Origin of the sequence: Pseudomonas sp. NFACC46-3 (genome assembly GCF_900114515.1) — a bacterium.
Classification (GTDB): Bacteria; Pseudomonadota; Gammaproteobacteria; order Pseudomonadales; family Pseudomonadaceae; genus Aquipseudomonas; species Aquipseudomonas fluorescens_Q.
In genome coordinates this window covers 1-44,916 of sequence record NZ_FOTH01000042.1, presented here as the reverse complement: position 1 = coordinate 44,916, position 44,916 = coordinate 1, and the positions used below count along the sequence as shown (strand labels likewise).

The following is a 44,916-nucleotide window of genomic DNA, read 5'->3' as shown; positions in this document are numbered from 1 at the left end:
CGCAAGGCCAATGTGCGGTTGTTGTGGCGCAAGCTCGAAGGTGGCGTGGCGCAGGGTGTGGCCGGATCCTGAAGACAACGCGGATCCCCTGTGGTGCGGGCTTGAGGCTACCTCAACTCAACAGCACTTGGGCCCACCCTTGCCACCGTAACCAACAGCGCAATCAAGCCAGACAACTACCCTGTGGCGAGGGAGCTTGCTCCCGCTCGGCTGCGCAGCAGTCGCAGAACCGGCTGATACGGTCGGCCTGAAGGACCGCCGGGGCCTGCTTCGCACGCCAGCGGGAGCAAGCTCCCTCGCCACAAGGGATCTGTGGCGTATGCAAATCTTGAGAACACCCAAAACAAACTGTGGGCTTGCTCGCTCCCACAGGGGATTTGCGTCGTTGCTCTGCTGACCTGAGAGTCAATAAAACCGCCCCTTCACCGCAAATGACAGATGGTCGGCGAAAGTGCGTTTAACGCACCATTTTCGGTATACTGCCCGGCCTTCGGTCGGTTCGCCCGGCCATAATTCGTACAACAAGCCACGCCGGTTTCCTGCGTGGCTTGTTGTTTTTTGACGCGCCTGCGGGCGCCCAGAGAGAAGAGGCACGACGATGAGTGCACTGGTTGGCGTGATCATGGGCTCCAAGTCCGATTGGTCCACCCTTAGCCACACCGCCGATATGCTGGAAAAGCTCGGCATCCCTTACGAGGTGAAAGTGGTCTCCGCCCACCGTACCCCGGACCTGCTGTTCCAGTACGCCGAAGAGGCCGAGGCGCGTGGCATCGAGGTGATCATCGCCGGTGCCGGTGGCGCCGCCCATTTGCCAGGCATGTGCGCGGCCAAGACCCACCTGCCGGTGTTGGGCGTGCCGGTCCAGTCTTCGATGCTTTCGGGCGTCGATTCGTTGCTGTCGATCGTGCAGATGCCAGCCGGCATCCCGGTCGCGACCCTGGCCATCGGCAAGGCTGGTGCGATCAACGCGGCCCTGCTGTCGGCGAGCATTTTGGGCGCCAAGCATCCACAATTTCATACCGTGCTGAAAAAATTCCGCGCTGAGCAGACAGACAGCGTCCTGGACAATCCAGACCCACGCATTGCCTGAGGTTGTTGACGAATGAAGATCGGTGTAATCGGTGGCGGCCAGTTGGGTCGCATGTTGGCCCTGGCAGGTACGCCGCTGGGAATGAACTTCGCTTTCCTGGACCCGGCGCCGGACGCCTGTGCTAGCGCGTTGGGTGAGCACCTGCGGGCCGACTACGGCGACCAGGATCACCTGCGCCAACTGGCCGATGAAGTCGACCTGGTGACCTTCGAGTTCGAAAGCGTCCCGGCCGAGACCGTGGCCTTCCTGTCCCAGTTCGTCCCGGTCTACCCGAGCGCCGAGGCCTTGCGGATCGCCCGTGACCGCTGGTTCGAAAAGAACATGTTCAAGGACCTGGGCATCCCCACGCCGGCTTTTGCCGACATTCAGTCCCAGGCCGACCTGGACGCCGCCGTCGCTGCCATCGGCCTGCCCGCCGTGCTCAAGACCCGTACCCTGGGTTACGACGGCAAGGGTCAGAAAGTCCTGCGCAAGCCTGAAGACGTGGTCGGTACGTTCGCCGAACTCGGCAGCGTGGCCTGCCTGCTGGAAGGCTTCGTGCCGTTCACCGGGGAAGTCTCGCTGATCGCCGTGCGTGCCCGTGACGGTGAGATCCGTTTCTATCCGCTGGTGCACAACACTCACAAGGACGGCATCCTCAAGCTGTCCGTCGCCAGCACCGACCATCCGTTGCAGGCCCTGGCCGAGGACTATTCCAGTCGGGTGCTCAAGCAGCTCGATTATGTCGGCGTGATGGCATTCGAGTTCTTTGAAGTGGATGGCGGCCTCAAGGCCAACGAAATCGCCCCTCGGGTACACAACTCCGGGCACTGGACCACCGAAGGCGCCGAGTGCAGTCAGTTCGAAAACCACCTGCGGGCGGTGGCCGGGCTGCCACTGGGGTCGACCGCCAAGGTCGGTGAGAGCGCGATGCTCAACTTCATCGGCAAAGTGCCGGACAGCGAGAAAGTCCTGTCGATCGCTGACTGCCATTTGCATCACTATGGCAAGGCATTCAAGGCCGGGCGCAAGGTCGGTCACGCCAACCTGCGTTGCGCGGACCGGGCGACGCTGGCCCAGCAGATCATCAAGGTCGAGACGCTGATCGCCGAGCAATAATCCGCGCCATCGGTGGAACCATTCGTCGGCTAACCTCTCTCATGGCTAAGTGCCAAAGCCTGATCGGGCTTTGGCATAGCTATCCAATCAGAGGGCAATGCCATGGGAATCATCGGAACCATCTTTATCGGCTTGATCGTTGGCCTGCTGGCGCGGTTCCTGAAACCGGGCGATGACAGCATGGGCTGGATCATGACCATTCTGCTCGGTATTGGCGGTTCGTTGGCAGCCACTTACGGCGGCCAGGCCTTGGGCATCTACCAGGCTGGCCAAGGCGCTGGCTTCATCGGTGCCCTGGTGGGCGCGGTGGTGCTGCTGGTGATCTACGGCCTGATCAAAAGAAACTGATTCAAATGCGATAAAGCCCTCTCTGCCTGGCGCGCAGAGGGGGCTAGAATGCTCGGCGTTTCACTTTCCACTCATTGCCGAGCCCTTTCATGCGCCGTCTAGTGTTGACCCTTCTTCTACTGGGCAGTGGCCTGGCCCATGCTGCCGAGCTGCCGGAAACCGACTGGCTCGAACTGATGCCCAAGTCGGACCAGAAAGCCCTCGAGGCCATGCCCGAGATCGACCACGACTCCCCCGAAGCCAGCGGCACCTTCACCGAAAAAGGTGGCCTGAAGCAAAGTAAAGGCTTGCCGGCGGTGATGTATTCGACCAAGACCGTGGCGTCGATGAACGACAAGCACATTCGTATCGGCGGTTACCCCGTGCCATTGGAAACCGACGCCAAGGGCCGTAGCACGCTGTTTTTCCTGGTGCCTTACCCCGGCGCCTGCATTCACGTCCCGCCACCACCGCCGAATCAACTGGTGCTAGTGCGCTACCCCAAGGGCCTGAAGCTGGATGACATCTATACGCCGTTGTGGGTGACCGGCACGCTGAAGATCGAAAAGGTCGACAACGACCTGGCCAGCGCGGCGTATGCGCTGGATGCGGAGAAGGTGAGGGTGGTGCAGGAGGCGGATTTGTAACCGGCTGGTTGGCGCGACCCAAGATCCAATGTGGGAGCGAGCAAGCTCCCACAGTGGTTTTTGTGGTGTGGTTTAGAGCGGCTTGCCGCAGATGCTCACGCCAAGAGTATGGCTGGCGTCGGGCAACAGCGTCACCACATCGTCCATCACATTCGCCGTCTCGATGCATAGCATGTGCTGCCAGCCGTCGTCGGCCATGTCGCTGAAGGCCTTGGCGCGTTCGGTCCAGGGGTTCCAGATCACCGCCGAGCGCGAACCGCTGCTGGCCAGCTCGATCCGGCGTTCCCACTGCGGGTCGATGATGCTCAGCTTTGGTGGGGTATCGAGATAGATGCGGTCGGTCTCGCCAGCAAAGTGCAGGTTGCCGGCCTGGGTGACGGTTTTCCAGTCGTCCAGGGTCTCGATGTAGCTCAGGCCATCGACCCCTTCGACCTGCACGTTGCGCACGTCGCTCACGGCGAAGTAGCTGTGCAGCGCCTGACTGAGGCTGACGGTTTCGCTGCCACGGTTATGACTGGTGAGGCGGATGTGCAGTTGCTCGTCCATCACGATGGTCAGCGTCAGGTCCACCTGGTGAGGCCAGCCCGAGAGGCCGTTTTCGGGGTAGGGCAGCACGAATTCCACCTTGAGGCTTTCGCCTTCGGCTTCGATGCCCTTCAATTCCCAATCCATCGCCCGTACCAGGCCGTGGGCCGTGGCCGGGTCGTTGGTCACGCGCATGGCCTGTACGCTGTCGGGGTTGCGCGTCAGGTTGCCGAACCACGGCCAGCACACCGGCACGCCCGCGCGAATGCTCTTGCCGGCCTTGAACGTGGCCTCGTCGTTGAGCCAGATCAGCGGCGGCTGGCCGTCCACTTGATAGCTGAGGATATGCGCGCCTTGTTGGGCCACCAGCAACTCGGCCTGACCGTGGCGGATGCGCCAGGCGTTCAGTTCATCCAGTTTGACGGCTTCGACGTTGGGCGTAGGCATGTTGCAAATCTCGCTCGGGGAACAGGAACTGCAATGGACCGCAAAACGGCCGCCGTGTTTAACGGGCGCGCGGCGGAACCGAACGGGTCCGACCACTGCCGTCGATGGCGACGAAGACAAACACCGCCTCGGTCACCTTGCGCCATTCACTGGACAACGGGTCGTCGCTCCAGACCTCGACCATCATCTGGATCGAGCTGCGGCCGATTTCCAGCGCCTGGGTATAAAAGGAAAGCTGCGCCCCCACTGCCACCGGTACGAGGAACGCCATGCGATCGATCGCCACGGTGGCCACGCGTCCGCCGGCTACCTTGCTGGCCATGGCGGTGCCGGCCAGGTCCATCTGGGACACCAGCCAGCCGCCGAAAATATCGCCGAAGCCGTTGGTCTCGCGAGGGAGCGCGGTGATTTGCAGGGCCAGGTCGCCTTGCGGGATTGGATCTTCTTGTTCGAGCTCTATCATGCAGGGGGTGCCTCTGACCCGTAACGCTGTCTTGTACTTCAGGTGAATAGCCGTCTTTGTAAAAAACGATTCAGCCCGAACATACTGCGTTCGTCACGTTTTTCGTAAAGGCGTGCCAAAGGGAAACTCTGCGAAACCGGCTGGTTCTGGTACTACGCCACCAACGACGTTTTCGCACAGCAACCCCTTACAGAGTACTGCAAGGTTGCGAGTATATCGGGCGATAGACGTCGAGACGACCACTCGGTTCTGATTTTGACTATCAAATACGCACCTCTATGTGCTTTTTCGAACAATTTGCTATCGTGCCGGACCTGCCCAGGCCCCCCAACCCGTATTGCCAGGGTTGCAGAACCGACTATAAGAGAAGCCCTTGCCATGACCACTGCGCCTTCGAGCACGGCGACGCCCGCACAACCCGCGCGTCCATTGACCCGCAACGATTACAAGACCCTGTCGCTTTCTGCCTTGGGTGGTGCGCTGGAGTTCTACGATTTCATCATTTTCGTGTTCTTTGCCACCGTGGTCGGCAAATTGTTCTTCCCTGCCGAAATGCCTGAGTGGCTGCGCTTGATGCAGACGTTCGGCATTTTTGCCGCCGGTTACCTGGCCCGGCCGCTAGGCGGGATCGTCATGGCCCACTTTGGCGATCTGCTGGGGCGCAAGAAGATGTTCACCCTGAGCATTTTCATGATGGCCGTGCCGACCCTGATCATGGGCCTGCTGCCCACTTATGCACAGATCGGCATGTGGGCGCCCATCCTGCTGTTGCTGATGCGGGTGATCCAGGGCGCGGCCATCGGCGGGGAAGTGCCAGGCGCCTGGGTCTTCGTTTCCGAACACGTTCCGGTGCGCCACATCGGCTATGCCTGCGGCACGCTGACCTGCGGCCTGACGGCGGGGATTTTGTTGGGTTCGCTGGTCGCCACGGCGATCAACAGCCTTTATACACCGGTGGAAGTGGCCGATTACGCCTGGCGGATCCCGTTCTTGCTGGGTGGCGTATTCGGGCTGTTTTCGGTGTATCTGCGCCGCTGGTTGCACGAAACCCCGGTGTTCGCCGAGCTGCAACTGCGCAAGGCCCTGGCCGAGGAAGTGCCGCTGCGGGCCGTGCTGCGTGATCACCGCGGCGCCATCGCCATTTCCATGCTGTTGACCTGGCTATTGTCGGCCGGCGTCATTGTGGTGATCCTGATGACACCGACCGTGCTGCAGACGGTTTACCACTTCAGTCCGACCACCGCGTTGCAGGCCAATAGCCTGGCGATCGTGTGCCTGAGTTTCGGTTGCATCGGTGCGGGTGTGCTGGCCGATCGTTTTGGTGCCGGTCGGGTGTTTGTCTTCGGTAGCGGTTTGCTGTTGATCACATTCTGGACCTTCTACCACTGCCTGTTCGATCACCCCGAATGGCTGTTCCCGCTGTATGCCTTGAGTGGCTTGCTGGTGGGTACCATCGGCGCGGTGCCTTATGTCATGGTCAATGCTTTCCCGGCCGTGGTGCGTTTCAGCGGCTTGTCGTTCTCCTACAACCTGGCCTATGCAATCTTCGGCGGATTGACGCCGATGATCGTGACCCTGCTGTTGAAAGAGAGCCCGATGGGGCCGGCGTATTACGTGGCGGCCATCTGTGGGATCGGGATCGTGGTAGGCGGCTACCTTTGGAAGAAAGGGCGCTAGATGGCTCTGAACAGGCTTCTGTGGCGAGGGGATTTATCCCCGTTGGGCTGCGTAGCAGCCCCCATGGCTGGATGCAATCAGCCTGAAGCACCGAGGCGCTGGCTTGAGGGCCGCTTCGCACCCCAACGGGGATAAATCCCCTCGCCACAACATCTTGTAAAACTCGATACTGGCCTTTCATCCAATTGTCATATTTCAGCCATAGAGTGTTCACACGGCTTACCGATACTTGGCCGACTTAACACACCCTATCTGCTAGGAGTAAGGCATGAAACTGAAGCGTTTGATGGCGGCAATGACTTTTGTCGCTGCTGGCGTTGCGACTGCCAACGCGGTTGCCGCTGTTGATCCTGCGATCCCGAGCTACACCAAGACCACTGGTGTATCGGGCAACCTGTCCAGCGTCGGCTCCGATACCCTGGCCAACCTGATGACCTTGTGGGCCGAGAACTACAAGAAGGAATACCCGAACGTAAACATCCAGATTCAGGCCGCCGGTTCTTCCACCGCGCCACCCGCGCTCACCGAAGGCACCTCCAACCTGGGCCCGATGAGCCGCAAGATGAAGGACAACGAGCTGCAGGCTTTCGAAACCAAATACGGTTACAAGCCTACCGCCATCCCGGTTGCCGTGGACGCCCTGGCGGTATTCGTACACAAGGACAACCCGATCAAAGGCCTGACCATGGCTCAGGTTGATGCGATTTTCTCCTCAACTCGTCTGTGCGGCGCCAAGGCCGACGTCAAGACCTGGGGCGACCTGGGCGTGACCGGTGACCTGGCCAACAAGCCAGTCCAGTTGTTCGGTCGTAACTCGGTATCCGGCACCTACGGCTACTTCAAAGAAGAAGCCCTGTGCAAAGGTGACTACAAGTCCAACGTCAATGAACAGCCTGGCTCGGCCTCGGTTGTACAGTCGATCAGCAGCTCGCTCAACGGCGTTGGCTACTCGGGTATCGGCTACAAGACCGCCAGCGTGAAAACCGTTGCCCTGGCCAAGAAAGAAGGCGGCGAGTTCATCGAAGACACCGAGGAAAACGCCCTGAACGGCAAGTACCCGCTGTCGCGCTTCCTCTACGTTTACGTCAACAAGGCACCGAACAAGCCTCTGGCCCCGCTGGAAGCCGAGTTCGTGAAGCTGATCCTGTCCAAGCAAGGCCAGGAAGTCGTGGTCAAGGACGGCTACATCCCGTTGCCAGCCAAAGTGGCCGCCAAGGCACTGGCTGACCTGGGTCTGTCGGAAGGCGGCAGCGTCGCCAAGAAGTAATACCTGAGCCCGGGCCAACGCCCGGACTCCTGTGGGAGTGAAGGTTGCTCCCACAACCCAAATTCCTGTCCGCTGCCGCTTTCTGCCGGCGGCGGATTTGTTGCGTCACTGCATTGTCATCTTTCTGTCATACAGGATCGCTAGGGTGTGCGCATGAATGATCTGGCCAACTCCACAATGACTACGACTTCCCCTCCCAAGCGCATTGACTTCAATACGCCTGAGCTGCAACGCAAGCGCCGTATTCGCGCGCTCAAGGATCGCCTGACCCGCTGGTACGTGCTGGTCGGTGGCCTCGCTGTCCTTGCTGCCATTACGTTGATCTTCTTCTTCCTGGCCTACGTGGTGCTGCCCCTGTTCCAGGGCGCGGACCTGACCGCCAAGGACACGATCACCCCGGCCTGGATGCAAGATGCCGGCAAACCCTTGATGATCTCCATCGAAGAACAGAACCAAGTCGCCATGCGGGTTTCCGACAAGGGCCAGGCGCTGTTCTTCGACATCAGCAGTGGCGCCGAACTGCGCCGCATCGACCTGCCGATTCCGGCCGGCGCCAGCGTGACCGCCATTGGCGAAGACCAGCCCGGCAGCCCGCTGGTGGCAATCGGTCTGTCCAACGGCCAAGCCCTGGTATTTCGTCACACCTATAAGGTCAGCTACCCGGACGGCAAGAAAACCATCTCGCCTGCCGTCGAATACCCTTACGGCGAGACGCCGATTGCATTGAACGAACAGGGCGCGGCCCTGGAACATGTCAGCCTCAACGCCACCGACTCGACCCTGCTGCTGGCCGGTTCCAGCGGTGCCCAACTGCAAGTGCTGTCGCTCACCAGCGAAGAAAACATGATGACCGGTGAGGTCACCAGCGAGCAGACCCGCATCGACCTGCCGCAGATGACCGAGCCGGTGAAGAACATCTTCGTCGACCCGCGTCAGCAATGGCTGTATGTGGTCAACGGACGTGCCCAGGCCGACGTGTTCAGCCTGCGGGACAAGAGCCTCAATGGCCGCTACAAGCTGCTTGAGAACGCCGACGCCCAAGTCACCGCCGCCACCCAGCTGGTGGGCGGGATCTCGCTGATCATCGGCGACTCCAAGGGCGGCCTGGCCCAGTGGTTCATGGCCCGTGATCCGGACGGCGAGTTGCGCTTCAAACAGATTCGTACCTTCCAGATGGGCAGCACGCCCATCGTCGAGATCAGCGCCGAAGAACGTCGCAAAGGCTTTGTTGCGCTCGACGCCGCCGGCAAGCTTGGCGTGTTCCACAGCACCGCCCACCGTACTCTGCTGGTGGACCAGGTGGTCGACGGCCAGGGCCTGTTCGGCATGTCGCCACGGGCCAACCGCCTGATCGTTGAACAGGGCGGCAAGCTGCAACCGTTGACGCTGGACAATCCGCACCCGGAAGTGTCGTGGAGCGCGTTGTGGAGCAAGGTCTGGTACGAAAACTACGACGAACCCAAGTACGTCTGGCAATCGACTGCCGCCAACACCGACTTCGAACCCAAGATGAGCCTTTCGCCGCTGACCTTCGGCACCCTGAAAGCGGCGTTCTACGCGATGTTGCTGGCTGCGCCGCTGGCCATTGCCGCCGCGATCTACACCGCTTACTTCATGGCCCCGGGCATGCGCCGCAAGGTCAAGCCGGTGATCGAGCTGATGGAAGCGATGCCGACGGTGATCCTCGGGTTCTTCGCCGGCCTGTTCCTGGCGCCGTACGTCGAAGGGCACCTGCCGGGTATTTTCAGCCTGCTGATGTTGCTGCCAATTGGCATCCTGGTCGCCGGTTTCGTCTTCAGCCGGCTGCCGGAATCCATTCGCCTGAGAGTGCCGGACGGCTGGGAAAGCGCCCTGCTGATCCCGGTGATCCTGTTCGTGGGCTGGCTCTCGCTGTACATGAGCCCGTACATGGAAGCGTGGTTCTTCGGCGGCGACATGCGCATGTGGATCTCCCATGACCTGGGCATCACCTACGACCAGCGCAACGCCCTGGTGGTCGGCCTGGCGATGGGCTTCGCGGTGATCCCGAACATCTATTCCATCGCCGAAGACGCCGTGTTCAGCGTGCCGCGTGGCCTGACTCTGGGCTCCCTGGCCCTCGGTGCCACGCCGTGGCAGACCATGACCCGCGTGGTGATCCTCACCGCCAGCCCCGGCATCTTCTCGGCGCTGATGATCGGCATGGGCCGTGCGGTGGGCGAGACCATGATCGTGCTGATGGCCACCGGTAACACGCCGGTCATGGAAATGAACCTGTTCGAAGGCCTGCGCACCCTGGCGGCCAACGTGGCGGTGGAGATGCCTGAGTCGGAAGTCGGCGGCAGCCATTATCGCGTGCTGTTCCTGTCGGCCCTGGTGCTGCTGTTGTTCACCTTCGTCATGAACACCCTCGCCGAGCTGATCCGTCAGCGTCTGCGCAAGAAATATTCGTCGCTTTAAGAAAGGTAGAAGTCTGTGAAACAGAACTCCCTGAAAGGATGGTTCAAGAGCGGCGCCCCCGGCGTCTGGATCAGCGGTGGCGCGGTGTCCATTGCGGTCATCATGACCATTGGCCTGCTGGCGGTGATCGCCGTGCGCGGCCTGGGCCACTTCTGGCCGGCGGACCTGGTCCACGCCAGCTACAACGTGCCGGGCATGCCTGCGCACCTGGTGGTCGGCGAAGTCGTGCAGAAGGAAGAAGTGCCTCGTGAGCGCCTGAAAAGCGCTGGCCTGCCGGTGCCGGACGAAGGCCCCGAGTTCATGACCCGCGAACTGATCAAGGTGGGCAACCGGGACCTGAACGGCACCGACTTCACCTGGATCGTCGGCGACTGGCTGACCAACCAGACTACGCCGCCGGAGCTGATGGCCATCGAGCGTCGTGAGTGGGGCAACTTCTACGGCTACCTGGTCAACGTCAAGGAAAACGGCAAGGTCATCGCCGAAGGCGAGGCCGCCTGGCCGCAACTGCAGGCTCGCGTAGAGCGCGTCAACCAGTTGGCCTCCGAGCTCAAGACCCTGGAAAAAGTCGACATCGGTGCAATCAACGCCGGCCTGGAACGCATCCGTCTGCACGGTCGCAAACTGGAGCTGGACGGCAAGCTCGACGCTTCTGCCCAGGCGGACCTGGAAAGCGAGCGCGCCGAGCTCAATGCCCGCTACAAGGACATCGAAGCGCGCCTGGCCGACCTGCATGCACAGTTCAATCGCGACAGCCTGACCGCCCGCGATGCCAACGGCAAGGAAGTGGAAATCGAAATCGGCAAAGTGGTGCACGCCTACCAGCCAAACGGCATGGGCACGTTCACCAAGATGGGTTTCTACGTCAGCAAGGTCTGGGAATTCCTCAGCGACGACCCGCGTGAAGCCAACACCGAAGGTGGCATCTTCCCGGCGATTTTCGGCACTGTGATGATGACCCTGATCATGGCGATGATCGTGACGCCGTTCGGCGTGCTGGCGGCGGTCTACCTGCGTGAATACGCCCGCCAAGGCCCGATGACCCGCCTGATCCGCATCGCGGTGAACAACCTGGCCGGCGTTCCGGCCATCGTCTACGGTGTGTTTGGCCTGGGCTTCTTCGTCTACGTGCTGGGTGGTTCGGTCGACCGCTTGTTCTTCCCCGAGGCCTTGCCGGCGCCGACCTTCGGCACCCCGGGCCTGCTCTGGGCGTCCCTGACCCTGGCGCTGCTGGCGGTGCCGGTGGTGATCGTGGCCACCGAGGAAGGCCTGGCGCGGATCCCGCGTACCGTGCGCGAAGGCTCCCTGGCCCTTGGTGCGACCAAGGCCGAGACCCTGTGGAAAATTGTCCTGCCCATGGCGAGCCCGGCGATGATGACCGGGATGATCCTCGCCGTGGCCCGTGCTGCCGGTGAAGTGGCACCGTTGATGCTGGTAGGCGTGGTGAAACTGGCCCCGTCGCTGCCGCTGGACGGCAACTACCCGTATCTGCACCTGGACCAGAAGATCATGCACCTGGGCTTCCATATCTATGACGTGGGCTTCCAGAGCCCGAACGTCGAAGCGGCGCGACCGCTGGTGTACGCCACGGCGCTGCTGCTGGTGCTGGTGATCGCCACGCTCAACCTGTCGGCAGTGTGGATCCGTAACCACCTGCGCGAGAAATACAAAGCGTTGGATAGCTAAAAGTCATTAGCCACAAGCGGCAAGCTACAGGCCGCTTTTGCTCAAACTTGCAGCTTGCAGCTAGAAGCTTGCAGCTACGAACGGAGTGAGACCATGCAACACGAAGCACATACACACGGCATCAACATGTCGGCCCTGGGCCGCGACAAGCAGAGCCTGAACCTGGCCGAAGAAACCGTCGCCATCGAAGTGCCCGGCCTGAACCTGTTCTACGGCCAGAAGCAGGCACTGTACGACGTCAGCCTGAACATCCCGAAACAGCGCGTCACCGCGTTCATCGGTCCATCGGGCTGCGGCAAGTCAACCTTGCTGCGCACGTTCAATCGCATGAACGACCTGGTGGACGGCTGCCGCGTCGAAGGGGAAATCAACCTCTACGGCAACAACATCTATCGCAAGGGCGAAGATGTGGCCGAGCTGCGTCGTCGCGTGGGCATGGTGTTCCAGAAGCCCAACCCGTTCCCGAAAACCATTTACGAGAACGTGGTCTACGGCTTGCGCATCCAAGGCATCAACAAGAAGCGCATCCTCGACGAAGCCGTGGAATGGGCCCTCAAGGGCGCGGCGTTGTGGGATGAGGTCAAGGACCGCCTGCATGAGTCGGCCCTGGGCCTGTCCGGCGGTCAACAGCAGCGTCTGGTGATCGCCCGCACCATCGCCGTGGAGCCGGAAGTGCTGCTGCTCGACGAACCCTGCTCGGCCCTGGATCCGATCTCGACGCTGAAAGTCGAAGAACTGATCTACGAGCTCAAGTCCAAGTTCACCATCGTCATCGTGACCCACAACATGCAACAGGCGGCGCGGGTTTCCGATTACACCGCGTTCATGTACATGGGCAAACTGGTGGAGTTCGGCGACACCGATACGCTGTTCACCAATCCGGCCAAGAAGCAGACCGAGGACTACATTACGGGCCGCTATGGCTAGCGGCAGCTGCGAGCCGCAAGCTTCAAGCGGCAAGTAAAAGCAGTTTAGCGTAACGACACACATCAGCTTGCAGCTTGTAGCTTGCAGCTCACAGCTTTTGCGGAGCAAAACCATGATTTCGAAGGAAGGCCTCACCCATCACATTTCCGCACAGTTCAACGCCGAGCTGGAGGAGGTGCGCAGCCACCTGCTGGCCATGGGCGGGCTGGTGGAAAAGCAGGTCAACGACGCGGTGACCGCGCTGATCGAGGCCGATTCGGGCCTGGCCCAGCAAGTGCGCGAGATCGACGACCAGATCAACCAGATGGAGCGCAACATCGACGAGGAGTGCCTGCGCATCCTCGCCCGTCGTCAGCCGGCGGCTTCCGACCTGCGCTTGATCATCAGCATTTCCAAGTCGGTGATCGACCTGGAGCGGATCGGTGACGAAGCCACCAAGATCGCCCGTCGAGCTATCCAGTTGTGCGAAGAAGGCGAAGCGCCGCGCGGTTACGTCGAGGTGCGCCATATTGGCGACCAGGTGCGCAACATGGTCCGCGATGCTCTGGACGCCTTTGCCCGCTTCGACGCCGACCTGGCGTTGTCGGTGGCCCAGTACGACAAGATCATCGACCGCGAGTACAAGACCGCCCTGCGGGAGCTGGCGACTTACATGATGGAAGACCCGCGCTCCATCTCCCGGGTATTGAGCATCATCTGGGTGCTACGTTCTCTGGAGCGCATCGGCGATCATGCGCGCAACATCTCGGAACTTGTCATCTACCTGGTGCGCGGCACCGATGTCCGGCATCTGGGGCTCAAGCGCATGAAGGAAGAAGTTGAGGGCACCCCGTCCGAAACTGCTAATGTTCCGGACGGAGCTGACGATAAGTAAGATTGCCAGGAAAAGTGCCCGGCCTTCTGGTCGGGCTTTTTTTTGGGTTTTTTTTTATCGAAAGCAGCACCCCGCGAACGAAAGGTCCCGGCGTGACTGAAGGTTTTTGGCGATGTGCCATCAGTAAAAGCGGTATGCTTGCCGGGATTTTTTAGAGGTGTATCTGGATGAGTAAGGTCAGTGTGTTGGTCGTGGACGATGCTTCGTTCATTCGTGACCTGGTGAAGAAGTGCCTGCGCAACTACTTCCCGGGCGTGCGCATCGAAGACGCGGTGAACGGCAAGAAAGCCCAAGCCCTGCTGGCTCGCGAAGCGTTCGACCTGGTGTTGTGCGATTGGGAAATGCCGGAAATGTCCGGGCTGGAACTGCTGACCTGGTGTCGCCAGCAGGACAACCTCAAGGGCATGCCGTTCGTGATGGTCACCAGCCGCGGCGACAAGGAAAACGTGGTCCAAGCCATCCAGGCCGGCGTTTCCGGCTACGTCAGCAAGCCGTTCACCAACGAGCAGCTACTGACCAAGGTCAAGCAGGCCCTGCATAAGGTCGGCAAGCTCGACACGCTGATGAACAGTGCCCCGACCAAGATGAACTCGGCGTTCGGCAATGACTCCTTAAGCGCCCTGACGGGCGGCAAGGCTCCGGTTGCCGCTGTGGCTTCGGCCCCCGCCCCCGCCCCCGCCGCCCCTGCTGCAGCCGCTCCGGCGCGTGGCTTGCTAAACAGCCCACCGGTCAAGGCGCCGGTAGCCGCCACCGCTTCGTCGGCCAACCGCGGCCAAGGCCAGTTGCGCCTGTCCAGCGGTACCCAGCAATGCGTGATCAAGGCCCTGAGCCTCAAGGAAGCGCTGCTGGTGGTCAAGCGCTCCGACTCCCTGCCGCAAGTCCTCGAAGGTGCGGTGCTGGACATGGAGCAGGGCGACAACGCTGAAACCGCTCGTCTCAACGGCTACCTGCACGCCATTGTCGCCCATGAACAGACGCCCGATAGCGAATGGCTGCAGTTGACGTTCCGCTTCGTCGACAAAGACCCGCAGAAACTCGACTACATCTCCCGCCTGATCGCCCGCGGCACCGCGCAGAAGCACTTCGTGCCGGGCGCCTGATACAGCCGCAGATCGTTCCCATGCTCCGCGTGGGATGCCTCTACGGACGCTCTGCGTTCGGCGCTTGAGGGGACGCGGAGCGTCCCGGGCTGCATTGCCACGCAGAGCGTAGGAACGATCACCAACACCGATCGCTGATCCAATTTTGAAACATCCGTCGACTACGCTGGTCCATCCCAGCTGCTAGGCTGCTGTGCAGGCCTTCATTTTTCGACAGAACTTTACCCATGCTCGCTCCCCTGCTGTTTGCCTGTGGTCTTGTCCTGGCCTCCACCTCGGCCGTGGCCATGACGATCTACAAATCCACCGATGCCAATGGCGTGGTGTCCTATAGCGACCGCCCCAGCAAGGGCGCCCAGGTGTTCGTGTTCCGCGACCGCATGGTCGAGCGCCTGGAGCGACAGGTGTTCCTGGATATCAAGAAGCAGAATGGCGCGGACGCGGTGTTCGTGCGCAACGATTTGTATGCGCCGGTGGAGATCGAGTTGAGTTTCGCCGGGCTTCGCAACGTCAGCGGGGCACCGAGCAGGCCGATTCGTCGGGTGCTGCCGGCGCGCAGCAACCTGCGCCTGGCGCTGCTCACGGCCACTCAGCCCGGGAGGCCGCTGGTCTACACCCCAAGGTTCGAATATTCCCTGGGCGACCCCGCCGGCGCGGCACAGGCTTATCAGTACCCGTTGCCGTGGCGTGGTGGGCCGTTCCGGCTGAGCCAGGGTGCCAACGGCCAGTACAGCCATTACGGCCCGAAGAACCGCTACGCCATGGACATTGCCATGCCCGTGGGCACGCCGATCATCGCGGCGCGGGGCGGCGTGGTCATCAAGACCGAAAACGAGCAGACCGGCCGCGGGGACGACCCTTCGGGCAACTTCGTTCGGGTGCTGCACGATGACGGGACCATGGGCGTCTACCTGCACTTGCAGAAAGGTTCGGTGAGCGTACGGGAAGGGCAGCGGGTCGGGGTGGGCACGCCGTTGGCGTTGTCGGGCAACACCGGCAACAGCTCAGGCCCGCACCTGCATTTCGTGGTGCAGCGCAATACCGGCCTGGGGCTGGTGTCGATTCCCTACCAGTTCAATCAACCGGTGGGCGACCTGCCCAACTTTGCGTTGGGCAAGCAATAATCCAGGTCACGCCGATCCCCTGTGGCGAGGGAGCTTGCTCCCGCTCGGCTGCGAAGCAGTCGTCGCTTTTGGGGCCGCTTCGCTGCCCAACGGGAGCAAGCTCCCTCGCCACAGGGATCGTGTTAGAGGCTTGGGGGCCGGTCGATACTCAATCGAGCATCAACACCTTCGCCAGGATGATCTTCGGCCCTTTCATCTTCTTGATGATGATCCGCAGGCCTTCGACTTCCAGCACTTCTTCCTCTTCCGGCACGCGCTTGAGGGTTTCATAGACCAACCCAGCCAAGGTTTCGGCTTCGATGTGGTCCAGGTCGATCCCCAGCAGGCGCTCGACCTTGAACAGCGGCGTATCACCCCGTACCAGCAGCTTGCCCGGCTGGTAGGCCAGGATGCCGCGTTCGGCTTTGCGGTGTTCGTCCTGGATGTCACCCACCAACACTTCCAGCACGTCTTCCATGGTCAGGTAACCGATGATGTTGCCGTCGGCTTCCTCGACCAAGGCGAAGTGCGAACCGCCCTTGCGGAACTGCTCCAGCAATTGCGATAGCGGCATGTGCCGCGACACCCGCTCCAGCGGCCGGGTCAGTTCGGCCAGGTTGAACGACTCGGGAATGTGATCCAGGGCCGCCAATTCCAGCAGCAGGTCCTTGATGTGCAGCAGGCCGACGAACTCCTGGCGCTCGCTGTCATACACCGGATAACGGCTGAACTTGTGGCGCCGGAACATCGCCAGGATTTCCTTGAGCGGCGCGTTGAATTCCAGCGTCACCAGGTCTTCCCGGGAGTTGGCCCAGTCCACCACTTCCAGTTCGCCCATTTCCACGGCCGAGGCCAGCACGCGCATGCCCTGGTCGCTCGGGTCCTGGCCACGGCTGGAGTGCAGGATCAGTTTCAGTTCTTCGCGGCTGTAATGGTGCTCGTGATGCGGGCCGGGTTCGCCTTGGCCGGCGATGCGCAAGATGGCGTTGGCGCTGGCGTTGAGCAGGTAGATCGCCGGGTACATCGCCCAGTAGAACAGGTACAGCGGCACGGCGGTCCACAGCGACAGCAGCTCGGGTTTGCGAATGGCCCAGGATTTGGGCGCCAGTTCACCGACCACGATGTGCAGGTACGAAATGATGAAGAACGCGGTGAAGAACGACACGCCCTTGATCACTTCCGGCGACTCTACGCCGACCGCGCCCAGCAACGGCTCGAGGATATGGGCGAACGCCGGCTCACCGACCCAGCCCAGGCCCAGGGAGGCCAGGGTGATACCCAACTGGCACGCCGACAGGTAAGCGTCGAGCTGGCTATGAACGGTGCGCAGGATGTGCCCGCGCCAGCCGTTCTGCTCGGCAATGGCTTCGACCCGGGTCGAGCGCAGCTTGACCATGGCGAATTCGGCCGCAACGAAAAAACCGTTGAGCAAAACCAGGATCAGAGCAAAAAGAATCATGCCGAATTCGGCGAAGAGTGTGACGAGGGACAAGCCAGGGGAAGGGTCCATGATGGAGTTTTGCGGGTTCCGTATAGTCGTAGGAATTGAAAATGAGCGCCTGAAAAGGCAGGCACAAGTCAGTCAATGTAGCGGCTGACTCGGCGATTGCCTAGGGGGCGTGCTCAATCAGCGGGGCGGGCGAGGCGTGCGCGAACCACCTGGGTCGGAGCGAAATGGCAGGTAAAGGTGCTGCCATGGCCGGGTACGCTGCTGATTTCCATGCGGGCGCGATGGCGCAGCAGGACGTGTTTGACGATGGCCAGGCCCAGCCCGGTGCCGCCGGTATTGGAGTTGCGGCTGGAGTCGACACGGTAGAAGCGTTCGGTCAGGCGCGGCAGGTGTTTGCTGTCGATGCCAATGCCCGAATCACGCACGCTCAGGTGCGCGCCTTGCTCATCGCCCCACCAGCGCACATGGATCCGGCCTTGCTCCGGCGTGTATTTGACCGCGTTGAACACCAGGTTGGAAAACGCACTGCGCAGTTCCGCCTCGCTGCCTTTGAGCTGCACGGCCGCATCGGCTTCCAGGGTGATGGTCTGCTGCTTGGAGCCGGACAGTTCCTGCGCGTCTTCGACAATGGTTTGCAGCAGATCGTCGATGGGCACTGGCTGGTTGTCCGACGGGTAATCGGTGGCTTCCAGCTTCGCCAGCAGCAGCAAGTCGTTGAGCAGGGTCTGCATGCGCCCGCTTTGCTGGTGCATCTGCTGCAAGGCCCGGCTCCAGCGCGGGTTCACTTCCTCGACGTTGTCGAGCAGGGTTTCCAGATAACCACAGATCACCGTCAATGGCGTGCGCAGTTCGTGGGAGACGTTGGCGATGAAGTCCTTGCGCATCTGTTCCAACTGATGGATGCGCGTGACATCGCGTACCAGCATCAAATGCTCATTGTTGCCATAGCGCGTGATGTACAGCTGGATACGTAGCCGATCATTGGTGGGCGAAGGAATTTCCAGGGGCTCGGCGTAATTGGCCTGCTCGAAATATTCCTTGAAGCGCGGATGACGTACCAGGTTGGTCACCGGCTGGCCGCTGTCCTGTGGCGTCTTGAGGCCCAACAGGGTTTCGGCGGCGCGGTTCCACCATTCCAGGTTGCCATCGCTGTCGAGCATGATCACGGCGTCTTTGAGTGCCGCGGTGGACTCCTGGACACGGTCGATCACCGCTTGCAGGCGCCCGCGCACGCGCTGGTCGCGCCGTTGCAGGTGGTAAATGCTGTCGAACACCTCACCCCACAGGCCATAGCCGTCGGGCGGGGCTTCGTCGGGTTGGTGCAGGCGTAGCCATTCATGCAGGCGCAGCAATTGCTTGAGGGTCCAGGCCAGGTAAAGCCCCAGGCCCGCGGCCAGGCTCCAGCCGTAGTAGCCGCTGATCAAGCCGATCACCAGACAGCCGGTCACCAGCAACAACATGTGGCGAATCAGGGTGCCATGCCAGTTTTGATTCACGTGACGCGCGTCCTTGTCAGCTTGTCGGGCGGTAAGGGCTCGGATCAGGCCTTGGTAGAAAAACGATAACCGGTGCCGCGCACGGTTTGTACCAGATTCTCGTAGGCGTCGCCGAGGGCCTTGCGCAGGCGTCGGATGTGCACATCCACGGTGCGCTCTTCCACGTAGACGTTACCGCCCCAGACCTGGTCCAGCAGTTGGCCACGGGTGTAGGCACGCTCCTGGTGGGTCATGAAGAATTGCAGCAGGCGGTACTCCGTGGGGCCCATCTCGGCGGGCTTGCCGTCGATGGTCACGCGGTGACTGATGGGGTCCAGCAGCAGGCCGCCGACTTCGATCGGTGCTTCGCCGTCGGTGGGGCCAGCGCGGCGCAGCACGGCCTTCAGGCGCGCCACCAGCTCCCGTGGGGAAAACGGCTTGGTGATGTAGTCGTCGGCGCCCACTTCCAGGCCCTGGATCTTGTTGTCCTCTTCGCCCTTGGCGGTGAGCATGATGATCGGAATATCACCGGTCAGCTCGTCGCGCTTGAGGCGTCGCGCCAGTTCGATGCCCGAAGTGCCGGGCAGCATCCAGTCCAACAGAATCAGATCGGGCTTGCGGTCGACGATGATGGCGTGGGCCTGTTGAGAGTTTTCTGCTTCCATGCAGTCATAGCCGGCCATCTCCAACGCAACGGCGATCATCTCGCGGATGGGCGCCTCGTCGTCGACGATCAGAATGCTCCTGCCAACCATGGGGTAATCCTCTTGTCATTTAACTGTCTTGCGCCGCATTAGATAACGGAATTATTGCAGTCGTGTGACAGTTATTTCGTGGGCGGGCGGTGAAAGGGATCCTGGGCTACGCTTTTCAGTCCGAATCCTGACAACCACACAAGAAGGTTTCCATGACTTACCTTACCCAATCCATCCGGGCACTGGCGGTAACGGCTGCCCTGGCGCTGCCGACATGGGCATTCGCGGCTGAGCCGGCGATGGTCGATAAAGAGAAGGGCATACTGACGGACCACCAAAACATGACGTTGTATACGTTTGCCAAAGACTCGGGCGGCAAGTCGATGTGCAACGACAAGTGCGCCGCCAACTGGCCGCCGCTCATGGCCGAAGAAAGCGACAAGTCCATGGGCAAATGGACCGTGATCACCCGCGATGACCGAAAGAAGCAGTGGGCCTACGATGGCAAGCCGCTGTACACCTTTGTGAAGGATACAAAGGCCGGTGACATGACCGGTGACGGCTTGATGGACGGCGCCTGGAAGGTCGCCAAGCCCCACTGACGGGCACGGCGCCGAGCGGATGCTCTTGTGGCGAGGGAGCTTGCTCCCGCTGGGCTGCGTAGCGGCCCCAAGATTTTGCGGTTGCTGCGCAACCGAGCGGGAGCAAGCTCCCTCGCCACAAAGGCTTTCATGACCCAAGGTTCACCGCTGGGTCATAGGCCTCAGCGCAACGCATAATCCAGCACAATCCCCACGAAAATCGCCAACCCGGCCCAATGGTTGTGCAAAAACGCCTGGAAGCAGCGCATCCGGTCCCTGCCACGGGTGTACCAGAACTCCCAGGCGAAGCACGCGGCAGCGGCCACCAGCCCCAGGTGGAACCAGCCGCCCAGTTGGAACTTCGACCCGGCCAGCAACAGGCAGCCCAGTGCCAGGCCTTGCAACGTCAGGATGATCACCCGGTCGGCGTCGCCAAACAGGATCGCCGTGGACTTCACCCCGATTCGCAAGTCATCGTCCCGGTCGGTCATTGCGTAATAGGTGTCGTAGCCCACCGTCCACAGCAGGTTGGCGATGTACAGCAACCAGGCGGCCGCTGGCAGATGACCGGTTTCGGCGGTGAACGCCATCGGCATGCCCCAGGAGAACGCCGCGCCCAGCACCACTTGCGGGTAGTAGGTATAGCGCTTCATGAACGGGTAACTGAACGCCAGCGCCAAGCCACCGAGGGAGAGCAGGATAGTCGGGGCGTTGGTGCACAGCACCAGCAGGAAACTCACGCTCATCAGCACGGCGAAGAACACCAGCGCCTCTTTCGAACTGATCTTGCCGCTCACCAGTGGGCGCTGCTCGGTGCGCTTGACGTGACCGTCCACCTTGCGGTCGGCCCAGTCATTGATCACACAGCCGCCGGCGCGGGTCAGCACCACGCCGAGGACGAAAATCACCAAGTTGACGATGGACGGTGAGCCTTCACCGGCAATCCATAGCGCCCACAACGTCGGCCACAGCAGCAGGTAGATGCCAATGGGCTTGTCCATGCGGGTCAGTTGCACGAAGTCCCAGGCCCGCGGGTTCAGGCGGTTCAAGGATTTGAGCAGTTGCACGTACATCAGCAATTCTCCGAATAGGCACGGGCGACGGTCCACAGGCGCGGCAGGAAAATTTCCGCCACCAGCACGCTCAATGCACCGCGGTCGAAACGTGAGCGGCGACCCCACAGCCCGCTGGCGCGCACTTCTTCGGGCAACCCGGCGTCGGGGTAATGGCAAACTTCGATGGCTCGGCGCTGGAACGCCTGGTCACAAAATAGCAACTCCCCCAGGGAACGGCTGCCCAGTTCGTCCATCTGCAAGCCGTCACCCTGCAAGGCGCTGCGCGCCGCCACACTGCGGGCGAACACCCACGGCTGGTCATGGCCGCGCAGATACACCTCGCGTACCCAGCCTTCGCTACCCTCGGCCAGGTCCAGGGCGGCGCATTCGTCGGCGCGCAACGGCTGCCAGCCTTCGAACAACGGCGTCACGCTGAAATGGCCGTCCGACAGGCGCGTCAGGCGCCGGGTCAGGGAGCCTTCGTCGAACAGCCAGTCGAGGACACCCGCATCGGGCCGGGGCGACAGCAGGGGTTGGGGCAGCCATTGGAGTGTTGGAAATATCGAATTTGTATGCGGCACGAGGGTCTTGATAGGCAACAAATGAGGCCGCGAGCTTACCATGACGGTCGCCGATTTTGACGGCTCCGGCCTGCTGCACTGCCGATCGTGCTTGCATCTGCGACGACCGATCAGTACAAAACGCCCTGAGCCGGAAAACAGCCTCGAGCGACCCTATACCGGCAAACGCCTGACACCTGAGGAAGTACCTGAATGAAAAAGTGGCAATGTATCGTCTGCGGCCTGATCTACAACGAAGCCGACGGTTGGCCGGATGATGGCATCGCACCTGGCACCCGTTGGGAAGACGTACCGGCAGACTGGCTGTGCCCGGACTGCGGCGTCGGCAAGATGGATTTCGAAATGATCGAAATCAACTGATCGTTTCTCAACTGGCATGGAAAGCATCACATGGAGAGCAGCATGAGCGCACCTGTCGTCATCGTCGGTACGGGGCTGGCCGGTTACAACCTGGCCCGGGAATTTCGCAAACTCGACAGCGAAACCCCATTGCTGCTGATCAGCGCCGATGACGGTCGCTCGTACTCCAAGCCCATGCTTTCCACGGGCTTTGGCAAAAACAAAGACGCCGACGGCCTGAGCATGGCCGAGCCCGGGACCATGGCCGAGCAACTGAAGGCCGAAGTGCGCACCCATACCCGCATCAGCGGCATCGACCCGGGCCACAAACGGCTGTGGATCGGCGAAGAAGCGGTGAGCTACCGCGACCTGATCCTGGCCTGGGGCGCCGAAACCGTGCGCGTGCCGGTGCAGGGCGATGCCGCGGACCTGATCTTCCCCATCAACGACCTGGAAGACTACGCACGCTTTCGCGCAGCGGCGGCTGGCAAACGTCGCGTGCTGCTGCTCGGCGCCGGGCTGATTGGCTGCGAGTTCGCCAACGACCTGATCCTGGGTGGCTATGAAGTGCAATTGGTGGCGCCGTGCGAGCAAGTCATGCCGACCCTGCTGCACCCGGCCGCCGCTGCGGCTGTACAGGCCGGGTTGGAAAGCCTCGGCGCGCGCTTCCACCTGGGGCCGGTGCTCAATCGCCTGCAACGGGTCGCCGATGGGTTGGAAGCCCACCTGTCCGACGGCCAGGTGATTGCCTGTGACCTGGTGGTCTCGGCCATCGGCTTGCGTCCCCGCATCGACCTGGCCGCCGCTGCCGGCCTGGTGGTCAATCGCGGCGTGGTGGTCGACCGTCACCTCAAGACCTCCCACGCTAACATCTACGCTCTGGGCGACTGCGCCGAGGTCGACGGCTTGAACCTGCTGTACGTCATGCCACTGATGAGCTGCGCCCGGGCCCTGGCCCAGACCCTGGCCGGCAACCCGACGGCCGTCAGCTACGGCGCCATGCCGATTACCGTGAAAACCCCGGTGTGCCCACTGGTGGTGTCGCCACCACCGCGAGGTAGCGAGGGCGTGTGGAGTGTCGAAGGGCAGGGCGCGGACATCAAGGCGCTATGCCGCGACGCTCAAGGCAATCTGTTGGGCTACGCCCTGACAGGCACGGCGGTGATGGAGAAACTGGCACTGAACAAGAACCTTCCACCCCTGCTGGCGTAAATACTGGTCGTTCTGTCGCAAAAAACCTACTTTTGGTCCCACAAAGGTCGCCCGGCCACTGGCGCCGTTTTCGGCACCGTGCCATCCTCACTCCCGTCTGCCGCAGAGTAGAGCCTGCGGCGCCTTAGGGGCCGTTCCAAAGAGAACGGCACGGACATAACAACAAAAAAACCGTCAAAGGGGCTTCATTCATGCGTAAACCAGAACTCGCCGCCGCCATCGCGGAAAAAGCAGACCTCACCAAAGAACAAGCCAACCGCGTCCTCAACGCCGTCCTCGAGGAAATCACCGGCGCCCTGCACCGCAAGGATAGCGTCACCCTGGTGGGCTTCGGCACTTTCCTGCAACGCCACCGCGGCGCCCGCACTGGCAAAAACCCACAGACCGGTGAGCCGGTGAAGATCAAGGCCAGCAACACCGTTGCCTTTAAACCAGGCAAGTTCCTGAAAGAAAGCGTCAACCCGTAATTGCTGCAAGTACCTCAGCCAGGGGGAGGAAAGCGGCAATCAAAAGGGCATACCGATGAATCGGTATGCCCTTTTTTGTGCTGGGGGGGGGGGGCGAGGGAGCTTGCTCCCGCTGGGTCGCGAAGCGGCCCTATAAAGCGACGACTGCTGCGCAGCCGAGCGGGAGCAAGCTCCCTCGCCACGGGATTTGGGGATGCCCCTGTGCGAGCTTGCTCGCGATGACGTCTGCCTAATCTGCAGAAGTCTTCGGCGCTGCCAACGCCTTCAAGGCCGCCTTGCGTTCCTCTATCGGCAATTTGCCGAGCTTTGCCACCGCTGCGTAAAACCTGATCCAGTCCCCGCCCTCCCGCCTGAACAGCGCCGCAAACGCCGGCACCCACTGGTCATACAGCCCGAACGGCAGCAGCCGTGCATTGTTCAGTGGGGCATAGACCCAGGCATCGTAGCGTTTGTCACCGGCCCATTGAGTGTCCCGCAACCGCTCATAGTCGGTGCGCAGGCGTTCGAATGCCTGTGCCTTGCGTTGTCGCATCTGTTCGGTCGGCAGGGGTTGGGTGTAGAGCGCTTCCAGGCGCTGGCGGGTGTCGAGAATCAATTGGATGAATTGGTCGCGCTGGCGCGCCTGCTTGCCGTTATCCGGCGCCAGCCCACGACTGGCGCGCCATTGCCGGCTGCCTTCCTGCTCGACGAAGGTGGCGAAGGACTCATTGAATTCGGTGTCGTCCTTGACATAAAACCGCTGGTGCGCCAGTTCATGAAAGATCAGCGTCGCCAGGCGTTCGTCGCCCCAATGCATCATCGAACTCAGGATCGGATCGTTGAACCAACCCAATGTCGAGTAGGCCTCCACACCACCGATCGACACGTCCATGCCCTGCAAACGCTGCAATGCGGCCTCGCCACGGGCGGCTCCCTGGCTGTAATAACCGCGATAAGCCACGCAACCGGCAATGGGGAAGCAATGATTTTGCGGCGCCAGGGAAAACTCTGGCGTGGTGAAGACATTCCAGACTACGAACGGCCGGCCAATGTCTGCATACAGGCGATAACTTTTATTGTCCGGCAAATGCAGGTGATCACTGGCGAACGTCCGTGCCTCACGCGCCTGGGTCAGGTGTGCCTTCAGTTGAGCATCGCGAGCAGGGTCGGCAATGACCTGGTCGATAGGCTCCCGGGCTTGCAACAACCGCAATTGCCCACCGACGAGCTGGCTGTAATAACCGACGCTTGAGCAACCGTTCAGTAACAAAAGCAGGAGGCCTGGAAACAAAATCCGGAAAGCACGGTCGAGTAACCGATGGCTTGAATGCGGCCTGATCAATTGGAATCACCCTGGGAAGTCTGCCCACAAGACTATCTCGCTTGCCTGGAGCTTCGCTATGCGCGTGTTGATGCTGACGAGCGGCCTGTTGCTGCTGACCGGTTGCGCCGGTTTGCCTGATCCTGATCCATCCCAAGCGTGGATCGACCTGGGAAGCCAGCAGGACACCGCGCTGCAAGCGCTAAAAGTCGATGACAAGACGTCCATCGACCGGCGCTATTTCGAAGTGCAACCCGGCAGCCATGAACTGACGGTGCGTTATCAATTTGCCGTCGAGCCCGGCAACATCGGCCCGGATGCCGAGCCGCTGTGGCGCGATTGCCGGTTGAACGTGAAATTCAAGGACTTCAACGCCGGCCAACGTTACCAGCTGCAGGCCGGCAGCATTGGTTTCCGGCCATGGGCCAAGCTTTACGATCAGCAACGCAAGGTGGTGGGGCAAGGTACGCCGGCGGGCTGCCAACAAACGTGATTGGCGCTATGCTCAGGGTCTGATTTCAGGAAATTCACCATGCGCTTACCTCTGCTGTTACTGGTCCTGGTCTCCATGAGCGGTTGTGCAACGAGCCCACTGCCCCCGGTCGATCCGAACATGGCGTGGATCGATTTCGCTACCCCCATGCCGGGCGGCAAAATGCTGATGGCTGAAAGCCTGGATGGCCAGCGATTGCGAGACGGCCGGTTCTTTCAGGTTTCGCCGGGCAGCCACGAACTGAAAGTGCGCTTCGACTTCGAAGTGTTTAGCGGTGGTGGGCTGGGCATGCAAGCCGAACCGCAAGAGCGGCTGTGCTACATGCTCGTGCGTTATGACCATTTCGAGGCCGGCCAGCGCTATCGGCTGGAGGCTCGCAACCTGGCATTCACGCCCAGCGCCCGGCTCTATGACGCCAAGCGTCAAGTCGTGGCCGAAGAGCGACAAATCAATTGCGTTCCGTAGCGCGTTCTAGCGGTCGTTCTTCTGGTAGATGATTTTCTTCGTGCCGTTTTCGCAAGTGCCCACCACCATGTTCTGATCGTGGACTTCGTCGTTGGTGACGATTTCCAACGTGTAGGACGATACGTTATTGGCTTGGATCTTCGCTTCGATTTCCGCTTTCAGCTCTTCACAGGATTTCGGTTCGGCAAGCGCAGATGCAGCGAATGCGCAACCGATGACCACCAGGGCTGATCGTTTCATGTTCGAATTCCTCATGGCAGCGCGCACTGCCTGTGCGCTGAAACTGCAGGTTTCATTCGACCATAATTGCGCCAGGGTAAACAGCTCGACCGTATTCAAGAAATCGCAGCCCTCGGCAGCGCCTGCGAAGGCTGCGATCCTTTCATGCGTCAGCTCACCAGCGTCGCATCCAGGGTGATCTGGGCGTTCAGCACCTTGGAAACCGGGCATCCTTCCTTGGCCTTCTTGCTCAGTTCGTCGAATTGCGCCTGGCTGGCGCCGGGGATTTTCGCCTTGAGCACCAACTTGACTGCAGTGATCGCGAAACCGCCATCGACCTGGTCCAGGGTCACTTCTGCGTTGGTGTCGATGCTGTCGGCCTTGAGCCCGGCATCGCCGAGGATCATCGAAAAGGCCATGGAAAAGCAGCCGGCATGGGCCGCGCCGATCAATTCTTCTGGGTTGGTGCCCTTGCCGCCTTCGAAGCGCGCCTTGAAGCCGTAGGGCGCTTCGCGCAGCACACCGGTTTCCGTGGAGATGGAGCCGATACCGGTTTTCAGGTCACCTTCCCAATGAGCCGATGCTTTCTTGATGATAGCCATGTCTGCCTCCTGAAGATCCGGCGCGCGAGACGCGCCTGGGTATTTTTTTAGCTGTCTGGGTTGTGAGGATAGACCGCCCGGAAAAGTTCACCTTGTCGATTAGCCGACGAATTTAGTAGGAAAATTCTTCGCAGCTATTGAAACTCGGGTATATGCCCACATTGCATGGAACACACCTTTAGAAAACGGCAGGCTTTTGCCCTCGGGAAAAGCCCGGAACGCCGTTGGAGATCCCGGCCCATGAAACAGCTGTCCGACGTGAAATTCTCAACCCTCGACCTGGTGCCTGTCCGCGCCGATGGCAATGCTGCCCAGTCCTTGCGCAATTCGCTGGACCTGGCGCAGCACGTGGAAAAATACGGTTATACCCGCTTCTGGGTGGCCGAACACCACAACATGGACGGTATCGCCAGCTCCGCGACGGCGGTGCTGCTGGGTTATCTGGCGGGGGGGACTTCGACCATTCGTGTCGGCTCCGGCGGCGTCATGTTGCCCAATCACGCGCCGTTGATCATCGCCGAACAGTTTGGCACGCTGGAAAGCCTCTACCCGGGTCGAATCGACCTGGGGTTGGGGCGTGCGCCCGGCTCCGACCAGATGACTGCTCGGGCGCTGCGTCGCGAGCGCTCCGGCAGCGCGGACGATTTCCCCGAAGACGTGGCCGAACTGATGCGCTACCTCGGCCCGCGCACCCCGGACCAACGCATCATCGCCATGCCCGGCACCGGGACCAACGTGCCGGTATGGTTGCTGGGGTCGAGCCTGTTCAGTGCGCAACTGGCCGGTGAACGCGGTTTGCCCTACGCGTTCGCCTCCCATTTCGCACTGCGCTACATGCACGAGGCAATTCGCATCTACCGCAACCATTTCAAGCCGTCGGCAGTGCTCGACAAGCCTTATGTAATGCTCGGCGTGCCGCTGGTGGCGGCGGATACGGATGAACAGGCCGATTACCTGGCGACGTCGGTGTATCAGCGGATCCTGGCGCTGATGCGCGGCCAGAGCCTGGTGCAGCGTCCGCCGGTCGAAACCATGAACGGCCTCTGGTTGCCCCATGAGAAAGAAGCGGTTGGCGATTTCTTGGGACTGGCCATGGTCGGCGGTCCGCAGAAGATTCGCGCCAAGCTCGACGTGCTGATCGAGCAAACCCAGGCCGATGAGCTGATTTTCACCAGCGACCTGTACGAGCATGCCGATCGTTTGCACTCATACGAGTTGCTGGCGCAGGTTATGAAAGGCTGAATGACGCGCATAAAAAAGCCGACGCACTGCGTCGGCTTTGACGTTCGAAAAGAATCACTTTTTATAGACGATTTCTTTCGTACTGCCCTCACAGGTGCCTACGACTTTTCCGTCGGTCGTTGCGCCTTTATCGACGATTTCCAGCGAATAACCTGACACGCCCCTGGCATCCAGCTTCGCCGCGATTTCGCTTTTCAGCGCTTCGCAGGGCTTGCCGGCCGCAAACGCACCACCGGCAAGGCTCAGCAAACCCAGGGCTACCATCAATTTTTTCATCGCTCGCACTCCTTGGTCGGATCAAATAGGGCAGGTATGGGAAAAACAGAATGCGCGTACCATAGCGCATCGCCATTCCCTATGGCACTCCGCCAGCGTGCAAGTTCATCGTTCCTCAGCTATTCACAATCCGGAACCCGACTTTGAGGGTGACCTGAAAGTGCGCGGCCCGGCCGTTTTCGATGTGCCCGCGGGTTTCCGTGACTTCGAACCACTCCAAGTGCTTGAGGCTTTTGCTGGCCTCGGCCAGGGCGTTATTGATGGCGTCTTCAATGCTGGTGGGAGACGAGCCGACCAGCTCGACTTTTTTGTAAGTGTGATGATCACTCATGAGGTTCTCCTTGGTTGTTTTTAACAGCCTAGCAGCGATTTTTCGTCATACGTGTGTCGCCGTTTGCGCACTGAAGTTCAGATTTACTGCACTTTCAGAAACGACCGCAGTCCCAATTCACACACGCCACTCAACCACTGCAGGAGAGAGCCACCATGGCCAGCAATTCGTTACGCAAAGCCTCGTTGCAAAGCATGGAAGCGGAGATCGAGAGTCTGCTCAAGTCGTTGGAAAGCCTGAAGGACGATGCTTCGGACGAGTCGCGTAAGACCCTCAAGTCGCTCAAGGCCAATGCCGAGAACGCCCTGAAACATTCTCGCCATCTGCTCAGCGACGCGTATGAAGAGGTCAAGGTGAAAACCCGTGAAACCGGGATCGCCACACGCGACTACGCGCAGGAACACCCATGGACCACAGCGGGTGTCGCGGTCGGTGCGCTTGGTTTGCTGGCTGCTTACTTGCTGTGCAAACGCGGAGACTGAGTCGGTTGGCTCAGCTCATGCCTGAGCCACTGGGCCAATTGCCGAGCACGTCCATCTGCGGCGCGCTTGGGTAGCCACAACGCCAGTCGCGCCGCCGTTTCATCGAAACCCCACGGCGCGACCAGGCGACCGGCGCGCACGTCCTCAGCCACCAGCGGCTCGGGCGCGATCGCCACGCCGAGCCCCGCTACGGCGGCCTCCAGCAAATAATACAGATGCTCGAATCCTTGCCCGAACTTCAATACCCGGGGATCAAGGTGGTTTTGCTGTGCCCAGGTCGGCCAGGCCTGTGGGCGGGAGGTGGTGTGCAGCAACGATTCGTCCAGCAGCGCGCTGGCCGGTGCGGTCTGCAGGCGGGAAAATCCGGCGTAGTGCGGGCTCATCACGGGGCCGATCCGCTCGCTCACCAGTTCATACACCTGCATGTCGGCCGGCCAGGGTGGTTCGGCGAATACCAGCAAGGCGTCCAGTCCCGGTCGCCTGGGGTCCAGGTCGCCCTCGCCGGCGGACAGGTGCAGGCGCAAATCCGGCAGGTCGGCATTGAGCCTGCCCAGGCGGGGAATAAACCAGCGCGCCAGCAAGCTTCCCGAGCAGCCCAGGACGAACGGGGCATCGGCGGTGCTTTGCGTCAGTTCCGCGCACACGCTGCGTAACCGCTCGAACGCGTCAGTGCTGGCATCACGCAGGCGCATGCCGGCATCTGTGAGTTTCAAGCCGCGTCCATCCTTGATGAACAGGCTGACACCCAAATGTTCTTCCAGCACCTTCAGCTGTCGACTTACAGCGCCATGGGTGACGTGCAGCTGTTCGGCCGCCTGGCTTACGCTGTTCAGGCGGGCGGTGGCCTCGAAGGCGCGCAAGGCGTTGAGCGGGGGAAGGTCGTGGCTCATGTGATCTGTGAGATTTTCTGACAGGTTGTGGCGATCTTATCGGTTTTCAGTGACGGATGTCAGGGGTAGAGTGAACCTCATTGTCTTTCAACGCATTTGCTTGGAGCGCCCGATGACCCAGTCCACGACCCCCTTCAACCTGCGCAGTGGCCCCGACGCCAACGGCCTGTTCGGTGCGTTCGGTGGCCGCTATGTGGCCGAAACCCTGATGCCGCTGATCCTTGATCTGGCCCGCGAATATGAAGTGGCGAAGGAAGATCCTGCCTTCATTGAGGAATTGGCCTACTTCCAGCGCGATTACGTCGGTCGTCCAAGTCCGCTCTACTTCGCCGAGCGCCTGACCGAATACTGCGGCGGCGCCAAGATCTATCTCAAGCGTGAAGAGCTGAACCACACCGGCGCGCACAAGATCAACAACTGCATCGGCCAGATCCTGCTGGCGCGGCGCATGGGCAAGAAACGCATCATCGCCGAGACCGGCGCCGGCATGCACGGCGTGGCGACCGCCACCGTGGCCGCGCGTTTTGGCCTCGATTGCGTGATCTACATGGGCACCACCGACATCGAGCGCCAGCAGGCCAACGTGTTCCGCATGAAGCTGCTGGGCGCCGAAGTGATCCCGGTGGTCGCGGGTACCGGTACCCTGAAAGATGCAATGAACGAGGCCCTGCGCGACTGGGTCACCAACGTTGACAGCACGTTCTACCTGATCGGCACCGTGGCAGGCCCGCATCCGTATCCGGCGATGGTGCGTGACTTCCAGGCCGTGATCGGCAAGGAAACCCGCGATCAACTGCAAGCCCAGGAAGGTCGCCTGCCGGACAGCCTGGTGGCGTGCATCGGCGGCGGCTCCAACGCCATGGGCCTGTTCCACCCGTTCCTGGACGACAAGAGTGTCGAGATCATCGGCGTTGAAGCCGCCGGTTATGGCATCGAGACCGGTAAGCACGCGGCGAGCCTGAACGGCGGCGTCCCCGGTGTACTGCACGGCAACCGCACCTTCCTGTTGCAGGACGACGACGGTCAGATCATCGACGCCCATTCGATTTCCGCAGGTCTCGACTACCCCGGTATCGGTCCGGAACACGCCTGGTTGCACGACATTGGCCGCGTCCAGTACACCTCGGTGACCGATGCCGAAGCCCTGGAAGCCTTTCACAAATGCTGCCGACTGGAAGGGATCATTCCTGCATTGGAAAGCGCCCATGCCCTGGCAGAAGTGTTCAAGCGCGCACCCAACCTGCCGAAGGATCACCTGATGGTGGTCAACCTGTCCGGCCGTGGCGACAAAGACATGCAAACCGTGATGCATCACATGGAACAGTCCCAGCAGGAGAAACACTGATGAGCCGCCTGCAAACCCGTTTTGCCGAACTCAAGGAACAAAACCGTGCTGCCCTGGTGACGTTCGTCACGGCTGGCGACCCGGACTACGACACGTCGCTGGCAATCCTCAAGGGCCTGCCAGCAGCCGGTGCCGATGTCATCGAGCTGGGCATGCCGTTCACCGACCCGATGGCCGACGGCCCGGCGATCCAGTTGGCGAATATTCGTGCCTTGGGCGCCCAGCAGAACCTGGCGAAAACCCTGCAGATGGTTCGTGAGTTCCGCAAAGACAACAGCGAGACACCACTGGTGCTGATGGGGTACTTCAACCCGATCCACCGTTATGGCGTGCAGCGTTTCATTGGCGAGGCGCTGGAATCCGGCGTGGATGGCCTGATCGTTGTGGACATGCCGCCCGAGCACAACAGCGAACTGTGCGAACCGGCCCAGGCAGCTGGCTTGGATTTCATCCGTCTGACCACGCCAACCACCGACGACGTGCGTTTGCCGACGGTGCTCAACGGCAGTTCGGGCTTTGTATATTACGTGTCGGTGGCGGGTGTGACTGGCGCCGGTGCCGCGACGTTGGAGCACGTGGAAGAAGCCGTGGCGCGCTTGCGTCGCCACACCGATTTGCCGATCAGCATCGGTTTCGGTATTCGTACGCCGGAGCAGGCTGCGGCTATCGCACGATTGGCTGATGGGGTGGTGGTTGGCTCGGCGCTGATCGACCATATCGCCAATGCCGATACGGCGGAACAGGCGATTGATGGCGTGTTGAGTTTGTGTGCCGCCCTGGCTGATGGTGTGCGCAAGGCACGTGTCAGCTGATTGTCGATTCGGCCCGCAGCACGAAAAAAGGGGTTCAGAGCTTGGTTCTGAACCCCTTTTTGTTATTGCTTCAAGCAGTGCTCGTCAGGGCAATTCCAACCCGCCCCCGGCCTTGTGCAGTTTGCGCAAATGCTCGCCGATCGCTTTCACATTGGCCTCGCTGGCAGCAATTTCAGCGGCGCGACTCGGCTCAAGCAATGCCCGGACTTCCTTGTCCAGGTCGCCTGTCAGCGTTTGAAGTTGTTTCTGACGCAAGCTGCTTTCCGATTCCAAGCGTTGCCACTCGCTGGGTTGTGGCAAGCCGTAGCCGCTGCTGCCCAGCAGTTCGGCCGGACGGCTCAGGAAGCCGCTGTTGGCGAGGATCTGCTGCAGCGTCGCGTTAGCCCTTTCCATTCCGCCGTTTTGCAATTCACGGGCGCCGAGGTAGCGCTGTTTGACTTCATCCTGCGCCAACAACAATTGCCGGCGATAACTGGCTTGTTCCAGCAGCAACAATGCCGCGCTGGTGCGCAGGTCGGCCTGTTCGAACCAGACGCGGCGTTCGGCGGCATCCAGGGCCAGCCAGTCTTCCACCGTTTGCTGCTTGATCGGCAGATACCTCTTCAGCACATCGAACATCGCCTGGTAGCGCTCGCGGAACGAGTCGAAGCGGTAGCCCAGGCGCAAGGCTTCCTTGGGATCATCCAGCACACTGGTATCCGCCAGGCCCCGGCCCTTGAGGACTTCCAACAAGCCGTTGGGCATGATGCTGTCCAGGCCGTTGAGCTGCGCGTTGTTGCTGCCGCTGCGCAGCAGCTTCAAGCTTTCCACTGCGCAGTTATTGGACAGGAAGTAATAGTTGCCGTCGTAGCTCCAATGCATTTCGGCGGCGTGCTCGACCGTCTCCTCGATCTCGGTGCGCGACAGGTTCAGCGGCACCGACGCCAGGCTGCGCAGCTCGGTCTTGGTGTATTCATCGATCACCTGTGCCAACGGCAATACGAACAGGCGCGACGGGTATTTGCCAACCAGCCCGTCCCAACTCGATAGCTGCACATCGCCGACGAAGGCGCGGTACGACAGCACCAGGTGTTGGTCCAGATCCAGTCGGCAGTCCGGGCCACGTGGGCGACCCGGTGCACAGATCACCAGCCGGAGCATGCTGTGGCCCCAGCGGCTCACCCAGTTCTGGTTGGCTTCGGCCAGCAGGTAATCGATGGCATAGACCCGCTCTGGATCAACTTTGCCCAGTGGGGTCTTGGCGAAGTCATTGCCGGCGTTGAGGAACGCGAACGATTGGGCGCAGGTGTCCTTGGCGGCAGGTGCCCAGCCGAAGTGTGCCTGGTAATAGCGATACAGGGCGGGGCGTCGGCAGGCGTAGCTTGGGTCGAGGAGGAAGTACTCCATGTTGACCGCGACGAACTCCTTGGGGCTGCTCGTTTCATAGAGGTCCGGGCTGCGGGCGACCTGGCGGTTGTGCTGTTCCCGCTCACCGCGCCGGCCAACGTATTGTGGCCAGCCGGCGAGGTCCAGCAAGCGAGGATCATCGCTGAGGGTGAAGCGGCGGTCGTTCTGGCCCCGGCATTCATCGGGAAGGCCGATCAAGCCGGCGCTGCTGTTGCGTCGAGTGCAACGCTGGATCAGCGTACGCTCGGCATCTGGCCATAGACGCGAGCGGTCATAAATGTGGGTCAGTTCGTGCAGGACGGTGGCGAGCATTTCCCGGCGCACGGTGCCGTGGGGGCGATGGGTCTTTTGCCTCGCGGCGCTGCCGTCGACAAGGCTGTCGAGCAGGTTGCTGTTGAGGTCCAGTTGCGACACCAGCGAGGCCTGGCCGTAGGCGTTGGCGGGCATCTGGTCGGTCCAGCCGACATCGATGCGTCGGTCCAGTCGCGCGATGAAGCGCGGCGGCAGCGCCTGCATGGCTTCATCGAGCAGCGCCTGGCTGGCCTGCTGTTGCGCCGGGCTCAGGCCTTCGACGTTGAGGTGCAGTTGCAGGCCGGCCTGGGCCAGGCTGCTCGTGAGCAGCAAGACCCCGGCCGCCAGCCAGGCGGCGAACCGCCTCACAATGCGAGGATGGCTTCGGCGAGAACCTGGTCACTGGCGTCGCGGGCTTCCGGCACGCGGGTGCGCAAGGTGTCGAAGGCAGCCTCGAGATGAGCGCCACGAATTTCACCATTGCTGGCGACAAAACTGGCCGCATCGTCGTGGGCTTCGCGGACGATTTTCGAATCACGGATAGAGGTGGTGGTGTCGGAAGTGAAATCGATCGTGCGCTGGGAAGCGCGAACGATGATGTTACTGGTGGCTACCAGGGTATGTGCCTGGGCCACATCGGCCAACACCAGCAGGCCTAGGGCGGCAGCAATCAGCGGGCTACGCATGGAACGACTCCGGAGAAATAAGGATAACTATTGGACGAGAATTGCCTGTGCCAGTTCAAGGTCGCTGACGTGAAGTTTTGGCTGGGTCCGGCGCAGGTAATCCAAGGCCGATTCCAGTTGTGCACCTCGCAGTTGCCCGTCGCTGGCGACGAATGCCGCGGCGTCATCGTGAGCGGCGACGATCAGTTTATGGTCGAAGGGCGCAGAGGTCACCATGCTCGTGGCATAGCCGCTGACCACCACTTGCTGGGTGGACACATCGAAAGCATGGGCCGGAACAGACCAGCAAAAAACTACGAAGAAAGACGCGATGAACAGATCTGAGTAAAAACGCATGGGGCTCGACGGTTGATGGCGAGCCTGAAGGCTAGCGCAAACCAGCGGGCCAGAGCCAGCGTTGAAACATCGGAACACCATTTGGCGCCCGATGTTTCATGTTGCATCAGATCACCAGGATCGCCTGGGCCAGCTGTGCATCGGTGGCGTTGAGCTGTGGTGCCTGCTGGCGGATGTAGTCCAGGGCACTTTCCAGTTTCACACCACGGATGGCGCCTTCGCTGGCCACGAAGCTGGCAGCGTCGTCACGGGCGGCTTGAACGATCTTGTTGTCACGCAGGGATGAGGTTGCATCGGAGGTCACGTCGGAGGTGGCCTTGAGTGCTCCGACGATGGAGTCGGTGGTGACGATGAAGCTGCTGGCGTTGGAGTGGGCGGCTACGGCCAGCAGGGCAACTGCGCTGAGCAGGCGGAGACGGATCATGAGGAAACTCCTTGAAGGATGAGGTGATACCGGTGCGTGTAGCTGGAAGAGGAGACGCATGCTCGACTCGCTTCGCCACGTTCGCATCGATATTAGGACAGAAAGCGTTGGCTGACAGCCCTTTGCGACGGTCATCGGCAGCATGATGCCCGCATTGGGCGCTACGGTTCAAGCTTAACTGTACTGGTATGTTTTTGGATTGTGCAAAACTGTTGTGTCTCTCAGGTCTTCCAAAAAAAAAGGGCCCGGAAACGACAAGACCCGTCGCGGTTTCCCGCGACGGGTCTTGTTTGTTCAATTCGGTGCTGGCGGTGGACCCGGTGGGTCAGGGCCAGCGACGCTGAGTTAGCGCCAGAACGGCTTGCTCAGCTCTTCGTAACGTTGTGCTTCGCTGATTCCGGCGTCAGCCAGCAGGCGCGAATCCAGACGAGCCAGTTGATGGCGGCTGGCGATGCGGCGCTGCCACAACATCAGGTTAGCGATAACGCGAAGAGGCAGGGAAGCCTGGTTTTTTTCAGCTTTGTCTTCGAAAAACAGCTCGGAACTGAGTGTACGTTCCATGGTTGACATCCTTCCGCTTGTGGCGGGATTAGGTAGTGGTTTAACTGGTGCCCATGATCCTCTCGTTTGGCCAGTCTCTCTAGATACAGTTCACCTGTATTGTGAGAGACCAGTTAACTGTTAAAGAGCGGTGTACTGGTCAATATTGAGGCAACTGTACCTGTCTGCACGTTATTGGTGCGTTTTAGGTGATTGTTTGATGTTTTGTGGAAAAAGACTGTAAGAAAACACCGGTACAGCAGTACAGTTTTTGTTGCATCAGGCTCGAGTGAGGGCCTTCAAGCAAAACTGTATTTGCGATAGCGGTGATCCAGCTGTATCAGACGGCCAACATGCGCCCGGTTTCTTCTAGGTTGACGTGCCAACTCAGTGCATCGCGCAGGATATGCGGGGTGTGCCCACCCAGGGCGCACGCTGCTTCGAAATAATCATTCAACGCTTGGCGGTAGGACGGGTGCACACAATTGTCGATGACCACTCGTGCCCGCTCCCTTGGCGCCAGGCCACGCAGGTCGGCCAGGCCGATCTCGGTCACCAGGATGTCGACATCGTGCTCGGTATGGTCCACATGGCTGACCATCGGCACGACACTGGAAATGGCGCCGCCCTTAGCAATCGACTTGGTCACGAAAATCGCCAAGTGGGCGTTGCGGGCGAAATCCCCCGAACCGCCAATGCCGTTCATCATCCGAGTGCCGCAGATGTGGGTGGAGTTGACGTTGCCGTACAGGTCGAACTCCAGCGCGGTGTTGATACCGATGATGCCCAGGCGGCGTACGACCTCGGGATGGTTGGAGATCTCCTGTGGGCGCAGGACCAGTTTGTCCTTGTACCTTTCCAGATTTCCGAATACATCGGCGTTGCGTCGACTCGACAGCGTGATAGAGCTGCCGGAAGCGAAGCTCAGCTTGCCAGCGTCGATCAAGTCAAATGTCGAGTCCTGCAGGACCTCGGAATACATGGTCAGGTCTTCGAACGGGGAATCGATCAGCCCGCACATCACGGCGTTGGCGATGTTGCCAATCCCGGCCTGCAACGGCCCGAGCTTGTTGGTCATGCGCCCGGCCGCAACTTCCTGCTTGAAGAAGTCGATCAGATGATCGGCGATGGCCTGGGTGTCGCTGTCCGGTGACGCGACGGTGGAAGGCGAGTCCCCTTGGTTGGTGATGACAATGGCGGCAATTTTTTCCGGCGGGATCGGGATGGCAGGGCTTCCAATGCGATCGTCGACCTTCACCAGGGGGATGGGGGTGCGGGTCGGGCGATAAGTCGGGATATAGATGTCGTGCAGCCCTTCCAGGTTCGGGTTGTGGGCCATGTTGATCTCGATGATCACTTGCCGGGCGAAGATGGCGAAACTGGCCGAATTACCTACCGATGTGGTCGGTACGATATGCCCTTGCTCGGTGATGGCCACCGCTTCGATCACGGCAATGTCGGGCAGCTTGAGCTGGCCGTTGCGCAGTTGTTCAACGGTTTCCGAGAGATGCTGGTCGATGAACATCACCTCGCCTGCGTTGATCGCTTTGCGCAACGTGCTGTCGACCTGGAATGGCATGCGCCGCGCCAGCACGCCGGCCTCGGTGAGTTCCTTGTCGAGGTCGTTACCCAGGCTCGCGCCCGTCATCAGGCTGATTTTCAGCGGAGTGACCTTGGCGCGCTCAGCCAGGGCGTGGGGCACTGCTTTCGCTTCTCCGGCGCGGGTAAAGCCGCTCATGCCGACGGTCATGCCGTCCTGAATCAACAAGGCTGCTTCGGCAGCACTCATCACTTTATTCAATAACGAAGGCAAGCGGATGCGATCACGGTACATAGGTTGTTATCTCGGGCTGGAAAGCAAGATGCGCAGTCTAGTGAATTCGCGCGGTGCCCGACCCGCTACAAAGGTCGCATTTAAGGCCTCTATTACGGGCGTTTCAGGCAAAACATTATTACCGGATCGGTAACGTTCGGCCTTGATACAAATCAAAACGCCCCGACGAGTCGGGGCGTTGATGGCGAAGCCGTGAGCGTTATTCCACTGCTTTGACCATGTCTTCGATGACTTTCTTGGCGTCACCGAACACCATCATGGTCTTGTCGAGATAGAACAGTTCGTTGTCCAGGCCCGCATAGCCGCTGGCCATCGAGCGCTTGTTGACAATGATGGTCTTGGCCTTGAAGGCTTCGAGGATCGGCATGCCGGCAATCGGCGATTTCGGATCGTTCTTCGCCGCCGGGTTGACCACATCGTTGGCGCCAAGCACCAGCACCACGTCGGCCTGGCCGAACTCGGAGTTGATGTCTTCCATCTCGAACACCTGGTCGTAAGGCACTTCGGCCTCGGCCAGCAAGACGTTCATGTGCCCGGGCATGCGACCAGCCACCGGGTGGATCGCGTATTTGACAGTTACGCCGTGGTGCGTCAGCTTCTCGGTCAGTTCTTTCAACGCGTGCTGCGCCCGGGCCACTGCCAGGCCGTAGCCCGGGACGATGATCACCGTGTCGGCGTTGGTCAGCAGGAAGGTCGCGTCGTCAGCCGAGCCGGATTTCACTGGGCGGGCTTCTTTGGAGCCTGCCGGGCCAGCAGCATCTGCGGTGTTGCCGAAACCGCCGAGCAACACATTGAAGAACGAACGGTTCATCGCCTTGCACATGATGTACGACAGGATCGCACCGCTCGAACCCACCAGCGAACCGGCGATGATCAGCATCGAGTTGTTCAGCGAGAAGCCAATGCCCGCTGCGGCCCAACCGGAATAACTGTTGAGCATCGAGACCACCACCGGCATGTCCGCACCGCCGATCGGGATGATGATCAGCACGCCCAGAACAAACGCCAGGGCCAGCATCAAGGCGAACGCGCCGAGGTTGCCGGTGAACATGAACATCAGGCCCAGGCCCAGCGTCGCCAGGCCCAGGATCAGGTTGAGCTTGTGCTGGCCACCAAACTGTACCGGTGCGCCCTGGAACAGGCGGAACTTGTACTTGCCCGAGAGCTTGCCGAACGCGATCACCGAACCGGAGAAGGTGATTGCACCAATGGCTGCGCCGAGGAACAGCTCCAGACGGTTACCGGCGGGGATCGAATCACCCAGCTGCTTGACGATACCCAGGGACTGCGGCTCGACGACGGCGGCGATGGCAATGAACACCGCCGCCAGGCCGATCATGCTGTGCATGAACGCCACCAGCTCCGGCATCTTGGTCATCTCGACGCGCTTGGCCATGATCGAGCCCGCGGTGCCGCCGATCAGCAGGCCGACGATGACGTAGCCGATGCCGGCAGTCGCCAGCTCAGCACCGAGCTTATAGATAAGGCCCACAGTGGTGAGCACCGCCAGCGCCATGCCGAGCATGCCGAACAGGTTGCCACGGCGAGAGGTGGTGGGGTGGGACAGGCCTTTGAGGGCCTGGATGAAGCAGATTGACGCGATCAGGTAGAGCGTCGTTACCAGGTTCATGCTCATTACTTGGGCGCCTCTTCTTTTACGGCTTTCGGGGCTTTTTTCTTGAACATCTCGAGCATGCGGCGCGTCACGAGGAAGCCACCGAAGACGTTCACCGCGGCCAGGGCCACGGCGAGGGTGCCCATGGTCTTGCCCAGAGGCGTTACGGTCAGTGCGGCAGCGAGCATGGCGCCGACGATCACGATCGCCGAAATGGCGTTGGTCACCGCCATCAACGGCGTGTGCAGTGCAGGTGTCACGTTCCAGACCACGTGGTAACCGACATAAATCGCCAGCACAAAGATGATCAGGTTGTAGATACCGGGGGAGATAAGCTCTTCCATTGTCTGAATCCCTGCTTAGGCGTTTTTACGGATGACTTGGCCGTCGCGGCACATCAGGCACGCGGCAACAATGTCGTCTTCCAGGTTCACGTCGAACTGACCTTCCTTGGTGAAGACCAGCTTCAGGAAGTCCAGCAGGTTACGGGCGTACAGCGCCGAAGCGTCGGCCGCGACTTCACCGGCCAGGTTGGTCGGGCCGCAAATGGTCACGCCATTCTCGATCACGACCTGGTCGGCCACGGTCAGCGGGCAGTTACCGCCCTGGGCTGCCGCGAGGTCGATGACCACCGAGCCAGGTTTCATCTGCGCGACGGTTTCGGCACTCAGCAGCGTCGGTGCCTTGCGGCCCGGAATCAGTGCGGTGGTGATGACGATATCCGCCTGCTTGGCGCGCTCGTGCACCGCTTGGGCCTGGCGCTGCATCCAACTGGCCGGCATGGGCCGGGCGTAACCACCGACGCCGACGGCGCATTCACGCTCTTCGTCGGTTTCGTAAGGCACATCGACGAATTTGGCGCCGAGGGATTCGATTTGTTCCTTGACCGCCGGACGCACATCCGAAGCCTCGATCACTGCGCCCAGGCGCTTGGCGGTGGCAATCGCCTGCAACCCCGCCACGCCCGCGCCGAGAATCAGCACGCGCGCCGCTTTCACGGTGCCCGCTGCCGTCATCAGCATCGGCATGAAGCGCGGATAGTGATGAGCGGCGAGCAGCACGGCCTTGTAGCCAGCAATGTTCGCTTGAGACGACAGCACATCCAGGCTTTGGGCACGGGAGGTACGTGGCGCGGCCTCAAGGGCGAAAGCGGTAATACCGCGTTCGGCCAGCTTGGCGATGGTTTCGTTGTTGAACGGATTGAGCATGCCCACCAGAACGGTGCCGCTCTTGATCAGCGTCAGTTCGCTGTCGCTGGGGGCCACCACCTTGAGGATCAGTTCGGCCCCGAATGCATCACTGGCGCTGCCAATGGTTGCGCCCGCCGCCTCATAGGCACTGTCAATTACGCTGGCCTTGATACCGGCGCCGCTTTGGACAGTGACTTTATGGCCTTGGCCGATCAACTTCTTGATGGTTTCCGGGGTAGCAGCAACCCGTGTTTCACCCGTTTGGGTTTCGAGGGGAACACCAATGTGCACGTCAAATCTCCTGCGTGATCTTATTGAGTAAACCCAGGCACTTCGGATGGTGCGGCTGGGGCGGCCGATCAGCACGATCCCGCCAAACCAGGCGGGGCGCGGCATTTTGCAGGCGAAAATTCAGCCCTTCAAGGGATTATGACGGGTGACGGAAAATTAACTACAAGTCACCCTGTGACCGAATGTCGCAATTATCGAACGGCAGCCCTTGTGGGCCGTGCTTTCCAAGGATTCAGGTCCAAATTGACAATTTTTCCCATCGGCCAGATGAATAAGCGCTGATGCATTGCGCGATATGGCTCCAGGCCATGTATTTAGACGCTTTGGAGACTACTGCACGGGTTCGGTAACAGATTGACTGAATGCGACATAAACTTATATCTGTAGCGACCTCTGTTAGTTTACTACCTAAGTCTGTTTTTGTTTTTTTATTAATAATCAATAAGATAGCAGTTAGCTTGGTTCACGAGCCAGTCACGAAAAGCCCGAAGGGAGGCGGATTCGACCTTTCGCTCCGGAATCATCAGGTAATAGGCCTTGATGCTCGACAGCGCGTTACGGTTGGCCACGACCAGTCGTTTCTCTGCCAGTTCGCGTTGAATCAAAAAGGGCGGAATCAGCGCGATACCCATGTCGTGCATAGCCGCTTGGGCGAGCATGGAGAATAGTTCATAACGCGGCCCTGTCAGGTCTCGCGCAATATTCAGGTTCTGGGCGTTGAACCACTGGCGCCACGCATACGGGCGAGTCGTCTGCTGGAGCAAGGGCAATTCGGCGATGGCCTCTGGTGTCAGGCTCGTCCGGCCTCCCAGTAAGGTAGGGCTGCATACCGGCATCGGATTTTCGCCCATCAGCTTGTGGGATTCGGTGCCGGACCAGTCCGCATCACCAAAATAGATAGCGGCGTCAAACTCTGTGTCCGCAAAGAGAAAGGGCCGTGTGCGGTTGGTCAGGTTGACGGTGACTTCCGGATGCTGCTGCTGGAAATCCTTGAGGCGTGGTAGCAGCCATTGAGTGCCGAAAGTTGGCACCACGGCCAGTTCGATCACGTTCGCACCGGTATGCCCCATCACCGAAAGAGCGTCGCGCTCGACGGCATCCAGTTGGGTGGCAACTCGACGGCTGTAGGAAAGGCCGGCTTCGGTCAGTTTGACGCCTCGACGTGAGCGTCGGAAAAGCTCCACGCTGAGGAAGTCTTCCAGGCTGGCGATTTGTCGGCAGATAGCGCCTTGGGTAAGAGAAAGCTCGTGCGCCGCCTTGGTGAAGCTCTCATGACGTGCGGCAGCCTCGAAACTGATCAGGGCGGTGGTGCTGGGGATTTTACGGCGCATGTACACAAGCCTCACTCAATATCGACATAAACGGGGTTTATGGCGTTTACGGAGTGAGAAATTAGCACAAGATAGTGCGCAATCCTCGTTTGCCCTTGTAGGAAAGCGCGCCTAGGATCAATCCACGATTTTCATCTAATTGGCGAGGACTCTTTCATGGCCGGTAAAGCGAGCTTCAACTGGATCGATCCATTGTTGCTGGATCAGCAGCTCACCGAAGAAGAACGCATGATCCGCGACACTGCCGAGCAGTTCGCCCAGCAAAAGCTCGCGCCGCGGGTGCTGGAAGCGTTCCGCCATGAGAAGACCGACCCGGCGATCTTCCGCGAGATGGGTGAAGTGGGCCTGCTGGGGGCAACCATTCCTGAACAGTACGGCGGCAGTGGGCTGAACTACGTCAGCTATGGCCTGATCGCTCGCGAAGTCGAGCGCGTCGATTCCGGTTATCGCTCAATGATGAGCGTGCAGTCTTCGCTGGTCATGGTGCCGATCAATGAATTCGGTACCGAAGCGCAAAAACAGAAGTATCTGCCAAAGCTGGCGTCTGGTGAATGGATCGGTTGCTTTGGTCTGACCGAGCCGAACCATGGTTCCGACCCGGGTGCGATGATTACTCGTGCGCGCAAAGTGGAAGGCGGCTACAGCCTGACGGGTAGCAAAATGTGGATCACCAACAGTCCGATCGCCGATGTGTTTGTCGTCTGGGGTAAGGATGACGCTGGCGATATCCGCGGCTTCGTTCTCGAAAAGGGCTGGAAGGGTCTAAGTGCACCGGCTATTCATGGCAAGGTCGGCCTGCGCGCCTCCATCACTGGCGAAATCGTCATGGACAACGTATTCGTTCCGGAAGAGAACATTTTTCCCGATGTCCGCGGCCTGAAGGGCCCGTTTACCTGCCTGAACTCGGCGCGTTATGGCATCTCCTGGGGGGCTTTGGGGGCAGCTGAGTTCTGCTGGCATACCGCTCGCCAGTACACGCTGGACCGACAGCAGTTTGGGCGTCCTCTGGCTGCCAATCAGTTGATCCAGAAGAAACTGGCCGACATGCAGACCGAAATCACCCTGGCCTTGCAGGGATGCTTGCGCCTGGGGCGTATGAAAGATGAAGGCACGGCGGCGGTCGAGATCACCTCGATCATGAAGCGCAACTCCTGCGGCAAGTCCCTGGATATCGCTCGCATGGCGAGGGACATGCTGGGTGGCAACGGTATTTCCGATGAGTTCGGCATTGCTCGTCATCTCGTGAACCTGGAAGTCGTAAACACCTATGAAGGTACCCACGACGTTCATGCGCTGATCCTGGGGCGTGCGCAAACCGGTATCCAGGCGTTCTATTAATAGGAGAACGGTCATGGGCGCGCTTTCACATCTGCGGGTATTGGATTTATCGAGAGTCCTGGCCGGGCCGTGGGCCGGACAGATCCTGGCGGACCTGGGGGCTGATGTCATCAAGGTCGAGCGTCCCGGCAATGGTGACGATACGCGCGCCTGGGGGCCGCCCTTCCTTAAGGATGCCCGAGGCGAGAACACGACCGAGGCTGCTTATTATCTGTCGGCCAATCGCAACAAACAGTCGGTGACCATCGATTTCACGCGTCCAGAAGGGCAGCGGCTGGTGCGAGAGCTGGCGGCTAAGTCCGATATCCTGATCGAAAACTTCAAAGTTGGCGGGCTGGCGGCTTATGGTCTGGACTACGAGTCGCTAAAGGCGATCAATCCGCAATTGATCTATTGCTCGATCACTGGGTTTGGCCAGACGGGCCCTTATGCCAAGCGTGCCGGGTATGACTTCATGATTCAGGGGTTGGGGGGCTTGATGAGCCTGACCGGCCGCCCAGAGGGCGATGAGGGGGCGGGGCCGGTGAAGGTGGGAGTCGCGCTGACGGATATCCTCACGGGGCTGTATTCGACTGCTGCTATTTTGGCGGCGCTGGCTCATCGGGATCATGCCGGCGGCGGCCAGCACATCGATATGGCCTTGCTGGATGTCCAAGTGGCTTGCCTGGCCAATCAGGCGATGAATTACCTGACCACAGGTCATGCGCCGAAGCGGTTGGGCAATGCTCATCCGAACATCGTGCCTTATCAGGATTTTCCTACGGCCGATGGCGATTTCATCCTTACGGTGGGTAACGACGGCCAGTTCCGAAAATTCGCTGAGGTTGCAGGTCAGCCGCAGTGGGCCGACGATCCGCGTTTTGCCACAAACAAGCTGCGGGTGGCGAATCGGGCGGTGTTGATTCCGTTGATTCGCCAGGCGACGGTGTTCAAGACTACCGCCGAGTGGGTGGCTCAGTTGGAGCAGGCGGGTGTGCCGTGTGGGCCAATCAACGATCTGGCCCAGGTGTTTGCCGATCCTCAGGTGCAGGCGCGTGGATTGGCGATGGAATTGCCTCACGTATTGGCTGGGAGCGTGCCGCAGGTGGCCAGTCCGATTCGACTCTCCGAGACGCCGGTGGAATATCGCAATGCGCCCCCTTTATTAGGGGAGCATACGCTGGAGGTCTTGCAGCGAGTGTTGGGGTTGGACGAAGTCGCGGTGACGGCGTTCAGAGAGGCGGGGGTTCTATGAGTCTTCTCTTCTATATAGAAGACGATTCATAAGGGCGAAAGCAGTGGGTTTGCCAGTGTTGCGCAACTTATTGATAGAAAAGCGAAATTAAGGGTTGACGGCAGATTCTGGAAGTCTATAATTCGCCCCACTTCCGGCGCAGTCGAAACGGAAAACTTTTTGAGATTCAATGAGTTAAGTAGGTTTCGAAGGTGCGGGGCTTCAGTTCATCGAAGCCCGGAAGGAGCAGGTGGAGCGGTGTTGTTTGGCTCTATCGGCGGTTCGATCTTCTCGGTCGAAAGCGGTGAAAAAGAGGTGTTGACAGCAGCGAGTAACGCTGTAGAATTCGCCTCCCGCTAACGAGAGATCGGAAGCGCAAGTGGTTGAAGTTGTTGATGTTTCCGAAGCGAAACTTTGAAAACTTCTGAAAATAACCGCTTGACAGATACACGGGGCGCT

The 44,916-nt window shown here is 60.4% G+C and carries 48 protein-coding genes; 25 read left to right on the top strand and 23 right to left on the bottom strand.

Annotated features, from left to right (window positions below):
* Positions 1 to 598: 598 nt before the first annotated feature.
* From purE to BM300_RS26980, 4 genes are all read left to right on the top strand, one after another.
* On the top strand, positions 599 to 1,090 hold the full coding sequence (purE, locus tag BM300_RS26995; RefSeq protein ID WP_003196369.1) for a 5-(carboxyamino)imidazole ribonucleotide mutase: 492 nt from the start codon (positions 599 to 601) through the stop codon (positions 1,088 to 1,090).
* A 12-nt stretch (positions 1,091 to 1,102) separates the two neighbouring features.
* Positions 1,103 to 2,188 carry a 5-(carboxyamino)imidazole ribonucleotide synthase gene (locus tag BM300_RS26990; protein ID WP_063323554.1) on the top strand — a complete coding sequence of 362 codons (1,086 nt, stop codon included), beginning with the start codon at positions 1,103 to 1,105 and terminating at the stop codon, positions 2,186 to 2,188.
* Positions 2,189 to 2,290: 102 nt separating this feature from the next.
* Positions 2,291 to 2,536: a GlsB/YeaQ/YmgE family stress response membrane protein gene (locus BM300_RS26985; protein WP_003196372.1), complete on the top strand. Its 246-nt coding sequence runs from the start codon at positions 2,291 to 2,293 to the stop codon at positions 2,534 to 2,536.
* A gap of 89 nt (positions 2,537 to 2,625) precedes the next feature.
* Complete coding sequence (locus BM300_RS26980) at positions 2,626 to 3,162, top strand: DUF3299 domain-containing protein (protein ID WP_063323553.1); 537 nt, start codon at positions 2,626 to 2,628, stop codon at positions 3,160 to 3,162.
* Between the two features lie 72 nt (positions 3,163 to 3,234).
* Here the strand turns inward: BM300_RS26980 and BM300_RS26975 are convergent, their stop codons facing one another.
* Positions 3,235 to 4,134: a D-hexose-6-phosphate mutarotase gene (locus tag BM300_RS26975; protein ID WP_092150649.1), complete on the bottom strand. Its 900-nt coding sequence runs from the start codon at positions 4,132 to 4,134 to the stop codon at positions 3,235 to 3,237.
* Positions 4,135 to 4,192: 58 nt separating this feature from the next.
* Positions 4,193 to 4,597 carry an acyl-CoA thioesterase gene (locus BM300_RS26970; RefSeq protein WP_003177184.1) on the bottom strand — a complete coding sequence of 135 codons (405 nt, stop codon included), beginning with the start codon at positions 4,595 to 4,597 and terminating at the stop codon, positions 4,193 to 4,195.
* Positions 4,598 to 4,975: 378 nt separating this feature from the next.
* Between BM300_RS26970 and BM300_RS26965 the strand changes: the two genes are divergently transcribed.
* The 8 genes from BM300_RS26965 (at position 4,976) to BM300_RS26930 (ending at position 15,691) form a co-directional block, all read left to right on the top strand.
* A complete protein-coding gene (locus tag BM300_RS26965; protein WP_092150652.1) occupies positions 4,976 to 6,274 on the top strand; it encodes an MFS transporter in 1,299 nt (432 codons plus the stop codon).
* Positions 6,275 to 6,542: 268 nt separating this feature from the next.
* Positions 6,543 to 7,541, top strand: a complete 999-nt coding sequence (locus BM300_RS26960) for a phosphate ABC transporter substrate-binding protein PstS family protein (protein ID WP_063323550.1) — start codon at positions 6,543 to 6,545, stop codon at positions 7,539 to 7,541.
* Between the two features lie 405 nt (positions 7,542 to 7,946).
* Entirely contained in the window at positions 7,947 to 9,980 is a 2,034-nt protein-coding gene (locus BM300_RS26955) for an ABC transporter permease subunit (RefSeq protein WP_170862108.1), read from the top strand.
* Between the two features lie 15 nt (positions 9,981 to 9,995).
* Complete coding sequence (pstA, locus tag BM300_RS26950; RefSeq protein ID WP_063323548.1) at positions 9,996 to 11,666, top strand: phosphate ABC transporter permease PstA; 1,671 nt, start codon at positions 9,996 to 9,998, stop codon at positions 11,664 to 11,666.
* A 93-nt stretch (positions 11,667 to 11,759) separates the two neighbouring features.
* Positions 11,760 to 12,593 (top strand): phosphate ABC transporter ATP-binding protein PstB, encoded by an 834-nt coding sequence (gene pstB / locus BM300_RS26945; protein ID WP_063323547.1) that lies wholly within the window; start codon positions 11,760 to 11,762, stop codon positions 12,591 to 12,593.
* Positions 12,594 to 12,705: 112 nt separating this feature from the next.
* Positions 12,706 to 13,467: a phosphate signaling complex protein PhoU gene (gene phoU, locus BM300_RS26940; RefSeq protein ID WP_063323546.1), complete on the top strand. Its 762-nt coding sequence runs from the start codon at positions 12,706 to 12,708 to the stop codon at positions 13,465 to 13,467.
* 167 nt (positions 13,468 to 13,634) lie between these two features.
* On the top strand, positions 13,635 to 14,567 hold the full coding sequence (locus BM300_RS26935; RefSeq protein WP_092464485.1) for a response regulator: 933 nt from the start codon (positions 13,635 to 13,637) through the stop codon (positions 14,565 to 14,567).
* A 227-nt stretch (positions 14,568 to 14,794) separates the two neighbouring features.
* Positions 14,795 to 15,691 (top strand): peptidoglycan DD-metalloendopeptidase family protein, encoded by an 897-nt coding sequence (locus BM300_RS26930; protein ID WP_003196393.1) that lies wholly within the window; start codon positions 14,795 to 14,797, stop codon positions 15,689 to 15,691.
* Between the two features lie 148 nt (positions 15,692 to 15,839).
* Here the strand turns inward: BM300_RS26930 and BM300_RS26925 are convergent, their stop codons facing one another.
* The 3 genes from BM300_RS26925 to phoB all read right to left on the bottom strand — a co-directional run bounded on the left by BM300_RS26925 (position 15,840) and on the right by phoB (position 19,350).
* Positions 15,840 to 17,180 carry a hemolysin family protein gene (locus BM300_RS26925; RefSeq protein WP_092150664.1) on the bottom strand — a complete coding sequence of 447 codons (1,341 nt, stop codon included), beginning with the start codon at positions 17,178 to 17,180 and terminating at the stop codon, positions 15,840 to 15,842.
* Between the two features lie 113 nt (positions 17,181 to 17,293).
* The gene (gene phoR / locus BM300_RS26920) at positions 17,294 to 18,580 is read right to left on the bottom strand and encodes a phosphate regulon sensor histidine kinase PhoR (protein WP_256572599.1); all 1,287 of its coding nucleotides are present in this window, start codon (positions 18,578 to 18,580) and stop codon (positions 17,294 to 17,296) included.
* A gap of 80 nt (positions 18,581 to 18,660) precedes the next feature.
* Positions 18,661 to 19,350 (bottom strand): phosphate regulon transcriptional regulator PhoB, encoded by a 690-nt coding sequence (gene phoB, locus BM300_RS26915; protein ID WP_003177195.1) that lies wholly within the window; start codon positions 19,348 to 19,350, stop codon positions 18,661 to 18,663.
* Between the two features lie 152 nt (positions 19,351 to 19,502).
* Here phoB and BM300_RS26910 point away from each other — a divergent pair, with 152 nt between their 5' ends.
* On the top strand, positions 19,503 to 19,892 hold the full coding sequence (locus BM300_RS26910) for a COG4315 family predicted lipoprotein (protein ID WP_092150670.1): 390 nt from the start codon (positions 19,503 to 19,505) through the stop codon (positions 19,890 to 19,892).
* Between the two features lie 161 nt (positions 19,893 to 20,053).
* Here the strand turns inward: BM300_RS26910 and ubiA are convergent, their stop codons facing one another.
* Together ubiA and BM300_RS26900 are read right to left on the bottom strand one after the other, a co-directional pair.
* A complete protein-coding gene (gene ubiA / locus BM300_RS26905; protein WP_092347701.1) occupies positions 20,054 to 20,944 on the bottom strand; it encodes a 4-hydroxybenzoate octaprenyltransferase in 891 nt (296 codons plus the stop codon).
* Complete coding sequence (locus tag BM300_RS26900; protein ID WP_092150700.1) at positions 20,944 to 21,507, bottom strand: chorismate--pyruvate lyase family protein; 564 nt, start codon at positions 21,505 to 21,507, stop codon at positions 20,944 to 20,946. The genes ubiA and BM300_RS26900 overlap by 1 nt, the downstream gene beginning before the upstream one ends.
* A 40-nt stretch (positions 21,508 to 21,547) precedes the next feature.
* Between BM300_RS26900 and BM300_RS31120 the strand changes: the two genes are divergently transcribed.
* From BM300_RS31120 to BM300_RS26885, 4 genes are all read left to right on the top strand, one after another.
* Positions 21,548 to 21,703: a hypothetical protein gene (locus tag BM300_RS31120; protein ID WP_158265817.1), complete on the top strand. Its 156-nt coding sequence runs from the start codon at positions 21,548 to 21,550 to the stop codon at positions 21,701 to 21,703.
* The gene (locus BM300_RS26895; protein WP_003177199.1) at positions 21,700 to 21,867 is read left to right on the top strand and encodes a rubredoxin; all 168 of its coding nucleotides are present in this window, start codon (positions 21,700 to 21,702) and stop codon (positions 21,865 to 21,867) included. Before BM300_RS31120 ends, BM300_RS26895 begins: the two co-directional genes overlap by 4 nt.
* A gap of 42 nt (positions 21,868 to 21,909) precedes the next feature.
* Positions 21,910 to 23,058, top strand: coding sequence for an NAD(P)/FAD-dependent oxidoreductase (locus BM300_RS26890; protein ID WP_092464489.1), 1,149 nt, complete (start codon positions 21,910 to 21,912; stop codon positions 23,056 to 23,058).
* 191 nt (positions 23,059 to 23,249) lie between these two features.
* On the top strand, positions 23,250 to 23,525 hold the full coding sequence (locus BM300_RS26885; protein WP_063323541.1) for an HU family DNA-binding protein: 276 nt from the start codon (positions 23,250 to 23,252) through the stop codon (positions 23,523 to 23,525).
* Positions 23,526 to 23,754: 229 nt separating this feature from the next.
* Here BM300_RS26885 and BM300_RS26880 read toward each other — a convergent pair whose 3' ends face one another.
* Positions 23,755 to 24,846, bottom strand: a complete 1,092-nt coding sequence (locus tag BM300_RS26880; RefSeq protein WP_092225710.1) for an aminopeptidase — start codon at positions 24,844 to 24,846, stop codon at positions 23,755 to 23,757.
* A 58-nt stretch (positions 24,847 to 24,904) separates the two neighbouring features.
* On the opposite strand from BM300_RS26880, the gene BM300_RS26875 reads away from it, so the two are divergent.
* Together BM300_RS26875 and BM300_RS26870 are read left to right on the top strand one after the other, a co-directional pair.
* Positions 24,905 to 25,318 (top strand): PA0061/PA0062 family lipoprotein, encoded by a 414-nt coding sequence (locus tag BM300_RS26875; protein ID WP_092150679.1) that lies wholly within the window; start codon positions 24,905 to 24,907, stop codon positions 25,316 to 25,318.
* Between the two features lie 39 nt (positions 25,319 to 25,357).
* Positions 25,358 to 25,783 (top strand): PA0061/PA0062 family lipoprotein, encoded by a 426-nt coding sequence (locus BM300_RS26870; RefSeq protein ID WP_092464482.1) that lies wholly within the window; start codon positions 25,358 to 25,360, stop codon positions 25,781 to 25,783.
* A gap of 6 nt (positions 25,784 to 25,789) precedes the next feature.
* Here BM300_RS26870 and BM300_RS26865 read toward each other — a convergent pair whose 3' ends face one another.
* Together BM300_RS26865 and BM300_RS26860 are read right to left on the bottom strand one after the other, a co-directional pair.
* Positions 25,790 to 26,023: a DUF1161 domain-containing protein gene (locus BM300_RS26865; RefSeq protein WP_092150682.1), complete on the bottom strand. Its 234-nt coding sequence runs from the start codon at positions 26,021 to 26,023 to the stop codon at positions 25,790 to 25,792.
* Between the two features lie 149 nt (positions 26,024 to 26,172).
* Positions 26,173 to 26,604, bottom strand: a complete 432-nt coding sequence (locus BM300_RS26860; protein ID WP_092150685.1) for an OsmC family protein — start codon at positions 26,602 to 26,604, stop codon at positions 26,173 to 26,175.
* A gap of 240 nt (positions 26,605 to 26,844) precedes the next feature.
* Between BM300_RS26860 and BM300_RS26855 the strand changes: the two genes are divergently transcribed.
* Positions 26,845 to 27,846, top strand: coding sequence for an LLM class flavin-dependent oxidoreductase (locus tag BM300_RS26855; RefSeq protein WP_092464480.1), 1,002 nt, complete (start codon positions 26,845 to 26,847; stop codon positions 27,844 to 27,846).
* Positions 27,847 to 27,900: 54 nt separating this feature from the next.
* Here BM300_RS26855 and BM300_RS26850 read toward each other — a convergent pair whose 3' ends face one another.
* Together BM300_RS26850 and BM300_RS26845 are read right to left on the bottom strand one after the other, a co-directional pair.
* Complete coding sequence (locus tag BM300_RS26850) at positions 27,901 to 28,122, bottom strand: DUF1161 domain-containing protein (RefSeq protein ID WP_092464478.1); 222 nt, start codon at positions 28,120 to 28,122, stop codon at positions 27,901 to 27,903.
* Positions 28,123 to 28,237: 115 nt separating this feature from the next.
* Positions 28,238 to 28,453 (bottom strand): dodecin, encoded by a 216-nt coding sequence (locus BM300_RS26845; RefSeq protein ID WP_003196424.1) that lies wholly within the window; start codon positions 28,451 to 28,453, stop codon positions 28,238 to 28,240.
* A gap of 155 nt (positions 28,454 to 28,608) precedes the next feature.
* On the opposite strand from BM300_RS26845, the gene BM300_RS26840 reads away from it, so the two are divergent.
* Positions 28,609 to 28,935 (top strand): ElaB/YgaM/YqjD family protein, encoded by a 327-nt coding sequence (locus BM300_RS26840; protein ID WP_003196426.1) that lies wholly within the window; start codon positions 28,609 to 28,611, stop codon positions 28,933 to 28,935.
* Here BM300_RS26840 and BM300_RS26835 read toward each other — a convergent pair.
* Entirely contained in the window at positions 28,908 to 29,825 is a 918-nt protein-coding gene (locus BM300_RS26835) for a LysR family transcriptional regulator (protein WP_092464476.1), read from the bottom strand. The genes BM300_RS26840 and BM300_RS26835 overlap by 28 nt on opposite strands.
* A 112-nt stretch (positions 29,826 to 29,937) precedes the next feature.
* On the opposite strand from BM300_RS26835, the gene trpB reads away from it, so the two are divergent.
* The gene (gene trpB / locus BM300_RS26830; RefSeq protein WP_092150691.1) at positions 29,938 to 31,170 is read left to right on the top strand and encodes a tryptophan synthase subunit beta; all 1,233 of its coding nucleotides are present in this window, start codon (positions 29,938 to 29,940) and stop codon (positions 31,168 to 31,170) included.
* On the top strand, positions 31,170 to 31,982 hold the full coding sequence (gene trpA / locus BM300_RS26825; RefSeq protein WP_063323533.1) for a tryptophan synthase subunit alpha: 813 nt from the start codon (positions 31,170 to 31,172) through the stop codon (positions 31,980 to 31,982). The genes trpB and trpA overlap by 1 nt, the downstream gene beginning before the upstream one ends.
* Before the next feature lie 84 nt (positions 31,983 to 32,066).
* On the opposite strand, the gene BM300_RS26820 is transcribed toward trpA, so the two are convergent.
* The 10 genes from BM300_RS26820 to BM300_RS26775 form a co-directional block, all read right to left on the bottom strand.
* Positions 32,067 to 34,028, bottom strand: a complete 1,962-nt coding sequence (locus BM300_RS26820; protein ID WP_092347692.1) for a DUF7844 domain-containing protein — start codon at positions 34,026 to 34,028, stop codon at positions 32,067 to 32,069.
* The gene (locus BM300_RS26815) at positions 34,025 to 34,345 is read right to left on the bottom strand and encodes a DUF2388 domain-containing protein (protein WP_003187020.1); all 321 of its coding nucleotides are present in this window, start codon (positions 34,343 to 34,345) and stop codon (positions 34,025 to 34,027) included. The genes BM300_RS26820 and BM300_RS26815 overlap by 4 nt, the downstream gene beginning before the upstream one ends.
* Before the next feature lie 27 nt (positions 34,346 to 34,372).
* Entirely contained in the window at positions 34,373 to 34,681 is a 309-nt protein-coding gene (locus BM300_RS26810) for a DUF2388 domain-containing protein (RefSeq protein ID WP_063323531.1), read from the bottom strand.
* A 106-nt stretch (positions 34,682 to 34,787) separates the two neighbouring features.
* On the bottom strand, positions 34,788 to 35,105 hold the full coding sequence (locus BM300_RS26805) for a DUF2388 domain-containing protein (protein ID WP_003196441.1): 318 nt from the start codon (positions 35,103 to 35,105) through the stop codon (positions 34,788 to 34,790).
* 345 nt (positions 35,106 to 35,450) lie between these two features.
* Positions 35,451 to 35,666 (bottom strand): DUF1127 domain-containing protein, encoded by a 216-nt coding sequence (locus BM300_RS26800; RefSeq protein ID WP_003187014.1) that lies wholly within the window; start codon positions 35,664 to 35,666, stop codon positions 35,451 to 35,453.
* A 319-nt stretch (positions 35,667 to 35,985) separates the two neighbouring features.
* Positions 35,986 to 37,479: an acetyl-CoA hydrolase/transferase family protein gene (locus BM300_RS26795; protein WP_003196443.1), complete on the bottom strand. Its 1,494-nt coding sequence runs from the start codon at positions 37,477 to 37,479 to the stop codon at positions 35,986 to 35,988.
* Between the two features lie 199 nt (positions 37,480 to 37,678).
* Positions 37,679 to 39,115 (bottom strand): NAD(P)(+) transhydrogenase (Re/Si-specific) subunit beta, encoded by a 1,437-nt coding sequence (locus BM300_RS26790; protein ID WP_063323529.1) that lies wholly within the window; start codon positions 39,113 to 39,115, stop codon positions 37,679 to 37,681.
* Complete coding sequence (locus BM300_RS26785) at positions 39,115 to 39,438, bottom strand: NAD(P) transhydrogenase subunit alpha part 2 (RefSeq protein WP_003187010.1); 324 nt, start codon at positions 39,436 to 39,438, stop codon at positions 39,115 to 39,117. Before BM300_RS26785 ends, BM300_RS26790 begins: the two co-directional genes overlap by 1 nt.
* 15 nt (positions 39,439 to 39,453) lie before the next feature.
* Positions 39,454 to 40,575, bottom strand: coding sequence for a Re/Si-specific NAD(P)(+) transhydrogenase subunit alpha (locus BM300_RS26780; RefSeq protein WP_047230082.1), 1,122 nt, complete (start codon positions 40,573 to 40,575; stop codon positions 39,454 to 39,456).
* 431 nt (positions 40,576 to 41,006) lie between these two features.
* The gene (locus BM300_RS26775; protein ID WP_092464487.1) at positions 41,007 to 41,906 is read right to left on the bottom strand and encodes a LysR family transcriptional regulator; all 900 of its coding nucleotides are present in this window, start codon (positions 41,904 to 41,906) and stop codon (positions 41,007 to 41,009) included.
* Between the two features lie 156 nt (positions 41,907 to 42,062).
* On the opposite strand from BM300_RS26775, the gene BM300_RS26770 reads away from it, so the two are divergent.
* A complete protein-coding gene (locus BM300_RS26770; RefSeq protein WP_014335919.1) occupies positions 42,063 to 43,244 on the top strand; it encodes an acyl-CoA dehydrogenase in 1,182 nt (393 codons plus the stop codon).
* 13 nt (positions 43,245 to 43,257) lie between these two features.
* Positions 43,258 to 44,478 (top strand): CaiB/BaiF CoA transferase family protein, encoded by a 1,221-nt coding sequence (locus BM300_RS26765; RefSeq protein ID WP_092150697.1) that lies wholly within the window; start codon positions 43,258 to 43,260, stop codon positions 44,476 to 44,478.
* Positions 44,479 to 44,916 lie beyond the last annotated feature (438 nt).

Excerpts from the sequence above, each read along its gene's own strand:
- purE (WP_003196369.1), top strand. The coding sequence starts at position 599 with ATGAGTGCACTGGTTGGCGTGATCATGGGCTCCAAGTCCGATTGGTCC.
- BM300_RS26990 (WP_063323554.1), top strand. The coding sequence starts at position 1,103 with ATGAAGATCGGTGTAATCGGTGGCGGCCAGTTGGGTCGCATGTTGGCC.
- BM300_RS26985 (WP_003196372.1), top strand. The coding sequence starts at position 2,291 with ATGGGAATCATCGGAACCATCTTTATCGGCTTGATCGTTGGCCTGCTG.
- BM300_RS26980 (WP_063323553.1), top strand. The coding sequence starts at position 2,626 with ATGCGCCGTCTAGTGTTGACCCTTCTTCTACTGGGCAGTGGCCTGGCC.
- BM300_RS26975 (WP_092150649.1), bottom strand. The coding sequence starts at position 4,134 with ATGCCTACGCCCAACGTCGAAGCCGTCAAACTGGATGAACTGAACGCC.
- BM300_RS26970 (WP_003177184.1), bottom strand. The coding sequence starts at position 4,597 with ATGATAGAGCTCGAACAAGAAGATCCAATCCCGCAAGGCGACCTGGCC.
- BM300_RS26965 (WP_092150652.1), top strand. The coding sequence starts at position 4,976 with ATGACCACTGCGCCTTCGAGCACGGCGACGCCCGCACAACCCGCGCGT.
- BM300_RS26960 (WP_063323550.1), top strand. The coding sequence starts at position 6,543 with ATGAAACTGAAGCGTTTGATGGCGGCAATGACTTTTGTCGCTGCTGGC.
- BM300_RS26955 (WP_170862108.1), top strand. The coding sequence starts at position 7,947 with ATGCAAGATGCCGGCAAACCCTTGATGATCTCCATCGAAGAACAGAAC.
- pstB (WP_063323547.1), top strand. The coding sequence starts at position 11,760 with ATGCAACACGAAGCACATACACACGGCATCAACATGTCGGCCCTGGGC.
- phoU (WP_063323546.1), top strand. The coding sequence starts at position 12,706 with ATGATTTCGAAGGAAGGCCTCACCCATCACATTTCCGCACAGTTCAAC.
- BM300_RS26935 (WP_092464485.1), top strand. The coding sequence starts at position 13,635 with ATGAGTAAGGTCAGTGTGTTGGTCGTGGACGATGCTTCGTTCATTCGT.
- BM300_RS26930 (WP_003196393.1), top strand. The coding sequence starts at position 14,795 with ATGCTCGCTCCCCTGCTGTTTGCCTGTGGTCTTGTCCTGGCCTCCACC.
- BM300_RS26925 (WP_092150664.1), bottom strand. The coding sequence starts at position 17,180 with ATGGACCCTTCCCCTGGCTTGTCCCTCGTCACACTCTTCGCCGAATTC.
- phoR (WP_256572599.1), bottom strand. The coding sequence starts at position 18,580 with ATGTTGTTGCTGGTGACCGGCTGTCTGGTGATCGGCTTGATCAGCGGC.
- phoB (WP_003177195.1), bottom strand. The coding sequence starts at position 19,350 with ATGGTTGGCAGGAGCATTCTGATCGTCGACGACGAGGCGCCCATCCGC.
- BM300_RS26910 (WP_092150670.1), top strand. The coding sequence starts at position 19,503 with ATGACTTACCTTACCCAATCCATCCGGGCACTGGCGGTAACGGCTGCC.
- ubiA (WP_092347701.1), bottom strand. The coding sequence starts at position 20,944 with ATGTACGTGCAACTGCTCAAATCCTTGAACCGCCTGAACCCGCGGGCC.
- BM300_RS31120 (WP_158265817.1), top strand. The coding sequence starts at position 21,548 with ATGACGGTCGCCGATTTTGACGGCTCCGGCCTGCTGCACTGCCGATCG.
- BM300_RS26895 (WP_003177199.1), top strand. The coding sequence starts at position 21,700 with ATGAAAAAGTGGCAATGTATCGTCTGCGGCCTGATCTACAACGAAGCC.
- BM300_RS26890 (WP_092464489.1), top strand. The coding sequence starts at position 21,910 with ATGAGCGCACCTGTCGTCATCGTCGGTACGGGGCTGGCCGGTTACAAC.
- BM300_RS26885 (WP_063323541.1), top strand. The coding sequence starts at position 23,250 with ATGCGTAAACCAGAACTCGCCGCCGCCATCGCGGAAAAAGCAGACCTC.
- BM300_RS26875 (WP_092150679.1), top strand. The coding sequence starts at position 24,905 with ATGCGCGTGTTGATGCTGACGAGCGGCCTGTTGCTGCTGACCGGTTGC.
- BM300_RS26870 (WP_092464482.1), top strand. The coding sequence starts at position 25,358 with ATGCGCTTACCTCTGCTGTTACTGGTCCTGGTCTCCATGAGCGGTTGT.
- BM300_RS26865 (WP_092150682.1), bottom strand. The coding sequence starts at position 26,023 with ATGAAACGATCAGCCCTGGTGGTCATCGGTTGCGCATTCGCTGCATCT.
- BM300_RS26860 (WP_092150685.1), bottom strand. The coding sequence starts at position 26,604 with ATGGCTATCATCAAGAAAGCATCGGCTCATTGGGAAGGTGACCTGAAA.
- BM300_RS26855 (WP_092464480.1), top strand. The coding sequence starts at position 26,845 with ATGAAACAGCTGTCCGACGTGAAATTCTCAACCCTCGACCTGGTGCCT.
- BM300_RS26850 (WP_092464478.1), bottom strand. The coding sequence starts at position 28,122 with ATGAAAAAATTGATGGTAGCCCTGGGTTTGCTGAGCCTTGCCGGTGGT.
- BM300_RS26845 (WP_003196424.1), bottom strand. The coding sequence starts at position 28,453 with ATGAGTGATCATCACACTTACAAAAAAGTCGAGCTGGTCGGCTCGTCT.
- BM300_RS26840 (WP_003196426.1), top strand. The coding sequence starts at position 28,609 with ATGGCCAGCAATTCGTTACGCAAAGCCTCGTTGCAAAGCATGGAAGCG.
- BM300_RS26835 (WP_092464476.1), bottom strand. The coding sequence starts at position 29,825 with ATGAGCCACGACCTTCCCCCGCTCAACGCCTTGCGCGCCTTCGAGGCC.
- trpB (WP_092150691.1), top strand. The coding sequence starts at position 29,938 with ATGACCCAGTCCACGACCCCCTTCAACCTGCGCAGTGGCCCCGACGCC.
- trpA (WP_063323533.1), top strand. The coding sequence starts at position 31,170 with ATGAGCCGCCTGCAAACCCGTTTTGCCGAACTCAAGGAACAAAACCGT.
- BM300_RS26815 (WP_003187020.1), bottom strand. The coding sequence starts at position 34,345 with ATGCGTAGCCCGCTGATTGCTGCCGCCCTAGGCCTGCTGGTGTTGGCC.
- BM300_RS26810 (WP_063323531.1), bottom strand. The coding sequence starts at position 34,681 with ATGCGTTTTTACTCAGATCTGTTCATCGCGTCTTTCTTCGTAGTTTTT.
- BM300_RS26805 (WP_003196441.1), bottom strand. The coding sequence starts at position 35,105 with ATGATCCGTCTCCGCCTGCTCAGCGCAGTTGCCCTGCTGGCCGTAGCC.
- BM300_RS26800 (WP_003187014.1), bottom strand. The coding sequence starts at position 35,666 with ATGGAACGTACACTCAGTTCCGAGCTGTTTTTCGAAGACAAAGCTGAA.
- BM300_RS26795 (WP_003196443.1), bottom strand. The coding sequence starts at position 37,479 with ATGTACCGTGATCGCATCCGCTTGCCTTCGTTATTGAATAAAGTGATG.
- BM300_RS26790 (WP_063323529.1), bottom strand. The coding sequence starts at position 39,115 with ATGAGCATGAACCTGGTAACGACGCTCTACCTGATCGCGTCAATCTGC.
- BM300_RS26785 (WP_003187010.1), bottom strand. The coding sequence starts at position 39,438 with ATGGAAGAGCTTATCTCCCCCGGTATCTACAACCTGATCATCTTTGTG.
- BM300_RS26775 (WP_092464487.1), bottom strand. The coding sequence starts at position 41,906 with ATGCGCCGTAAAATCCCCAGCACCACCGCCCTGATCAGTTTCGAGGCT.
- BM300_RS26770 (WP_014335919.1), top strand. The coding sequence starts at position 42,063 with ATGGCCGGTAAAGCGAGCTTCAACTGGATCGATCCATTGTTGCTGGAT.
- BM300_RS26765 (WP_092150697.1), top strand. The coding sequence starts at position 43,258 with ATGGGCGCGCTTTCACATCTGCGGGTATTGGATTTATCGAGAGTCCTG.